This is a genomic window from Methylobacterium sp. J-090 (assembly GCF_022829345.1).
GTDB lineage: Bacteria > Pseudomonadota > Alphaproteobacteria > Rhizobiales > Beijerinckiaceae > Methylobacterium.
In genome coordinates, this window is the sequence record NZ_JAKSXV010000098.1 from 171082 (window position 1) to 227871 (window position 56790).

Consider the following 56790-nt stretch of genomic DNA (forward strand, 5'->3'; position numbering starts at 1 on the left):
CTTTCGTGTGCCGAAGGAACGCTAAGAATTTCTTATTATCCCGTTCGCGAACAGGATGAACGAAAAACGATACTGAATTATAATCGGAGCTTTTTCGCAAAGATCGATTGTATCTCAGTTCTTCAAAGAAAAAACTTATAGTAGATTTTTTGGAAAATTGAATCCCGCATGGGTTGTGCCCTGTGCATGCGGTCAGGCAGGCCAGGGAGGCACGGCGCTCAGGCGCCCTGCGCCTCCGCCCCATCGTCGAGGAACATCCGATAGGCCGGGTTGTCGGTCTCGTCGATGCAGGGATAGCCGAGGGCGTCGATGGCCGCGTCGAACCGGGCGCGCTCGGCCGGCGGTACGGCGATCCCGGCCAGGACCCGGCCGTAATCGGCGCCGTGGTTGCGGTAATGGAACAGGGTGATGTCGAACCCCTCGCCGAGGCCGTCGAGGAACTTCATCAGGGCGCCCGGCCGCTCGGGGAACTGGAAGCGGCAGAGTCGCTCGTCGACGAGCCCCGTCGCCCGTCCGCCGACCATGTAGCGGATATGGACCTTGGCCATCTCGTTGTCGCTCATGTCGAGGGCGCGGTAGCCGGCCGCCGACAGTTCGGCGATCAGGGCGCGCTTCTCCGGCGCACCGCCGGGCAGGTTGATGCCGACGAAGATCTGCGCCTCCGCGCCCCGCGCGTAGCGGTAGTTGAACTCGGTGATGGCGCGCGGGCCGAGGGTCTGGATGAAGGCGCGGTAGGCGCCGGGGCGCTCGGGGATCGTCACCCCGAGCAGCACCTCGCGCTGCTCGCCGATCTCGGCGCGCTCGGCGATGTGGCGCAGGCGGTCGAAATTGAGGTTGGCGCCGCTGGAGATGGCGACCAGGGTGCCGGTCCCGTGGCCCTCGCGGTCGGCGTAGGCCTTGGCGCCGGCGAGGGCCAGGGCCCCCGAGGGTTCGGAGATCGCGCGGGTGTCGTCGAAGATGTCCTTGACCGCCGCGCACATGGCGTCGGTGTCGACGGTGATGACCCCGTCGAGGAACTCCCGGCACAGGCGGAACGTCTCCTCGCCGGCCTGGCGCACGGCGACGCCGTCGGCGAACAGGCCCACCGTGGGCAGGATCACGCGCGAATCCGCCGCGAGGGCCGCCGCCATGCAGGCGGCGTCGTCCGGCTCGACGCCGATCACCTTGGTCTCGGGCCGCAGGTACTTCACGAAGGTCGCGATGCCGGCGGCCAAGCCGCCGCCGCCGATGGGCACGAAGATCGCCTCGATGGGCCCGGAATGCTGGGTCAGGATCTCCATGCCGATGGTGCCCTGGCCGGCGATCACCTCGGGATCGTCGAACGGGTGCAGGAAGGTCAGCCCCTCGGCCGCCTCCAGCTCGCGGGCGTGGCCGAGGGCCTCGTCGAAGGCGTCGCCGAACAGGATCACCTCGGCGCCGCGCGCCCGGCAGGCATCGACCTTGATGGCTGGCGTGGTGCGCGGCATCACGATGACGGCGCGGACGTTCAGGCGGGCCGCCGCCAGGGCGACACCCTGCGCATGGTTGCCCGCCGAGGCGCAGACGACGCCGCGCGACAGGACTTCCGCGGAGAGGCCCGACATCTTGTTGTAGGCCCCGCGCAGCTTGAACGAGAACACCGGCTGCAGGTCCTCGCGCTTCAAGAGGATCGGCCGCCCGAGGCGCGCGGACATGCGCGGCATCGGGTCCAGCGGGCTCTCGATGGCGACGTCGTAGACGCGCGCGGTGAGGATCTTTCGGATGTAGTCGGTCAAGGAGACACGGGCTCCGGCGATGCCGCGATGCGGGAAACTGTGCCCGCACATAGGCCGTTGCCGGACAAGAAGCGAGGGAGGCCGATTCGCGAAGGGCGTGATCAGGGGTCGCGAAACCCCGTCGGCAGCCCGTCGATGCTGGCCGCGTTCTTCTCGGCCCGGTAGGCGCGCAGTCCCTCCTCGCCCTGGGCTTGCGCCCAGCGGTCGAGGATGGGGCGCTCGCCGACATGGTCGAAGAGCGGCACCGCATAGCCGCAGCTCGTCTGCACGAGGTCGACGGCGAGGAAGACGATCTGGCGCGCCCCGGCAGGCTCCGCGCTGCCGTAGAAGCGATCGAGGACGGCGACGTAGTCCGGCGTTCCCCGGAACGCGATGCGGCCCTTTCCGTACAGGCGCAGAATCGAGGGCGGACCGTCGAAGGCGCACAGCATCACGGTCAGGGCGCCTTCGGCCTTCACGTGGGCCGCCGTTTCGCTGCCGCTGCCGGTGAGATCGAGATACGCGACTGCGTTCGGGCCGAGGACGTGAAGATGCGTGGTGGAGCGCGGCGAGATGTTGACCCGCGCCCCCGCGGCACAGGAGCCGGTGAAGAAGATCTTTTGCGCTGCGATGAAGTCCCGATGCCGGTCACTGATCGCCGAGAACTGCTTTGCCATCGTGGCCCACCTCCCGGACGGGCGGTAGGGGCAAATCGGCGGCAACGCAAACGCCCCGCTCCCGCGTCAGCCGAGACGCTCGATCAGGGCGGCGACCCAGATCAGGGCTGCGATGCCCTGAGCCGAGAAGGTCCCGGCCGAAGCCAGATCCTTGACGATTCCGATCCTCGGGTGATGGTCGGGATGGAGATGGTCGCACAGCTTCTCGATGGCGGTGTTGAGGAACTCGGCCGCCAGCATGAGGAGCAGGCTCGCCAGCAGGGCGACACGCACCCACAGGGTCGTGCCCAGCAGCAGCCCCAGGGGCAGGCCGAGGACGAGGAGAACGAGTTCGAGGCGCACGGCGCGCTCGGTGCGCGCTCCGTGGACGAGGCCGCGCCAGGAATTGAGGAAGGCGAGGTACAGGGCGTGCATGGTCAGGTCTGCGCCGGAGCGTCCTTGGCTGGCGCGCCCTTGGCGATCCACTTGGCCAGGAGCGGTCCGGTGATCAGCACCACGAACAGCCGCAGGGTCTGCACGGCGAGCACGAACGACACGTCCGCCTTCGAGCCCACCGCGATGATCGCCACGGAATCGAGGCCGCCCGGGCTGGTGGCGAGGTAGGCCGTGAGGAAATCGATGGGCAGGAGGCGGGTGAGGCCGTAGGCCCAGCCGGCGCAGAGGGCGATGACCGCCACCGTCGCCACGAGGATACCCGGCAGGGCGGTCACCGTCTCGCGCAGGGTTTCCCGGCGGAAACGCAGGCCGACGTACCAGCCGATGGTCGCGTAAGCGAGGTCGAGGATCGACACCGGCAGGGCCATGCTGACGAGGCCCAGGGCGTGCAGCAGGGCGCCGAGGAGCATCGGTCCGACCAGGGCGGCGGCCGGCATTCGCAGGAGGTACGCGAGCCCAAAACCCGCCGCCGCGACCGCGAGGGTCGCCAGGACGGCCAGCGGCGGCGTCGCGTCGGGCACGGCGGCGGCGGGTGCGGCCACATCGGTGAGGAGGCGCGCCACCGCGGAGGCCGACAGCACCACGGCGACGACGCGGACGTACTGCATGAAGGCGACGAGGCGCGGGTCGGCGCCGTACTCCTCCGACATCGCCACCATGGCGGCGGCCCCGCCGGGCGAGGAGCCCCAGGCGGCGGTGGTGCCGGGCAGGATGCGCAGGCGGGTCAGGGCCCAGCCGACGACGGCGCCGGCCACCACGGTGACGAGGACCACGGCGAGGATGATCCAGCCGTCCTCCGTGATGGTGGCGACGATTTCGGTGGTGACGGCCTTGGCGACGAGGCAGCCGATCATCGCCTGCGCCGCGAGGAAGCCGGGCTTCGGGACGCCGAGCCCGGCGCCGCCGACGCCGAACGTAATGGCGGCGAGCATCGGCCCGAGCAGGAGGGCGGCGGGGAAATGTGCGACTGCGAGGCCGTACGCGAGGGCGCCCGAGGCCGCGACGAGCGCCGTCCAGAGGCCGAGGAACCGGAAAGAGAGCACAGCGGAGAGCCGGGAGCGGGGGAAGAACGGGCCTGCGCGCTACACCGGATCGGCCACGCTGTCACGACGCGCCCGTGGGGGACGGGGGGCGCCGTCGTCTCGGCAGGCGGCGGTGCCGGTCGGCGCGTGGGCGCGGAAGAAGGCGGCGAGATGCGACAGGCCGGCGCCGCGCGGGTCGCTGGCGCGCCAGGCGAGGGCGATGGTGCGGCCGGGGCCATCGACATCGAAGCCGCGCGTCACGGTCAGACCGCTCGGATCGGGGCTGGTCGGCACGGCGAGCGCCGGCAGCAGGGTGTAGCCGGCCCCCGCCGCCACCATGGAGCGCAGGGTCTCGAGGCTCGTGGCGTGGCGGCCCGCGGCACTTCCCGCGCCGCAGGCCGCCACGGTCTGGTCGCGCAGGCAATTGCCCTCGTCGAGGAGCAGGAGGTCCGGCCCGGCGATATCGCGGGCCCGCAGCGCCCCGCCCCGAGCGAGGGCGTGATCGGCCGGGCAGGCGAGCAGGAACGGCTCGACGAACAGCGGCGAGAGCGTCAGCCCCGACGACGGCACCGGCAGGGAGAGCAGGGCGGCATCGATGCGCCCGTCGCGGAGCCCCTCCAGGATCTCGGCCGTGCGGGCCTCGCTGAGCGCCAGGGCCAGCAGCGGAAACTCCTGGCGCAGGCTGCGCAGGACGAGGGGGAAGAGGTACGGCCCCAGGGTCTGGATCGCCGCGAGCACAAGGCGGCCGGTGAGGGGCGCGCCGCGTCCCTCGCTCGCCAGGACCAGCAGGCGCTGCGCCTCGGCCAGGACCGTGCGGGCCTGGCGGACGATGACCTGGCCGGCGGGGGTGAGCATCACCCGGCGGTTGCCGCGCTCGAACAGGACGAGGCCCAGGGCCTCCTCGAGCTTGCGCACCTGCACGCTGAGGGTCGGCTGGCTGACGTTGCAGCGCTCGGCGGCACGGCCGAAATGCGATTCCTCGGCGACGGCGACCACATATTCGAGGTCGCGCAGGGACAGTCCGGACAGGTTCATAGGCCCTGCCTATCAGAACGTTTGCCACGATGCATTGGCCAAACGGTCGGGGAGGGTTCATAAGCCTGTCTCAGAACTATTCCAGGGTCGATGTGTTTTTCGAGCCGTCCGGTTCCCGAACTGTCCCCTGGCCCGATCCAACGTTTTGGAGACAACGCCTCATGAGCGATCAGCGCCCGATTCTCACCACCCGCCAGGGCCATCCGGTCCGCGACAACCAGAGCACCCGCACGGTGGGCGAGCGCGGCCCCGCGACCCTCGAAAACTATCAGTTCATCGAGAAGATCACCCATTTCGATCGTGAGCGGATCCCCGAGCGCGTGGTGCATGCCCGCGGCGCCGGTGCGCACGGCTACTTCGAGGCTTACGGCAAGATCGGCAACGAGCCGGCGTCCAAGTACACCCGTGCCCGCGTGCTCAACGAGACCGGCGTGAAGACGCCGATGTTCGTGCGCTTCTCCACGGTCGCCGGCGCCAAGGAGTCGCCCGAGACCGAGCGCGATCCGCGCGGCTTCGCGGTGAAGTTCAAGACCGTCGACGGCAACTGGGATCTTGTCGGAAACAACCTCAAGGTCTTCTTCATCCGCGACGCGATCAAGTTCCCCGACATGATCCACGCGTTCAAGCCCGACCCGGTGACGAACCGCCAGGAGGCGTGGCGCTTCTTCGACTTCGTGGCTCAGCACCCCGAAGCGATCCACATGGTGACCCACCTGAAGTCGCCCTGGGGCATTCCCGCGAACTATCGCGAGATGGAGGGCTCGGGCGTCAACACCTACAAGCTCGTCAACGACCAGGGCGAGGCCGTGCTCTGCAAGTTCCACTGGGAGCCGAAGCAGGGCATCCGCAACCTGACTTCGGCCCAGGCGTCCGAGATCCAGGCCAAGGATGTCGGCCACGCCACCCGCGACCTCTACGACAACATCTCCAAGGGCAACTTCCCCGAGTGGGAGTTCTGCGTGCAGATCATGCCCGACGGCCCGAACGACCACCTGTCGTTCGATCCCCTTGACGACACCAAGCTGTGGCCGGTGGAGGACTTCCCGCTCCTGCCGGTGGGCCGCATGGTGCTCGACCGGGTGCCGGACAACTTCTTCGCGGAAGTCGAGCAGTCGGCCTTCGGGACCGGCGTTCTGGTCGACGGCATCGACTTCTCGGACGACAAGATGCTCCAGGGCCGCACGCTGTCCTACTCGGACACGCAGCGTTACCGCGTCGGCGCCAACTACCTGCAGCTGCCGATCAATGCGCCGCAGCCCGGCGTGAAGGTCTACTCGAACCAGCGCGACGGCCAGATGACCTACGGCGTCGACGGCACCGGCCAGAACCGGCACATCAACTACGAGCCCTCGACCCTGGCCGAAGGCCTGCGTGAAGCCCCCAAGCCGGCACGTGACTATCACCAGCCGGTGCAGGGCCAGCTCGGCCGCTACCAGACCTCGCGCACCGAGGACGACTACGCCCAGGCCGGCGTACGCTACCGCTCGTTCCAGGATTGGGAGCGCGACGACCTGATCGCCAACCTCGTCGGCGACATGAAGCAGTGCCCCGAGGCGATCCAGCTCCGGATGGTCTGGCACTTCTCGCACGCGGATGCGGATTACGGCCGCCGCGTCGCCGAGGGTGCGGGCATCGACCTCGCGAAGGCTCTAGCCCTGCCGCCCCTGCCGGGTCGCGCGGCTCCGGGCAAGCGTCTCGAGGCCGAGACCTACACGGATGGCAGCCACGCCCACCGCGTCGCCGCCGAGTGACCTGAGACCGTCTTCAGGTTTGTGGACGGCCACAAGCCCCGCAGGGTCACCCGACCCTGCGGGGCTTTTTCATGCCGCGCGTCGCCCGGTCCGACCCGTCGTGGCCGCGACCGTCAGGCGGTACGCGACAAGTCGAAAATGACACCGCGCAAGCAACGTCACCCGCGCGATGGGATCGCGATAAAGCATCGGCATCGCTCCGATGCCGCGCCGATGCGGAACCGCGACACGCCGAAAACTGCCTCCCTGTTTGCGCAGAGCCGATCTCCCTTGCCCTCTGTTCAGCAATATATAGCCCTCACGGGTATTTCACGACGATATACAAATCGAAATCTTGCAAAATTGCCGAATAAACTCTGTACGATACCGTATATTCAAGGTTTGATTCACAAGAATAGTTCTGTTCACTCGCCTCGATCCTGCGTCTGCAAGATATTTTTCATGTTTCTCGCGGAGTAATCCATACAACCGGAGGTGGCTTGGGTTTTTGGCCCGGCGAGAGAGACGAACGCGCGATGAGCAGGCCGCCCAGGACAATCGATTCGCTCGTGACGCGCGATCAGCTCAACGCCGTGCACCAGGCGCTGCTCCCGACATTGATCTCGAACGTCTTCGTGTCCGGCTCCTTCGCCTTCATGATGTGGCCCAGCGTCGACCATGTTTTCCTGCTCGCCTGGGTGGGCTCCAATGCCGGCATCAACCTGATCCGTATTCTACTGGCATCGTACTGGCACAAGACCGGACAGTCGGACCGATATCCCGATCGAGTCCTTTTCTACTTCGTGCTCGGCGCATTCCTCTCCGGCCTGTGCTGGGCGGCCGGGCTCATCGGAGTCGCGGTTGCGGGGCAGGCCTACACCATCGCCACAGGTCTGGCCTTCTGCGGGATCACCGCCGGTGCGGTGATCCAGTCGACGGCCCATCGCGGGGTCGTCCTCGCCTTCGTGGTGCCGAACAATCTCGTGCTGATCCTGCTGTTTGCGAGTGCCGGTCCGATCGAGTCGCGCGTCCTCGCCCTGAACCTGTTGCTGCTCGCCATTCTCATGGTGAAGGCCTCCTACAGGACAGAGCGACACTTCAAGGATGCCACGCGCCTCAAATACGAAGCCACCCATCTCGCCGCGTCGCTGCAGTCCGCGAATGTCGTGGCGACGCAGGCCGTCCATCGCCTGGAATACGTCGCGAACCACGATCACCTCACCGCCCTCGCCAACAGGATCGCCTACCAGAAGGCGTTCGACCAGTTCCTGGCACGCTCCGCTTCCGGCGAGGGTGATCTGACGATCATGTTGATCGATCTGGACCGCTTCAAGGAAATCAACGACACCCTGGGCCATGCGGAAGGCGACGCAGCGCTGATGGAAGTGGCCCGGCGCCTGAAAAGCCTCCTGACGCCCGACGATCTGATCGCGCGCCTGGGCGGCGACGAGTTCGCCGCGCTCATCTTCCGGCCGACGATGGCGGCAGAGGACGAAGCGATCGCCGAGAGAATCGTGGACCGGCTCCGCGAACCGTTCCTGCTCGCCGATCAGGCGTGGCAGACCGGAGCCAGCGTCGGCTTCGCGCGTTTCCCGGAGGACGGCGGCACGGTGAAAGATCTGCAGGTCTGCGCCGATATCGCGCTCTACCGCGCCAAGTCGGACGGACGCTCGGCTTGGCGCGCCTTCAGCGAGGACATGCGGCGCGGCGCGGCGATCCGGCAAGTGATCGGACGGGACCTCGCCACCGCCGTGGACGAGGGTGGCATCGAGGTCTGGTTCCAGCCGCAGATCGACGGCAGGACCGGCGAGGTCAGCGGGTTGGAAGCGCTCCTGCGCTGGAAGCATCCGGAACTCGGATGGCTGTCGCCACCGGATGTGGTCCAGGCCGCCGCCGCCACGCGCCAATCCGAGCGTCTCACCCGGGCCGTGCTTCAGGGCGTGTGCCGCATGGCGCAGAGGCTCGCGCAGCTGGGACGCCCGGGCATCGTCGTGTCGCTCAACGTCTCGCCCGACGAGTTCGGCACCTACGCGGTCGCCGACATGATCGCGCAGGAGCTGACGGCCCACGGGGTCGCGCCGACATCGATCGCGATCGAGATCACCGAGGAGGCCGTCTACTCCACCGAGCGCGGCGGGGCCGATCTCGCCGCCTTGAGACGGATGGGCGTCCGGATCATCGTCGATGATTTCGGTGTCGCCTACTCGTCGATCGGCTCCCTGCGCACCATCCGATTCGACGGGATCAAGATCGACAAGAGCTTCATCCAGGATGTGGGGGACGAACAGAAGGACCACAGGCTGACGGGGGCGATCATCGCCTTCGCGCAATCCCTCGGCGTCGACGTGGTCGCCGAGGGCATCGAGACGAAGGCGCAGGCGGATACGCTCGCCGGCCTCGGCTGCCTCGTCCTGCAGGGATACTATTTCGCGCGGCCCATGCCTCAGGCGCAGACCCTCGCCTGGATCACGCAGAACATCTCCGCCGCGTCGAATCCGGCTGTCGGCGCAGCGGAGACGTATCCCCCGGGACTGGAGCCGCCCGATCAGACCGGCGACGGGATCGGTCAGCCGGCGCGGCACCCGAGCGAAGCCGAACCCCGCATCGCGAAGCGATCACACGGCGCTCGCATGATGCGGGCGATGGCCTGAGCGGAAACCGCCTTCCGCCGTCGCGCGGCGATCGGCCGGAAGGGCGCCCGTCGGTCAGGGTGCGCCGACCTTGCGGTCGCGGCCGGCACCGAGGCCGAACAGCAGCGCGCCGAACGCGATTGCGCAGAACAGGCCGAGGGAGGCGCCCCAACTCCCGCTGGCGTCGTGCGCGAGGCCGAAGCCCAGGGGACCGAAGGCGGCGAGGGTGTAGCCGACGCTCTGCGACATCGCCGCGAGGGATGCCGTCGAGGCGGCATCGCGCGCGCGCAGGACGATGATGGTCAGCCCGAGGCCGAACAGGCCGCCGATTGCGAAGCCGAGCAGCATCCCGAAGGGCCGTACGAGGCCGACCGGGCCGACGGCCAGGGCGAGCAGGGCGCCCACGGCCAGGGCGAGGAGACCAGCCACGAAGAGGCGCTGATCGCGGACACGGGCGGCGAGGGTGGGCACCAGAAGGGCGGCCGGCGCCTGCCCGAGTCCCATCAGCGACGACACCAAGCCGGCATCGACCGCGCTCAGACCGCGATCGTGCAGCACCACCGGCAGCCAGCCGAACATGATGTAGGCGAGCGAGGATTGCAGGCCCATGAAGCCGGTGACCTGCCAGGCGAGCCTGTCCCGCCAAAGGGGCCGGCGGCGCACGGAGCGCTCGGCCGGATCGGTGGCCCGGGCGAAGGGCAGCCAGGCCAGGGTCGCGACGAGGGCCGGAACGCCCCAGAGGCCGAGGGCCGGGGACCAGCCGTCTACGGATTGGGCGAGGGGGACGCTGAACCCGGCCCCGGCGGCGGCCCCGAGGCACAGCACCATGGTGTAGAGCCCGGTCATGAGGCCGACCCGGCTCGGAAAATCGCGCTTCACGAGGCCCGGCAGCAGGACGCCCGCGAGGCCGATCCCCATGGCGGCGACGCACGCGCCGACGAAGAGCGGCCCCAGGCCGCCCAGGCCGCGCAACCCAGAGCCGAGGGCGACCACGGCGACGGCGAGCAGCACGCCCCGGTCGGCGCCGAGGCGGCGGATCACCACGGGACCCAGCGCGCAGGCGAGGCCGATGCACAGCACCGGCAGGGTGTTGAGAAATGCGGCCCCGGCGGTGCTCAGCCCCGTCGTCGCCCGGATCGCCTCGAGGAGGGGACCGACCGTGGTCAGGGCCGGCCGCATGTTGAACGCGACGAGCATCATCCCGATGCCGACGAGGGCGGGACGGACAGAAGCGGAGCGCGACCCGCTCATGCCATGCGACGCCATCTCATCTCATGCGATCCCTGGCGACCGGCGACGCGCGGCGAACGCCCCGAGGAACGCGAGTCCGAGCATCATTGCAAACGGCGCGTCGCCGAACCGGGCGTAGGTCGTGCGCCGGCTCAGGCGTACGGGAAGGCTCGCGTCGAGCACGCCCTCGACGCCGACGGGCAGGCTCGCGGTGATCCGCCCGTGGGCATCGACCACCGCCGAGATGCCGGTGTTGGCGTCGCGCACGAGGGGCAGCCCCTCCTCGACGGCGCGCAGGCGTGCCTGGGCGAAGTGCTGGCGGGGGCCGGGCGTGTCGCCGAACCAGGCGTCGTTGGTGAGGTTGAGGATCAGCCCCGGCACCGGCGGCGGACCGCCCGGGGTCGCCTCGGGCACGATGGCACCGGGAAAAATCGCCTCGTAGCAGATGGTGGCGGCGACGGGCGGCAGGCCCGGCACCGACAGGATGCGCTGGCGCGTCCGGTCGCCGGCGGTGAAGCCGCCCGGGATCGCCACGAACTGGCGGACGCGCAGCGCTCGCAAGGCCGCGTCGAGGGGCCCCGGCAGGTACTCGCCGAAGGGGACGAGGTGGACCTTGTCGTAGACGTCGCCAAATTTCGGGCCGGCCGCGATGGTTAGGATCGAATTGAAGAAATGCGGGCGCTCGCCGGCGGCGGGCGTGTCGGCGCGCGCCGCGCCCGTGATGAGCTGCGTGCCCGACGGCAGGGCGGCGGCGATGCGCGCCAGCGCCGCCGGATCGCGCTGGATCAGGAACGGGAAGGCCGATTCCGGCCAGATCACGTGAGTGACGTCGGCGATCCCCGAACGATCGGGGGCGGCGGCCCGGTCGCTGAGTTCGATGTAGCGGTCGAGGATGTCCGCGCGGTTCTCGGGGCGGAACTTGGCGTCCTGGTTCAGGTTCGGCTGAACGAGGCGCAGGCGAATGCCGGCCACCGTGGCGTCCGGACCGGCCGGCAGGCGCGCGGCGCCGAGGAGGGCCATGGTCGCGAGGGCCAGTCCTGCCACGAGGGTCGGTACGAGGCGCACGGAGACGGTCGCGCCCGTGGCGAGGGTGGCGGGGGCGGCGGCGATGAGAACGGCGAGAAGGGTGAGGCCGTAGAGGCCGATGCCGGCGGCACTCTGCATCAGCCAGAGGTTCTGGCCGAGCGCCATGCCGAGGGTGTTCCAGGGAAACCCGGTGAAGAGGTGGCCGCGCAGCCATTCGCACGTGGCCAGACCGAAGGCGAGGGCCAGGATCCGCCCCGTACCCGGCGACCAGACGAGGCGGGCCAGCGCGAATCCGAGCCCGTAGAACAGGCCGAGCACGGCCGGCAGGCCGATCACCCCGAGGGGCAGGGCCCAGGCGAATTCCTCCGCCTCGACGAGGAAGGCCGAGCCGAGCCACCACAGGCCGGCCGTGAGGTAGCCGAAGCCCCAGGCCCAGCCGATGAGACCGGCGACCCGGAAGGTGCGCCAGGCGCTTCGGCCCGTCGCGGCCCCGTCGAGGAGCCAGACCCCGACGGACAGGGCGACGACGAGGGCCGGCAGTGCCCCGAAGGGCGGCATCGCCAGCGCCCCGAAGGCACCGGCGCAGTAGGCCAGGAGCAGCCGGCGCCACCCCGCGCTCAGCATCACCCACTGGGCGGGGAGGGCGAGGGGACCCGGCGCCGGCATGGCGTCGGCGCGGCTGCGGCTCATGACGCGACGGTCGCCGTCACGAAGCGGGGGCTTCGAGGCTCGGATTGGGCGAGGGCGGCGGCAGGGCCAGCGGCACGACCGACGTGATCCGCGCGTCGCCGCGCTGGAGGCGCAGTCGCTTCACCCGGCGCGGATCGGCGTCCAGGACCTCGAATTCGAGGTCGCCCGGTCCGGCGATGAGTTCGCCGCGCGAGGGCACGCGACCGGCGAGCGTGACGATGAGGCCGCCGATGGTGTCGATCTCCTCGGCCATCTCGCCCACCGCCGCGACGAGATCGACGCCGCTGGCCTCCGACACCTCGGCGAGGCCGGCGCGGGCGTCGGCGACGAACACCTCGCCTTCGCCCTCGACGCGGTGGACGAGGCGTCCCTCCGCCACGTCGTGCTCGTCCTCGATGTCGCCCACCACCATCTCGACGAGGTCCTCGATGGAGATGAGGCCGTCGGTGCCGCCGTACTCGTCGATGACCAGCGCCATGTGGGTGCGGGTCGCCTGCATGCGCACGAGCAGATCGATGGCCGGCATGGAGGGGGGCACGAACAGGACCGGGCGCTGGATGCGCGTGGACGCCAGGGTCGCCGAGAGATCGACATTGCCGAGGTTGAGATTGCGCAGCGCGCGGGCGCCACGGCGGGGGCGCGCGTGCGGCGCTTCGTCCAGGGGTTCAATGGGAGCCGCACCGAGACGGCGGCTGCCGGCTTCGGCGCGGGCGGCGATGTGATCGACGAAGTCGCGGATGTGGACCATGCCCTTCGGGTCGTCGAGGGTCTCCCCGTAGACGGGCAGACGCGAATGCCCGGCCGTGCGGAACAGCTTGAGCAATTCGCCCAGACTCGTGTCCATGGATACGGCGACGATGTCGATGCGCGGGATCATCACATCGTCGACCCGCACCTTGTGCAGGCCGAGCACGTTCTTGAGCATGGCCCGCTCGATGGGCGAGAAGGCGTTCTCACCCGAATCGGGCTCGGCCAGCCGGTCCTCGATGTCGTCGCGCAACGAGTCGCGCGGCCGGAGGTGGAACACGTGCAGCAGACGGTCGTACCAGGGCTCGCGGGCCTGAGCCTCACCGTCATGTGCGCTGGGCGCGGCCTGGGCCGCGCCGCGACTTCGATCGTTCGTCATGTCTCTCTGATCTGGGATGGCCGGCGTTGCAGCCGCTCAATCGGCGTAGGGATCGGGCATGCCGAGGGTGGCGAGGGCCGCGACTTCGAGCGCCTCCATGGCCTCGGCGTCCGCGTCGCCCGTCTCGTGGTCCTGACCGAGGAGGTGGAGGGTGCCATGGACAAGGAGGTGCGCGAGGTGATGGCTGAGCGGCTTCGATTGCTCGCCACTCTCGCGCAGCATCGTGTCATACGCAAGAACGACATCGCCGAGGGGCCGCGCCATTCCCGCATGGGGGGGCTGCGGGGCCGCCGGAAACGACAGGACGTTGGTGGGTCGGTCCTTGCCGCGCCAGGTCTTGTTCAGCGCCTGCACGGCCGCGTCGTTAGTCAGCAGGACGCTGACCTCGACCGCCCCCCCGGGGGATTCCGGCACGACGGCGAGGCCGGCCTCGACGGCGCGAATCACGAAAGCTTCGAGGTCGGGCGCTACGCCGTCCCAGCGCGCGTCCTCGACGGCGACGTCGATCTCGTTCTCGAGGGTCATGCGAGGGGACGGCGGCGCGGGTTCGGATTGCGGTCCGAATCGTGCTCGCCGTGGGCGGCCGACTCGTAGGCGGTGACGATGCGGCGCACGAGGTCGTGGCGGACCACGTCGACATCGCGAAACGTGACGCGGCCGATGCCCTCGACGCCGTCGAGGATGTTCACCGCCTCGACGAGGCCCGAGCGCTGGCCCGGCGGCAGATCGACCTGGCTCGGATCGCCCGTGATGATCATCCGGGAGTTCTCGCCGAGGCGGGTGAGGAACATCTTCATCTGCATGGAGGTGGTGTTCTGTGCCTCGTCGAGGAGCACCACGGCATTGGTGAGGGTGCGCCCGCGCATGAAGGCCAGCGGCGCGATCTCGATGATTCCGGTCTGGAGGCCGCGGTCGACGTGACGCGCCTCCATGAAATCGTAGAGGGCGTCGTAGATCGGGCGCAGGTACGGATCGACCTTGTCGCGCATGTCGCCGGGCAGGAAGCCGAGGCGCTCGCCGGCCTCGACGGCGGGGCGGGACAGGATGATGCGCTCGACATGGCCCTGCTCCAGCAGGGAGACGGCGTGGCCCACGGCGAGCCAGGTCTTGCCGGTGCCGGCGGGCCCCTCGGCGAAGACGAGCTCGCGGGTGCGCAGGAGCTTGATGTAGGCGTCCTGCGCCGTGTTGCGGGCGCGCACGGCGCCGCGCCGGCGGGTGGCGATCTGGTCGAAGACCGGCCGGTCGGGCTCGGCGCTGACTTCCGCCGCCGGGAACAGGGTGCCCTGCTGCGTTGTCTCCTGGATCGCGCCGTCGACGTCGCCGAGCGTCAGGGCGGTGCCGCTCGCCCGCACCCGGGCGTAGAGGCGCTCGAACACCTTTCGGGCTTTCTCCGCCGCCTCGGGCGAGCCCTTGATGACGAGGTGGTTGCCCAGAGCCGTGGCGACCACGTCGAGGCGCCGCTCGATATGGGCGACGTTCTGGTCGTACTGGCCGAAGACGAGGCTCGCGAGGCGGTTGTCGTCGAAGGTCAGGGACGCCTCGAGGGATTCGACGATCTCACCCGTGCGCGCCGCCGGGCCGCGCCCGCGCAAGGGGCCGCCCCGGCCGATCCCGTCAGATGCTGGCACGCACAGTTCCTTCGTTGGCGATGGGATGGGATCGACGCGCGCTCAAGCCGCGACCGCCGCGTCGGCGACGGCCTCGCCGAACAGGCTGTTGGAGCCGGCCCGGACGATCCGCACGGGCACCAGGGTGCCGATGGTGGATGTGGGCGCGTCGAACTGGACGGGAAGGAGGTGAGGCGTCTTGCCCGCGACCTGACCGGGATGGCGCCCGGCCTTCTCCACCAGCACCTCCACGACCGACCCGACATAGGAGGCGTTGAAGGCGTGGCGCTGCGCGTCCAGCAGGGTCTGGAGGGCGTGCAACCGGCGGGTCTTCACGTCCTCCGGTACCGCATCGGCCCAATCCGCCGCTGGGGTCCCGGGACGGGCGCTGTACTTGAAGGAGTAGGCGCTGGCGAACCCGATGTCTTCGACGAGCCGCATCGTCTCGTCGAACTCGGCTTCGGTCTCACCGGGGAAGCCGACGATGAAGTCCGACGACAGGGCGATGTCGGGCCGCACGGCGCGGACCTCGGCGATGCGTTCGCGGTAGGTATCCGCCGTGTGCTTGCGGTTCATCGCCTTCAGGACCCGGTCCGAGCCCGACTGCACCGGCAGGTGCAGGAACGGCATCAGGGACGGCAGGCTGCGATGCGCCGCGACGAGGTCGGGCGTCATGTCGTTGGGGTGGCTGGTGGTGTAGCGCAGGCGCAGGAGGCCGGGCAGGGCCGCGATCTCGCGCATGAGGTCCGTGAGGGTGGCGCCGCCGCCGTCGAGGCCGACGCCGTGATAGGCGTTGACGTTCTGGCCGATGAGGGTGATCTCGCGGGCGCCGCCCTGGAGCAGCCGTTCCGCCTCGGCCCGGATCGCCGCCACGGAGCGCGAGACCTCGGCGCCGCGGGTGTAGGGCACCACGCAAAAGGCGCAGAACTTGTCGCAGCCCTCCTGCACCGTGAGGAAAGCGGTGACCCCGAGGGTGCGCCGCGCCGGCAGGTGGTCGAACTTGTCCTCGATGGGGAATTCCGTGTCGACGACGCGCTTCGTGCGCGAGCGGGCGAGGAGGTCCGGCAGGCGATGATAGTTCTGCGGGCCGACGACCACGTCGACGCTCGGCGCCCGGGACAGGATCTCGGCGCCCTCGGCCTGGGCGACGCAGCCGGCGACCACGATGCGGGTGTCGTGACCGGCCGCCGCGCGCTCGTTCTTGAGGACCCGCAGGCGCCCGAGTTCGGAATAGACCTTGTCGGCGGCCTTCTCGCGGATGTGGCAGGTGTTGAGGATGACGACATCCGCCTCCTCCACCGTCTCCGTCGCGGTGTAGCCTTCGGCGCCGAGCACGTCCGCCATCCGGGTGGCGTCGTAGGCGTTCATCTGGCAGCCGTAGGATTTGACGAAGGCTTTCTTCAACAGTCCGGTCCCGACGCGAGTTTGGTCCAGCCCTTAGCACGGTTCGCGGAATGCGTCGCGATCCCCGGCCGGGGGCGATTGCCTCAGAGGGCGGGCACGCCGGAGGCCGTCTCGTCGGGCGCCGTGTCGGACAGGCGACGCGTGCCCCTCCAGACCGCGCCTGTCGGCGGACGGCCCGTGACCGCGCGCTGAAGGGCCTCGCGGACGGAGGCTTCGGCGAGGGCCGTCGCGCGCTTGCGGTCGGTGCCGGCCTCGAAGGCGATGGGGGCGCCCCAGACCACGTGCACATCGATGGGACCGTTCTCGAAGAACTCGGACAGGTGCGGCGCGAGCTCCATGTCGCCGTACCAGGCGATGCCCGGCCGCTCGGCCCGCACCAGGGGCAGGCCGTTGCGACGTGGATAGGTGATGGCCAGCGGCTGGAGCCGGATGCGGTCGGGGCCGCCGGTGGTTCCGTCGATGGCGGCGCGGGCCGCTCCGACGAGGGACGAGCGGAACGGCAGCAGGCGGGTGCCGTCCCCCGTGGTGCCCTCGGCGAACAGCACGATGAGGTCCCCTCCGGCGAGGCGATCGGCGACGGTGGCGTTGACGTCCGCGGTGGCTGCCCGGCGGGCCCGGTCGATGAACACCGTGCGCTGCAGCCGCGCCAGGGTGCCGACGACCGGCCAGCTCGCGATCTCGGATTTGGCCACGAAGGACAGGGGGCGCAGGGACCCCAGCACGAGAATGTCGAGCCAGGAGATGTGGTTGGCGAGGACCAAGGCCGGCTCGCCCGGTGCCGGCGGGGTGCCGCTCTGGGTCACGCGCACGCCGAACAGGCGCAGGAAGGTCCGGTGGAACCGCGTCGGCAGGTCGCCCGCCAGGCGCCCGCGCCCGTAGCGCCGGCTGAGCAGATGGGGCCCGACCATCAGCCCGAAGGCGAGGGCGCAGAGCGCGAGGCGCAGGATCGTACCGATGCGGGTCATCGGGCCGCCGGGCGCCTCACGCCAGCTCGGCCGTCATGGTGAGGGCGGTGGCGCGGCCGCCATCGGCGCGGGCGTAGTAACCCGTGCGTTCGCCGACCTGCCGGAACCCGTGGCGGGCATAGAGCTTGAGGGCCGGCGCGTTGCCCTCGTCAACCTCGAGATGGACCCGGCGCACGCCGCTTAACGCGAGGTGGGCGAGGTGGTCGGCGACGAGCCTGCGGCTCAGGCCGTGGCCGCGCGCGCTCGGCGCCAGCACCACGGTGAGGATCTCGGCCTCGTCCGCGGCCTTTCGCGAGAGGACGAAGCCCTGGATCGTGCCGCCCTTCCACAGGGCATGGGCCTCGGTGGAGCGCTCGCACAGCATGCGCTCGAATTCGTGGGCGTCCCACGGCCGGGCGAAGGCGGTGGCGTGGAGCCGGGCGAGGGCCCGGGCCTGACCGGAATCGCGCAAGGGCGCCACGTAGGGCGCCCCGCCCCAGGCCTCCCACCACGCGGACCACATCTCGAAGGGCCAGAACGGGGTCATCGGTCGCGTCATCGGCGGGCGAGCCTCGCGTGATCCTGGGGCTGCGCGTCGGGGCCGCGCAGGTAGAGCGGGCGGGCGAGGGCCTGGGCCGGGTCGGCCAGCATGCCGAGGGAGGCGATCCAGGCGATGTCGGCGGGCCCCGTCCCGGCGAGCTGCACGTCGAGGCCGCGCGCTTTCAGGAGGGCGGCCAGCGCCGGCGCGCCGGAGCCTACGAGGGTCACGGTGCCGTCGAGCATGGCGGCGGCTTCCTCCAGGGGAAGCAGGCTCGGGGGGACGACGATGCCGTCGGCCATGCTCATGGCCTGGAGGTAGACCGCACCGTGGCGGGCATCGATGGCGGCGACGATGAGGCCGTCGCCGTTGAGGGCCAGAAGGGGGGCGAGCAGGGCCGACAGGGTGGTGACGCCGACGACGGGGATGCCGACGGCGAGTCCGATGGCGCGGGCCGCCGAGAGGCCGACGCGCAGGCCGGTGTAGCTGCCGGGGCCGACGGTGACGGCGACGCGGTCGAGGGCCTCGAAGCCGCCTTCCACGCGCGACACCACGCGCTCGACCATGGGCAGCAGGGCCTCGGCATGGCCGCGCCCGAGGATCATCGACTCGTGGGCGAGGAGATCGTCGGACGCATCCGTCGCGATGCAGACGGAGCAGGCGTCGAGCGCCGTGTCGATGGCCAGGATACGCAACGTCACTCCCGATGTGCCCCGGCCCGCATGAGCCGATCACGCTCCCGCCGGGGCCTTGAATGCGAGCCCGCCGGGACCTGGATGGTAGGACAAAAACGGCCGCCCCGTGAGTGCGGAGCGGCCGGATCGGAGAGATTCGCGGTGCAGTGTTGCCGCTTTGCGCCGAAAGGCGGCGCGCCTCAGGCCCTCAAATGGCTTGGACTTCGCGGATCTCCGGCAGGAAGTGGCGGAACAGGTTCTGGACGCCGTTGCGCAGGGTCGCGGTGGAGGAGGGGCAGCCCGAGCAGGCGCCCTTCATCTCGAGGTAGACCACGCCTTCCTTGTAACCCCGGAAGGTGATGTCGCCGCCGTCGCCGGCCACCGCCGGGCGCACGCGGGTCTCGAGCAGGTCCTTGATGGTGACGACCGTGTCGGCGTCGGCCGGATCGAAGAATTCTTCCGCGTCGTCGTCCGCGGAACTGGTGCCCTCGGCCAGGACCGGAGCGCCGGACTGGAAATGCTCCATGATCGCGCCGAGGATGGCGGGCTTCACCTGCGGCCACAGGTTCTCGTCCTCGGCCTTGGTGACGGAGATGAAGTCGTGGCCGAAATAGACCCCGGCGACGCCCGGCACGTCGAACAGGCGCTGGGCCAGGGGCGAGCGAGTGGCGGCCTCGGCGTCGCGCGCCTCGAAGGTGCCGGTGTCCAGCACCACGCGGCCGGGCAGGAACTTCAGGGTGGCGGGATTCGGGGTGGCTTCGGTCTGGATGAACATGGGTGCGAGGATCCTCGTCCGCTGCGCCGGTTCAAGGCCGGCCGGGAATGATGCCGGATACATCCAGCATGGATATCCATGTGGACCCCGTGGATGATTTTCTCAACTCCCGGGGGGATCGCAGCGGCGTGTTGCCAAAGGAAGTTCGCGAATCTCCGAGAGCGAGATTCACGAAAAAAGCTACGCTGCGTAGACAAAAATACACGCCTCGTGTATGGCCCGCCTCAACTCAAAACAGGATGCCGAAATCCTGACGCCCACGATCCCATCCGGGGATTCCGGGCGCGCACCGGCAGGACGTGACCGATGAACATCATCCAGCAGCTCGAGCAGGAGCAGATCGCTTCGCTCAACAAGACCATTCCCGACTTTCAGCCCGGCGACACGGTCATCGTGAACGTCAAGGTGAAGGAAGGCGAGCGCACCCGCGTGCAGGCCTACGAGGGCGTGTGCATCGCCCGCTCCGGCGGCAGCCTCAACGAGAGCTTCACCGTCCGCAAGATCTCCTACGGTGAAGGCGTCGAGCGCGTGTTCCCGCTCTACTCGCCCCTCATCGAATCCATCACCGTCGTGCGTCGCGGCAAGGTGCGTCGCGCCAAGCTGTACTACCTGCGCGACCGTCGCGGGAAGTCCGCCCGCATCGTCGAGCGCGCCGACCGCCCCGCCGAGAAGGCCGCCAAGGCCGACGCCTCGAAGGCGAACAAGGACGCCCGCAAGGCCGAGAAGGCCGCCAAGTCCGCCGCGAAGACCGCCGCCGAGTAAGTCTTTCGGATTTGGACGAATGCAGAAGGCCGGGCGATTGCCCGGCCTTTTTCGTTTCCCATCGTCAGGCAGTGGGTGGGATGAGACGAGCAGATCTCCGCTCCCTGCTCATCCCCGCCGCAGGGCCTCCAGCACCTTCGCGCCCGGACGGCCGGTCTGCGGCATGCCGAGGCTGCGCTCGATCTCCTTGATGGCGTCGCGGGTCTTGGAGCCGACCTTGCCGTCGGGTTCGCCGACGTCGTAGCCACGGGCCGCCAGCCGGGTTTGGAGGTCGCGGCGCTCAGCCCGCGACAGGGGCGGATCGTCGGTGGGCCACTCGGCCTGGATGCCGGGGCGCCCCCGCAGGCGGTCGGACAGGACCGCGATGGCGAGGCCGTAGGATTCGGCGGCGTTGTAGGAGTAGAGCGCGTCGAAGTTCTTGGTGACGGCGAAGGCGGGGCCGTTCACCCCGGCGGGGATCAGGATGCCGATGGGCGCGTCGCCCGTGAGGGGACGGCCGTCGATGCGGGTCACGCCCAGGGACGCCCAGTGCGACACGGCGTGCCGGTTCTTGCGGCCGGCGGCACCGGCGTTGAAGCTGCGCGGCAGGCGGACCTCGTAGCCCCAGGGCTGACCGTTCTGCCACTTCGCCACGCGCAGAAAGTTCGCCGTGGAGGCGACGGCATCGGGAACCGAATCGACGAGGTCGCGGCGGCCGTCGCCGTCGCCGTCGACGGCGAGGCGCTGGTAGGTGGTGGGCATGAACTGGGTCTGGCCGAAGGCGCCGGCCCAGGAGCCGTTGAGGCGCGAGGGATCGATGTCGCCGCGCTCGATGATCTTGAACGTCGCCATCAGTTCGCCCTTGAAGAACTCCTTCCGGCGGTGGTTGGCGCAGATAAGCGTGGCGAAGGACTGGACGAGCGGCATCTTGCCGAGGTTCTTGCCGAAGTTCGATTCGACGCCCCATACCGCCGCGATGGTGTAGCGGTCGACGCTGTAGCGGCTCTCCGCGTTGGCGAGCGCCTGGCCGTGCTGCTTCATCGCCGCCTTGCCGTCGTCGACGCGCTCCTCGTCGACCAGGGCCGCCATATAGTCCCAGATCGGCGTCTTGAACTCGGGCTGGGCGCTGGCGAGTTCGAGGACCTTGGGATCGTGGGCGATGCCGTTCGTCGCGGCGCGAAACGCCTGGGCCGAGATGCCCTGCGCCGCGGCCTGCGCCTGGAGACCGGCGAGGCAATCCGGGAAGTCGGCGCGGGCCTCCGGCGCGGCGGCGGTGCCGGCGAGGCAGAGGAGGGCGGTGAGCGTCGCGCGCGGCGTCATGGGGCGGTCTCCGGAGCGGGTGCGGGTCTACCCACCCTTAAGGCGTGCCCATGGTAAACGAACCATGAGCATGCGCGATCTCACGCCCAGCCGCGCGCGGCGATCTTGTCCTCGTAGGCGTCGATGGCCGGGGCCCGCTTCAGGGTCAGGCCGATCTCGTCGAGGCCGTTGAGCAGGCTCTCCTTACGGCCCGGATCGATGTCGAAATGCAGGGTGCCGCCGTCCGGCCCCTTGATGGTCTGGGCCATGAGGTCCACCGACAGGGTGGCGTTGGCGCCGCGCTCGGCATCCTCGAACAGCTTCTCGAGATCCTCGGCCGAGACCGTGATCGCCAGGATGCCGTTCTTGGCGCAGTTGTTGAAGAAGATGTCGGCAAAGCTCGTGGAGATCACGCAGCGGATACCGAAATCGGTCAGCGCCCAGGGCGCGTGCTCACGCGACGAGCCGCAGCCGAAATTGTCGCCGACCACGAGGATCTTCGTGTTGCGATAGGCCGGCTTGTTGAGGACGAAGTCGGGGTTCTCCGAACCATCGTCGCGGTAGCGCATCTCCGAGAACAGGCCCTTGCCGAGCCCCGTGCGCTTGATGGTCTTGAGGTACTGCTTCGGGATGATCCGGTCGGTGTCGACGTTGATGATCCGCATGGGCGCCGCGACGCCCTCCAGGGTGGTGAACTTTTCCATGGTCTTTCGTCCGATCCGGGGGGCTTGCTGGACCGTTCTCTACCAGCGCAAGGGTCCGACCGGAACCATCCGTCCCTGACGTCTCGCGAACGTCGTCGGGCTGGCCTATGCTGAGGCGACGCGACCCATCCGGAACCAGCCGATGACCGAGACCGCCAACCAGTTCAAGAAGGCGCCCAAGCGCAAGAAGGAGAAGACCCGCTCCGTCTCCGTCTCGCCCGAGATGCGGCAGGCCTATGCGGACCTCATCAAGCAGAAAGAGGAACGCGAGGATTACGCCAAGCACCTGCCCTCCGAGAAGGGCAGGTGACTTTTGCGCCGATAAGGCCCGTTTCGATCAGGCCTTCGGGCTCGGCCCGGCCTCGATCACGTCCTCCACGGTCCGCAGGCCGGCGCGAGGCGCGTTGACGAGGCAGGCCATGTTGCCGGGCGGGTGCTGGTTCTTCCACATCTTGGTGTGAGCCTGGGGAATCTTCTCCCAGGGGAACACCTCGCTCATGCACGGGTCGATGCGCTGATCCATGACGAACTGGTTGGCGGCCGAGGCCTGCTTCAGGTGGGCGAAGTGCGAGCCCTGAATGCGCTTCTGGCGCATCCAGACGTAGCGGGCGTCGAAGGTGATGTTGAAGCCGGTGGTGCCGGCGCAGAACACGATCATGCCGCCGCGCTTGGCCACCAGCGTCGAGACCGGGAAGGTCGATTCACCCGGGTGCTCGAACACGATGTCGACATCGTTGCCCTTGCCGGTGATGTCCCAGATCGCCTTGCCGAACTTCCGGGCTTCCTTGAGCCAGGTGTTGTACTCAGGCGAGTTCACCTTCGGCAGCTGGCCCCAGCAGTCGAACTCCTTGCGGTTGATGACGCCCTTGGCGCCGAGACTCATGACGTAGTCGCGCTTCGACTCGTCGGAGATCACCGCGATGGCGTTGGCGCCGGACGCCGCGCAGAGCTGGACGCCGAACACGCCCAGACCGCCGCTTGCCCCCCAGATCAGGACGTTCTGGCCGGGACGAACGGTGTGCGGCGCGTGGCCGAACAGCATGCGGTAGGCGGTGGCGAGGGTCAGCGTGTAGCAGGCCGCTTCCTCCCAGGTGAGGTGCTTGGGGCGGGCCATGAGCTGGCGCGACTGCACCCTGCAATACTGGGCGAAGGAGCCGTCCCCGGTCTCGTAGCCCCAAATGCGCTGGGAGGACGAGAACATCGGGTCGCCGCCGTTGCACTCCTCGTCGTCGCCGTCGTCCTGGTTGCAGTGGACGATAACCTCGTCGCCGACCTTCCAACGCTTCACCTTGGCGCCGACCTTCCAGACGATGCCCGACGCGTCGGAGCCCGCGATGTGGTACTCGCCCTTATGCACGTCGAAGGGCGAGATCGGCTCGCCGAGGCCGGCCCAGACGCCGTTGTAGTTGACGCCGGCGGCCATGACGTAGACCAGCACCTCGTCGTCGCCGATCTCCCAGACCGGCAGCACCTCGAGCAGGTGCGACTGCTCCGGCGGACCGTGGCGCTCGCGCCGGATCGCCCAGGCGTACATCTTCGCCGGCACGTGACCGAGGGGCGGAACCTCGCCCATCTCGTACAAGTCCTTGATTTCAGTCGTGCTCGACGCAGCGCTCGCGGCCATCCTGGCTCTCCCTTATCTTGTTCTGAGCGACCCTATATCGGCGAACCTGAACCGCTCCAAGGCCCCACTAAAGGCCATGAAGGTGCCGCCCCGTGGGTGAACCGCCCTTCGTGCGACGGCCTGTATGCGTATTCAATATTCATTGGGCCGCGTTTGCTCGAACTTGAGTCGGATCTCACCGGTATCTCAAGTGCTTAGGTTCATCTTGGCGGCTCTTTTTCACGACGCGCCGTTCAATTCGCTTTCGCCATGGACCTAGAATTTTTCCAAGCCTTCGCACGCCAACGTCCCGATGCCGAACCTTCGGCCAGATGACGCGCGCGTATCGCTTGGTTAGGGTGCCGCGCATCACGCGCGGTCAAGCGCGGCACAGCATCCAACGGAGTCGAGTGGAATGAGCGCGAACGCGACCGTCGCCGAGGTCAAGCGCGACAAGCCCTGGATCATCCGGACCTATGCCGGGCATTCCAATGCCAAGGAATCCAACGAACTGTACCGGGGCAACCTCGCCAAGGGGCAGACCGGCCTGTCGGTGGCCTTCGATCTGCCGACGCAGACGGGCTACGATCCGGACCACGAGCTGGCGCGCGGCGAGGTCGGCAAGGTCGGCGTCTCCATCGCGCATCTCGGCGACATGCGGACGCTGTTCGACCAGATCCCGCTGCAGCAGATGAACACCTCGATGACGATCAACGCCACGGCGCCGTGGCTGTTGTCGCTCTACCTCGCCGTGGCCGAGGAGCAGGGCGCGCCGTTCTCGGGGCTGCAGGGCACGACGCAGAACGACATCATCAAGGAGTACCTGTCGCGCGGCACCTACGTGTTCCCGCCGGCCCCGTCCCTGCGGCTGACCAAGGACGTGATCCTGTTCACCACCAAGGCGGTGCCGAAGTGGAACCCGATGAACGTGTGTTCCTATCACCTGCAGGAGGCCGGGGCGACGCCGGTGCAGGAGCTGTCCTACGCCCTGGCCATCGCCATCGCGGTGCTCGACACGGTGCGGGACGACCCCGATTTCGACGAGGCGAGCTTCGCCGACGTGTTCAGCCGGATCTCGTTCTTCGTGAATGCCGGCATGCGGTTCGTCACCGAGATCTGCAAGATGCGGGCGTTCGCCGAGCTCTGGGACGAGATCGCCCAGGAGCGCTACGGCATCACCGACCCGAAGAAGCGGATCTTCCGCTACGGCGTCCAGGTCAACAGCCTCGGCCTGACGGAGCAGCAGCCCGAGAACAACGTCCATCGCATCCTCATCGAGATGCTGGCCGTGACGCTCTCGAAGCGCGCCCGGGCGCGGGCCGTGCAGCTGCCGGCCTGGAACGAGGCTTTGGGCCTGCCGCGTCCCTGGGACCAGCAATGGTCCATGCGGATGCAGCAGATCCTCGCCTTCGAGACGGATCTTCTCGAGTACGACGACATTTTCGACGGTTCGACGGTGATCGACGCCAAGGTCGAGTCCCTGAAGGCCGAGACCCGCAAGGCTTTGGAGGAAATCGGCGGGATCGGCGGCGCCGTGGCTGCGGTGGAGACCGGCGCCCTCAAGCGCGCCCTCGTCGAGTCCAACGCCAAGCGCATCTCGGCCATCGAGGCCGGCGATCAGGTCGTGGTCGGCGTCAACAAGTTCCAGGCCGGCGAGCCCTCGCCGCTGACTGCCGGGGAGGGCGCGATCTTCACCGTCTCGGAGACCGTGGAGATGGAGGCCGAGCAGCGCATCCGCGCCTGGCGCTCGCAGCGGGACAGCAAGGCCGTCGAGAAGGCGCTCGCCGACCTCGAGGCGGCGGCCCGCTCGGGCGCCAACATCATGCCAGTCTCCATCGCCGCCGCCAAGGCCGGCGTCACCACCGGCGAGTGGGGCACGCGCCTGCGCGAAGTGTTCGGCGAGTACCGTGCCCCCACGGGCGTGACGCTGGAGACGGTGTCGTCCGGCGCGGCCGAGGAAGCCAAGCTCCTCATCGCCGATCTCGGCGAGCGCCTCGGCGAGACCCCGAAGCTCGTGGTCGGCAAGCCCGGCCTCGACGGCCATTCCAACGGCGCCGAGCAGATCGCGCTCCGCGCCCGCGATGTCGGCTTCGACGTGACCTATGACGGCATCCGCCAGACCCCGGCCGAGATCGTCGCCAAGGCCAAGGAAACCGGCGCCCACGTGGTCGGCCTGTCGATCCTGTCCGGCAGCCACGTGCCGCTGGTCCGCGACGTGAAGGCGAAGATGCGCGAAGCCGGCCTCGACCACATCCCCGTGGTGGTGGGCGGCATCATCTCGCCCGACGACGAGCTGGTGCTCAAGAACATGGGTGTGACCGCCGTCTACACGCCGAAGGACTACATCCTCGACACCATCATGGTCGGGTTGGCCAAGGTGGTGAACCGGTCCCTCGACAAGCAGGCCGCCGACAAGGCGGACGGGGTTGGCCGCCGGGCCGACGTCGAGAAGGTGTTCTAAGAGGCCTCTGGACCTCTTCTCACCAAGGATCGCTCCGGAGTGCAGGCGACGCCACCCCGGGGCTTGAGATTCCGAAGGGATTATCCCTTCGGCGGGTATCGGGCAGAGCCCGACGTCGTCCCAGGGCTCCGCCCTGGACCCGCGAAGGGCTCGGCCCTTAGAAACCCGACACGTTTCGGGGGGAGATCTCCCGTATCACGGACCTGTCATGCTCCTCGCGCCGCTCGTCGCCGTCCCCCTCGCCGCCGGGGTGAGCGCGGGGCTGATCCTCGCCCTGCGCCAGCTCCTCCAGCGCTACGCCCTCGCCCGTCCCAATGCCCGCTCCAGCCACACGGTGCCGACCCCGCAGGGCGGCGGCATCGCCATCGTGCTGGCGGTCCTGGCCAGCGTCGGCGCCGGGCTGGCCCTGCGCGGGGCCGGGCTCGACGCGCTGGAGGCCCTAATCCTTGCCCATGCGGTGCTGGCGCTCGCCGTCCTTGGCGCCGTGGACGACATCCGTCCCCTGCCGGCCTCCCTCCGGCTCGGCGTGCAGATTCTCGTCATCGCCGGACTGGTGATGGCGGTGGGCGGGCGCCTGATGCCGGGGCTGCCAATGGCGGTGGAACGCGCCGCCGCGATCCTGGCGGGCGTCTGGTTCGTCAACCTCGTCAACTTCATGGACGGGCTCGACTGGATGAGCGTCGCCGAATTCGTGCCCCTCACCGCCGCCCTGCTGCTCCTCGGTATGGTCGGGGGACTGCCGTTCCTGCCCATGCTGGTTGCTGGGGCCCTCCTCGGGGCGATGCTCGGCTTCGCGCCGTTCAACCGGCCCGTGGCGCGGCTGTTCCTCGGCGATGTCGGCTCCCTGCCCATCGGCCTGCTCGGGGCATGGCTGCTCTATCGCCTCGCCGTCGAGGGTGGGTTCGCCGCCGCGATCCTGCTGCCCCTGTACTACCTCGCCGACGCGACCCTGACCCTGGGCCGCCGGCTCCTGCGGCGCGAGCCGGTCTGGCAGGCTCATCGCTCGCATTTCTACCAGCGCGCCACCGACAACGGATTTTCGGTCATCGCCGTGGTCGGCCGGGTCTTCGTTCTCAACATCGCCCTGGCGGCCCTCGCCGGCGCAACCTTGCTTTGGCCGTCCTGGCCCGTCACCGTCCTCACTTTCGGGGCGGGGGCCGCCCTGGTGGCCGGTGTCCTGCACGCCTTCGCGCGGCGCCGGACCACCGCTTGAGGGGGAGAAGACTTTGGGCGGACAGCTCATCGCGTTGACGGGGGCCACGGGGTTCATCGGCCGCCACCTGCTCCACGCCCTCTCGGCCCAGGGCTACCGGGTGCGCGTTCTGCTGCGCCGGCCGGTCACCGTGCCGGAGGGCGCGAGCGGCGCCGTGGTGGGGGATCTCAGCCGCCCGATGAACATGGCGGCGGCGCTCGCCGGGGTCGATGCCATCGTGCATTCGGCCGGACTCGCACACGCCATGTCGGGCACGCCCGAGGACGACTTTCGCACGTCCAACACCGAAGCCACGCGGCGTCTGGCCGAATGTGCCGCCCGGGCCCGGGTGCGCCGCTTCGTGTTCCTGTCCTCGATCCGCGCCCAGACCGGTCCGAGCGCCATCGGCACCGTCTCCGAGAGCGATGCGCCCGCGCCGACGGACGCCTATGGCCGCTCGAAACTGGCGGCGGAGGACGCGCTCGCCGAGATCGGCCTCGACTGGGTCGCCCTGCGGCCGGTCCTCGTCTACGGCGCGGGCGTGAAGGGCAACATGGCGGCGCTGCTGCGCCTCGCCCGCACGCCCTATCCCTTACCGCTTGCGGGCCTCACCGCCCGGCGCTCCCTCGTGTCCGTGGACAACCTGGCCGGGGCCGTCATCGCCGCCCTCAGCGCGCCCGCGCCCCTCGGCCGGCCCCTCGTGGTCGCCGAGCCCGATCCCCTGAGCCTGCCGGAGATGATCGAGGCGCTGCGCGAGGGACTCGGCAAGGCGCCGAAACTCGTCCGGGTGCCCACCGGCCTCATCGGTCTCGCCTGCCGTCTCGCGGGACGGGAGGAGGCCTATGCCCGGCTCTCGACAACGCTCGTCGCCCGGACCGACGGCCTGTCGGCCTTGGGCTGGACCCCGTCGCGCACGACGCGGGACGGGCTCGCCCGCTTCGCCCGCGCCGAGACGGCATAGAAAAGGGCCCGGCACATGACGCCGGACCCTCGGATCTCGAAACGCGAAGACGCCTCAGCGGCGCACGTCGATCACGTCGCCGGAGCGGCTGTCGAGGACGACGGTCATGTCGTCGCCCCGCCGGTCGGACCCGCGCACGATCATCCGGGGCCCGCGACGATCGACGCCGTCCACATCGACGAGACCTTCGCGGCGGGCGATGCGGGTGGCCTCGCCGCGGCTGAGCTCGCTGCGCGGGGGACCGCGATCGTCATAACCGCGCCGGTAGCCCGGATCGACCTGAACGCCGCCCGGTCCGATGGAGATACCCTGGGCGAAGGCGGGCGCGGCGGCGAGGCCGAGGGCCATCGCGAACACGCTGCCCGCCAGGAGCTTCGAAACACTCTGCAAGATCTTCTCCTCGGATCGTCCGACCGCGCCGGTCAATCCGGCCGGCCCGGTCTCTAACGTTCGGGTCAGCGCCTCAATGACGAAGCGCTGCCGTTGGTTCCCGCGATTTGCGTGAGGGACCAACAGGAATCGGCTGGTCCGGTTCCGTCTCCGGCACGGGCAGCGGCGGCGTCGGACGATTGCGGAAGTCGGGAATCGCTTCGCAGAATACCGCCTCCGCCGCCGCCCGGTCCTGGCACGCGACCGCCGCATGCAGACGCGCGATCCAGCCGTCGAGGACCGTCCGATCGGCGAAGACCGGGCGCGCGGCCATGACACCATCGATCCCGTCGAGGGCGACGCGCGGCTCCTCGCGGGCGAACAGGATCTCGTTGAGGCGCTCGCCGGGGCGCGAGCCCGTGTGGACGATGTCGATATCGACGCCGGGTTCGAAGCCGGCGAGCCGGATCATCCGCTCGGCGAGGTCGCCGATGCGGACGGGCTGGCCCATCTTGAGGACGTAGACCGCCGCGCGCTGATCGACGCCGCCCGCGCAGGTCACGGCGCGGGCCTCCCGGTCGGCGTGCGAGGCGGCGGTGAGAACGAGGTCGGCGGCCTCCCGCACGGTCATGAAGTAGCGCACCATCTCGGGGTCCGTGACGGTGACGGGGCCGCCCCGGGCGATCTGCGCCTTGAACACCGGCACGACGGAGCCGACGGAACCCAGCACGTTGCCGAAGCGCACGGCGATGAGCCGGGTCGGTACCGCGTCCGCCGCGCATCCCTGAGCGGCGTCATGCGCCTGGGCGACCATCTCGGCGAAGCGCTTGGTGGCGCCGAGCTGCGATACCGGCTCGATGGCCTTGTCCGTGGAGATCATCACCAGGGCCCGCGCGCCGACCGCCAGAGTGGCCTCCGCGACGTTGATGGAGCCGAACACGTTGGTCTTGATGCCCTCGGTCCAGTCGCGCTCGAGATAGGGCACCTGCTTGAGAGCGGCGGCGTGGAAGACGTAGTCCGGCCGGAAATCCGCGAAGACGGCGTGAAGCCGGGCGGGGTCGCGGATGTCGGCGAGGACGCCGGTGACGTCGGCCTCGGCCAGATCCGGCCGGCTCAGGATACCGTGGAGCGCCGGCTCCGAACTCTCGACCACGAGCACCGCGGTCGCGCCGAACGCCACGGCCCGGGCACAGATCTCCGAGCCGATGGAGCCGCCGCCGCCCGTCACGATCACGCGCTTGGCCGTGAGCAGGCGCTCCAGGCGCGGCCGGTCGATGGCGACGGTGGGACGCAGGAGCAGGTCCTCGATCTCCAGGGGCGCGAGGCCGGCGTCGCGCATGTTCTCGCCGAGACTCGTGACGCGCGACAGGGGCAGGCCGAGGCGGCGGGCGCGGGCGATGACGTCGTCGGGTTCCGCCTCGGGCGCGAGGGCGCTCGGGACGGCCACGAGGCGGCGCACGGGCGTGCCGTCGCGGGCGAGTTCGGCCACCACGCGTTCGAGATCGGCGAAGGATCCGAGGACGGGCACGCCGCGCATGGTCTGACCGGTCTCGTCGACGCGCGGCGACAGGATGCCCTTGGGTGCGAGACGCCGCACGGAGCCGGATTCGATGGCCCGCACCAGGATCTCGATCTCGCTGCCGCGCCCGAGCAGCAGGGTCGGCGTCGTCGCCGCGCGGGCCTGGCTCTGCCGCGAGCGGGTGTATTTGAGGTAGCGGAAGGCGAGGCGCGGGCCACCGAGCAGGAAGATCTGCAGCACCCAGTACAGGCCGATGGCGATCTTGCCGAAGAAGTAGAACCCGTACATCGTCGAGGAGACGAGGACGTAGTCCAGCACCAGGAGCGCCAGGGCGAGCACACTCGCCGCCCGCACGATGCCCGCAAGGTCGGGCAGAGAGGCGAAGCGCCACTTGGTCCGATAGAGCCGGAACCGCGTGTAGACGAGGGCCGCGAACAGCACGAAGGGCGGTAGCAGCAGGGGAAGCGCGTGCAGACGCTCGGCGAGGGGATCGCCGTTGAAGCGGAAGACGAAGGTGAGGATCACGGCCAGGGCAGTCGCCACGCAATCGTGGACCACCATCACCGCGTTCTTGTAAATGCGCTTCTGCATGGGTTCCGGGCCGAAGCGCGGTATCGGCGCCGGCCCCGGATCTGTCAACGCACGCGCCGGCGTCCGAGGTCGCTCAACTCGCGCCGCGCAGGGCGTCGCGTACGGCGTCGTCGGTCTCGTCGAGGTCGGGCGCGTCGATGTGGCGGAACCGGGCCTGAATCAGGCCGAAGACCCCGAACGCGACATGGCCGGCGGCCACGATGGCGAGGAGCACCCAGCCGTAGGGCTGCGCCCGCAGGGCGGCGAAGGCCCCGGCGAGGCCCTTCACCTCGGACGACGCCTGATACCACGCCGCCGCGATGAAGAACCCGCCGATGATGACGAAGGCGACGCCCCGCGCCGCGTAGCCGAACTGCCCCACGGGTTTCGCCCACCCGCTTTGGCTGCTCGCGAGCTTCAGCCGGTCGGTGACGTTGCCGGTGGCCGCTTTGGCGAGGAAGGCGACGCCGCCCGCGATCACCCCGAGGCCGATGAACCCGACGAACCACAGGCCGAAGGGTTTGGCGAGGAGCCAGGCGGTCCAATCCTGCATTCCATGACCACCCTGCGAGCGGCGGCCGAGGCCCAGCGCGAGGCTGCCGGCGGTGATGGCGAGACCCGAATAGATCACCGCGCTGCCGACATGGGCGGCCCGGACCACGAGCCCCTTCGGCGAGGTGCCGCGCCGGTCGGCATCGGTCAGCCCCTCGACGAAGCGCCAGAGGGCGAAACCCGCGAGGCCAAGCGCGATGATGCCGACCAGAATGGTGCCGAACGGCCCGGCGAAGACCCAGCGGATCGCGCTCTCGCTGTCGTCGGCCCGGCCGCCGCGCCCGAGGGCGGCCAGGAGCGCGAGGGCGCCGACGACGCAGTAGACGATCCCGCGCGCGCCGTAGCCGAAGCGGGCGAGGCGTTCGATGACGTTTCGGCCGAGGAGATTCACGGATTTGCCTGACGTCCGGTGGAGATCACTCCACCGAACGCGCGGCCTTGCCGGTGAGTGCCACGTAGAATCCGAGCCCGTCGCCGGCCGGCAGGGTCTGGAGGCGTTCGACCAGCCCCTTGCGCTTGGCATCGAGGAGCAGGCGGCCGGTGGGCTGAAACAGGGTCTCGCCCCCGCCCTCGGGCGGCGGATCGAGGCGGATGGCCACGGTCTTGCCCTTCCCGAAGCGGCTGCGCTCGAGCATGTCGGCGAGGGAGGCCTCCGCCGTCGGACGGTTGGTCCCGCGCAGGTCGAGCACGGATTCGGCGTCGGTGACGCCGAGCGAGCCGCGGAGCTTGTCGGCGTAGAAATCTTCGAAGTGAGGCAAGGGCGAAACCTTGGATGGGCGCGCCGGACGGCGGGCGATTCTAGAAGACGATGTCGGTGTAGAGATCCCGGACCGCAACCGACCCGCCGAGTTCCGGCAGATCGAGGACGCCGTCACCGTACAGGATGTCGATGTCCCACCCCTCCGCCGCACGGCGCCACACCTCGATCCGCACCTCGTCCTGCGAGACGAGGAGGAAGCGGTGGAGGCTCGGGACGCTGCGGTAGAAATCGGTCTTGCGGCCGCGGTCGAGGCTCATGGTGCTGGGCGAGAGCACCTCGGCGACGAGGATCGGATCGGAGGAATACCCGTCCGGCAGCAGGGGACCGCAGCGCACGACCGCGTCGGGGATCGGCGCGAAATCATCCATGGCGGCGCTGAGGACGGCGAGGCCGGGCAGGGCGCGGCAGCCCTTCCGATCCGCTAGATCACCAAGTTGCCGAATGATCCTTGCCACGATCGCCTGATGCCGCTCGCGGGGCGGCGACATGAGCAGGGGCTCGCCGTCGATCAGCTCCCAGCGCTCGCAGTCCGGCCGGTCCTCCACCCAGAGGCGATATTCGGCGACACTCATGCGGGTCTCGCGTCGCGCCGCGACGGCCATGGCGGTCTCTCCCGATCGACCCCCGGATGGTAGCATCCTGGCGGCGGCCCGCAACGGCGGCGCGCGTGTCCGAGTCAGATGATCCCGACGCGCGCGTAGATCTCGGAGACGGCGAGGGTTCCGTCGAGTTCGGGCAAGTCGACGGCTTCGTCGGGCCCGACCCCGCGCATGCTCCACCCCGCGTCCCCGCGGCGCCACACTTCGACCCGTGCCGTCTCTTGATCGACCATCAGGAAGGTGCACAGGCTCGGCACCGTGCGATAAAACATCGTCTTTGCACCGAGGTCGGCCTTCTGGGTCGAGGGCGAGAGGACTTCGGCGAGAAGTACCGGGTCGCGGGTATAGCCGTCCGGGCCGAGGGGGCCGCAGGTCACGACGATATCGGGGATCGGCGCGTAGTCGTCCATGGCCGCGCTGAGCACGCCGAAGCCCGGGAGCGCGTTGCACCCACGGCGTTCGGCGAGGTCGTCGAGCCGCCTGATCAGGTTGGCCACGATGCGCTGATGCCGGGCCGATGGCGGCGACATCATCACCGGCACACCGTCGATCAGCTCCCAGCGCTCGTCGCCGGGCCGGGCCTCGACCCACACTTTGTAGGCGGCGACATTCAGACCCGTCTCGACCCGCGCGGCGACCGCCATCACTCATCCCCTCGAACGAGCACCCATGGTAGCACCGCGAACGCCGCCCGCAATCGCGGGCGGCGTCGCTCAATCTTCGATCAGCCCTGGACCAGCACGTTGCGGAACTGCCAGGGATCGGTCTCGTCGATGTTCTCCGGGAACAGGCCCGGGCGGCCGGTGAGCGGCGTCCAGTCGGTGTAGACGCCCACCACCGGGCCGAGATACGGCATCTGCACCTCGAGGCAGCAACGGAAATCCATCTCGTCGGCCTCGACGATGCCGGCCTTCGGGTTCTCGAGGGCCCAGACCATGCCGGCGAGGACGGCCGAGGTCACCTGAAGACCGGTGGCGTTCTGGTAGGGGGCGATGCGGCGGGTCTCCTCGATGGAGAGCTGCGACCCGAACCAGTAGGCGTTCTTCTCGTGGCCGTAGAGGAGCACGCCGAGCTCGTCGATGCCGTCGACGATCTCGGTCTCGTCGAGGATGTGGTGCGTCTCCTGCACGGCGGCGGCCTTGCCGAACATCTCGTGGAGCGACAGCACGGCGTCGTCGGCCGGGTGATAGGCGTAGTGGCAGGTCGGCCGGTAGGCGGCGCGCTCGCCCTCCAGCACGGTGTAGTAATCCGAGATCGATACCGCCTCGTTGTGGGTCACGAGGAAGCCGAACTGCGCCTGGGCGGTCGGCGTCCACGAGCGCACGCGGGTGTCGGCGCCGGGCTGGAGGAGATAGATGGCGCAGCGCGACCCCTTCTCCTGGTCGCGAGCATTGTCGGGGCGCCAGGTCTCGTGGGTGCCCCAGCCGAGCTCGGCCGGCTGGTTGCCCTCGGAGACAAAGCCCTCCACCGACCAGGTGTTGACGAAGACACCCCGGGGCTTCGGGTTCTTGGCGCGCTGGGTGTCGCGCTCGGCGATGTGGATTCCCTTGACGCCGACTTCCCGCATCAGCTTCGCCCAACCGGTGCGGTCCGTCGGCTCGGCCGCGGTCAGCCCGATGTCGGACGCGACGTTGAGGAGCGCCTGCTTGACGAACCACGACACCATGCCGGGGTTGGCGCCGCAGCACGACACGGCGGTGGTACCGCCGGGGCTCGCGGTGCGGGCATCGAGGATGTCCTGGCGCAGGGCGTAGTTGGTGCGATCCCCCTGGCTCTTCGACTTGTCGAAGTAGAAGCCCGGCCACGGCTCGGCGACGGTGTCGATGTAGAAGGCACCGAGCTCGCGGCACAGTTCCATGATGGCGCGCGACGAAGTGTCGACGGAGACGTTCACGCAGAAGCCCTGGCCGCCGCCTTCCGTGAGGAGGGGGGTCAGGATCTCGCGATAGTTCTCCCGGGTCAGCGCCGCCTGCTCGAAGCGCAGGCCGTGCTGGTCGGCCAGCGCCTTGTGCGCGTCGGAGGGCTCGACGACGGTGAAGCGGCTCTTGTCGTACGCGAAGTGGCGCTCGATCAGCGGCAGGGTGCCGCGTCCGATGGAGCCGAAGCCGATCATCACGATGGGGCCGGTGATGCGGCCGTGGACGGGCCAGGCGGTGGCGGCTTCGGTCATGGGGCAGGCTATCCTTCAACTGGTCGAGCGTCGCGTCGCGTGCACGCGTGGCCGACGCACCTAGCCGGCTGAGATGACGCGCACGCGACGGGCTCAGTGGCGGCTGGCGTCCGGCGGGTCAACCGCGGGCCGCCGGTTACTAACGAACGATGAACCCGTCCATGCTCCCACCGCAGGTTTGCATCCCATCCGGCGGGATTGCGAGCCCCGAGGGCGAGGTCGATATTGCACTGCAACAAAGCCGGAGGACACGCCACCCCATCGACGCCAAGGATTCAAGCCATGCTCGCCTTCCTCACCGCGAACCTGCCCGCTCAGGCCGAAGAGCCCATCGACCGCGATCCCGGCATCATCACCCTGGCCGCCACAATGCTGCGGGCGCTCACCCGTCAGACGGACGCCGCCTTCCGTCGCCGCTGCGATCTCGCCGGGCAGACCAATCCGAATCGCTGAGCCGGACCGACCGCCCGTCAGGCTACCCGTCGTCGCGACGCCGCCCCGGCGTCGCCGAAGACCGGGATCGGAGCGTCGGCCTCACCCCATGCCCCCGTCGCCCGCACGATTCCGCGCGCGCCATCCAGGGCACCGGGCCGCAGATTGAGACCTAGAAAACGCTCGCGTTCGAACGGCCCCGGCATGGCCAGACCGGCGGTCAGCGACGGGGTGAAACCGAAGCGCGCATAGTACGGCGCGTCCCCGACCAGCAGTACTGCGCCGTGGGCGAGCGCACCCGCCCGTGCCAGTGCGTGGCGCATGAGGCCGGCACCGAGGCCGAGGCCCTGGATCTCCGGATCGACGGCGAGGGGCCCGAGCAGGAGGGCCGGCCGGCGCAGGCCCGCCTCGACGTGCCAGAGACGGATCGTACCGGCAACGCACCCCCTATGCTCCGCCGTGAAGGCGAGCCCCTCGGCCGGAAGCCGTCCCTCGCGCAGGCGCTCGGAGGTCTTCAGGCGTCGGGCGTCGCCGAAGCACAGGTCGAGCAGGTGCTCGCGGGCGGCGCTGTCGCCCGGACGTTCATGGCGAATCTGAACCAAGGCCACACCCTTTCCCGAAACTTGGGCGGGGGACGAACGATCCTCGCGTCGGGCGCAAGCCCTCGGTCCGGGATGGGTTTGCCCGCAAGACCGGTGACCGGTCTCGCGGGACTGGCTCGTAGGCCGAACTAGATGACGAATTGCTGAAGGGGCGGGAAGCCGTTGAATGCCACCGCCGCGTAGGTGGTGGTGTAGGCACCCGCGCCCTCGATCAGGACCTTGTCGCCGATGGAGAGCGACACGGGCAGCGGATACGGCACCTTCTCGTAGAGCACGTCGGCCGAATCGCAGGTCGGGCCGGCCAGCACGCACGGGCTCGTACGATCCCCGTCGTGATCCGTGCGGATGGCGTAGCGGATCGACTCGTCCATGGTTTCGGCGAGGCCCCCGAACTTGCCGATGTCGAGGTAGACCCAGCGGATCTCATCCTCAGCCTCAGACTTCTTCGAGACGAGTACGACCTCCGCCTCGATCATCCCGGCATTGCCGACCATGCCACGGCCCGGCTCGATGATGGTCTCCGGCAGGTGGTTGCCGAAATGCTTGGTGAGCGCTCGGAAGATCGCGTCGCCGTAGGATTCCACGCCCGGCACCGCCTTGAGGTACCGGGTCGGGAAGCCGCCGCCGAGATTGACCATCGACAGGGCGATGCCCCGGTCGGCGCATTCGCGGAAGATCGTCGCGGCGGAGGCCAGCGCCCCGTCCCAGGCTTCGGTGTTGCCCTGCTGCGAGCCGACGTGGAACGACACACCGTAGGCGTGCAGGCCCTGGCGGCAGGCATGTTCCAGCACGTCGACGGCCATCTCGGGCACGCAGCCGAACTTGCGGGACAGAGGCCACTCGGCGCCGGCGCCGTCGCAGAGGATGCGGCAGAACACCTGCACGTCGGCCGCCGCGATGCCGGCCGCCTCGGCGGCGCGCGAAATCTTCTCGACCTCGGCTTCGCAATCGACGGCGAACAGGCGCACGCCGAGCTTGAGGGCGCGGCCGATGCAGCGCTCCTTCTTGATGGTGTTGCCGAAGGAGATGCGGTCAGCTGTGGCGCCGGCGGCGAGCGCCATCTCGACCTCGACCACGGAGGCCGTGTCGAAGCACGAGCCCATCTCGGCGAGCAGACGCAGGACCTCGGGGGCAGGATTGGCCTTCACGGCGTAGAACACCCGGGTGTCGGGCAGGGCGCGGGCGAAGGCGGTGTAGTTGTCGCGCACCACATCGAGGTCGAGGACCATCACGGGGCCTTCGTCCTGGCCCATGTCACGGCGCGCGCGCAGGAAGTCGCGGATGCGATCGGTCATGCTGTTTCCAACCCACAGGTTCGCGAGCGCCCGTCTCGGGGCGCGCTGTCGAATGTCAGGACGACACGAGTCGTCCGGCGTCTGGGGGCGATGCGACGCGTCGCGCGGCGTGCTTTGGAGACACGACGTCGAACACGGGCACGGAGCACCCGGAAGCTGCCTTGGATTGGAAGGGAGATCCCCACCGCACGCCGGGCAAAGAGAAACAAGCCTCTTCGGTGCCGGCCTTTGGAGGGCCGACGAGACCAAAAAAGCCCGTTCGTCGTTGCTTTAAGCTGCGTCCCCCGTGGAGAGCGGGGTTCGCCGGTTTCGCCTCCGGCTGCCGGTTGTTGTCGGGGTCCGGTGTCGCCACCTGGATGCCGGCCGGAGGGAATCCACCCTATCGACCATCGATCCTTTAAGACCCCTGGCGGCTGTCCGGCAGTTGGCCGGATGCCCACCAACCGACACGCGGCCACAGGCACGTGCGAAATTGGGCAAGGGCGCTATACGCCCAGGGCCTTCCCGTCACAAGGAAAAACGCGGATTTTCCCCGCTCCGCGATGCCGCACCGGGGAGATTGTTGCACAAACACCGCGCCGGCCCGCGCCGCCCCTTCCCAAGCCCGGACGGACGCGCCATCAAGCGGGCGATTCGCCGATCGACGGTCCAAGAGTGCTCACAAAACTCCCGGTCACCGTCGGTTCGCGCTGTGAGCACGGCGCTGCAGCGGGAGTTTTGCGAGAGACACTGAAGCAGGGCGCAGGATCATGACAGAACCGAACCGCCGCGCCGTCGTCACGGGCTTGGCCGTCACCGGCCTGCTCGCCGGCTCCGCCGCGGGGCAGGAGGGTCGTCCAAAACCCTTCGGCTTCGCCGATGTCGAGCGGCGTGCCGAGACCTTGTCGAAGGTGGCGTACGTGGCGAAGGCGCCGAGCCTGCCGGCCCCCATCGCCAAGCTCGATTACGATGCGTGGCGCGACATCCGGTTCAAACCGGACAAGGCGTTCCTCGGCGCCGAGGGCAGCCCGTTCCGGCTGCAGCTGTTCCACCTCGGCTTCCTCTACGACCGCCCGGTGACGGTGAACCTCGTGCGCGGCGGGGTCGCAACGCCGATCGCCTATCAGGCGAGCCTGTTCGACATGGGGCGGACCAAGGTCGACAAGCCTCTGCCGGTGGATCTCGGGTTCGCCGGTATCCGCATCCATTCCTTCCTCAACAGCCCCAAACTCCTCGACGAACTCATCGTCTTCCTCGGGGCGAGCTACTACCGTTTCCTCGGTCGCGACGAACTCTACGGCCTATCGGCGCGCGGGCTAGCGGTGAACGCCGAGGGGCAGGACGGGCCGGAGGAATTTCCGGTGTTCCGCGAATTCTGGGTGACCATGCCAGAGGCGAACGCCGATGCGCTGGTCGTCGACGCGCTCCTCGACAGCCCCGGCCTCGCCGGTGCCTTCCGCTTCACGGTGTACCCCGGCGACGAGACCACGGTTGCGGTGCGGGCCACCCTCCATCCGCGCACGGAGCTCGCGACCCTCGGCCTCGCGCCGCTAACCTCGATGTTCTTCATCGGCGAGAACGACCGGCGCCATTCCGACGATTACCGTCCCGAACTCCACGATTCGGATGGGCTCCAGATCGCGGCCGGCAGCGGCGAATGGCTGTGGCGTCCCCTCGACAATCCGAAGGACCGGCGCTTCTCCCACTTCGCCGACACGGACCCGAAAGGGTTCGGCCTGCTCCAGCGCGATCGCAACTTCGAGACCTATCAAGATCTCGAAGCCTCCTATCAGCGCCGGCCCGGCTACTTCGTCGAGCCCGACGGCCCCTGGGGAGAGGGGGCGGTGATGCTGATGGAACTGCCCACCGATACGGAGACCAACGACAACATCGTCGCCTGCTGGCGCCCGCGCCAGCCCTACGCGGCCGGCGAGGCCGTGAGCCTGTCCTACCGGGTGCGCAGCGTCGGCGGCGACCCGCTCCATCCCGGCGCCCGCGTGGTGAATACCTTCGGGGCCGCGGCACTCGCGAGCGGCACCGCCAAGGCCGACGAGGCGAAGGGCGCCCTCAGCCGGCGCTTCCTCGTGGATTTCGCGGGTGGGGACCTCGCCTATTATCGCGCCGATCCGACCAAGGTCGAAATCGTCGCCAACGCCTCGGACGCCCGGGTCACCGCGACGTCCCTCGTCACCAACCCTCAGACGGGCGGCCTGCGCGCGGCCATCGACGTCGCGGTGAACGCCCCGGGACAGACGACGGACCTGCGCGCTTTCCTCCGGGCCGGTGGGCGGACGCTCTCGGAAACCTGGGTCTATCCCTGGACCGCCGCGTGAGCGCAGCCTTGCAACAGCGTGCTGCAACGCCCGTCATCACCATACGACCGGCGCGAATCGAGGATCTCGACGCCCTCGTCGCCCTGGAACATGCCGCGTTCTCCATCGACCGGGCGGAGCGGCGGGCGATTCGCCACGCCATCCGTTCGGCGAGCATGACGCTGCTGGTGGCGCTCGCCGACGACGATGCCCGCGAAATGCTCGTGGGCGCCGCGACGCTCGAGCGGCGCAAGGGCAGCCGCAACGCACGCCTTTCCTCCATCGCCGTCTCGCCCGCTCGCGCCGGGATCGGTCTCGGCGGCCTCATCCTCGACGCGGCCGAGTCCGACGCCGCCGCCCATGGCTGCACGCACCTGCGCCTGGAAGTCCGCGCCGACAACGGCGCCGGCATCCGCCTCTACGAGCGCCGGGGCTACGCCCGCTTTGCCGTGATCGCGGACTATTACGAGGATGGCATGGAGGCGTGGCGCTACGTGAAGGCGCTGTCGTAGGGCCAAACAAAAACCCGCCCCGGCGGAGGCCAGGACGGGTGTTGTGGGCTTGCCGTGCCCCGGCATCGCGCCGGGGTGGGTGAATCAATCGCAGACTTCCTTCGTGACCGTCTTGCGGTCGCCGACGTCGTTTTCCTTCGTCACGGTCTTGGTGGCGCAACCGTCCGCGCTCTCGCGGGTCTCGACGGTCTTGCGCTCGCTCGCGGGCCGCTCGACCACCACGTCCGGCGCATCGCGGCGGATGATCGTGGTCTCGGCCTGGGCCAGCGCCGGGGCGCCGACGAGGAGCGCCAGGGTGGCGGCGGCGAAGAGCGGATTGCGCATGGGGAGACCTCCGTGTTGAAACGTCGGCCCCCAACGGGCGACCAAGCGAGACGGTTCCGGATTTCCTCGACAGTCTTGCGCAAATCTCCCGAAGTATCAGCGCCCGTCAGCCCTCGATCTTCGAAAAATCCGCGACTTCCCGCGTCGCCGCCCGCAGGGCGTTGAGGAGGGCGAGGCGGTTTTCTCGGAGCGCCGGGTCCTCTGCGTTCACCGTGACCTTCTCGAAGAACGCGTCGACGGGTGCGCGCAGGATCGACAGGGCCTGCATGGCACCGGCGAAGTCTTCCCGTTCCACCGCCGCCGAGGCAGCTGAGCGCGCCGCTATGAGGGCGTCGGACAGGGCGCGCTCCTCCGGCTCGCCCCGCGCGGCCAGCGCCGCATCGGGCACGGCCTCGTAGGACCGCCCGTCCTTCTTCTCCTCGATCCGAAGGATGTTGGCCGCGCGCTTGTAGCCGGCGAGGAGGTTCTTTCCGTCGTCGGTCTCGAGGAACTTGCCCAGGGCCTCAACGCGGCGGACCACCATCAGGAGGTCGTCCTGGCCCGGCAGGGCGAAGACGGCGTCGATGAGGTCGTGGCGGGCGCCCTGGTCGCGGAGGTAGACTTTTAGGCGGTCGGCGAAGAAAGAAACCAGATCGGCATTGAAAAAATATGACTCGGCTGATTTTACGACCCGATACTCTGTTGCGCCCGCTTGAATTGGTGGAAGCAGAGAACGATCGAAAGGCGAAAATTTCTCTTGAGCTGCAGTCAGATTTACAAATTCAACTGGATATTCTTTGTATGAAGAGGGCATTCCCATCTTCGCATTCTGAATTAGGAGTTCTTGGAATGCGTGACCGATCTGGCTGTGCAAAGGAAGGCGCACTTTGCTTTCCAAAATCAGTCTAATCACACCCAGGGCGGCCCGTCGCAAAGCGTAGGGATCCTTGCTGCCCGTCGGCTTCTCGTCGATGGCCCAAAACCCCGCCAGTGTGTCGAGCTTGTCCACCAACGCGACAGCAACGGCGACAGGATCGGTCGGCACGCGGTCGGAGGGACCAACCGGCTTGTAATGGTCTTCGACGGCTGCAGCGACGCTGGCGTGTTCGCCTTGCAGGACAGCGTATTTCCTGCCCATGAGGCCCTGAAGCTCAGGAAACTCGCCGACCATCTCGGTGACGAGATCGGCCTTGGCGAGGCGGGCGGCGCGCTCGGCGAGGTCGGGATCGGCGCCGACCAGGGGTGCCAGTTCCCGCGCCAGGGCGGCGATCCGCTGCACCCGCTCGCCCTGCGTCCCGAGCTTCTCGTGGAACACGATCGAATCGAGCTTCGGCAGCCGGTCTTCCAACCGAATCGCCTTGTCGGTCTCCCAAAAGAACTTCGCGTCCGAGAGGCGAGCCCGCACCACGCGCTCGTTGCCGGCCGTGATGGCGAGGCCGCCGTCGCTGGCGACGAGGTTCGAGGTCAGGATGAAGGCCGGGGCTAGGCGCTCGGCGCCGGGCTCGCGCAGGACGAAGCACTTCTGGTTGGCCTTGATGGTGGCGCGGATGGCCTCGGCCGGGATGTCGAGGAAGGCGGGGTCGAAGGTGCCGAGGAGCACCACGGGCCATTCGACGAGGCCGGCGACCTCCTCGAGCAGGCCCTCGTCCTCGACGAGTTCCAGGCCGCGCGCGAAGGCCAGATCGCGGGCATCGTGCAGGATGATGTCCTTGCGGCGGTCGGCGTCGAGGACGACCTTGGCGCGCTCCAGGGCGGCGACGTAGTCGTCGAAGCGGCGGACCTCGATGGCCTCGGGGGCGAGGAAGCGGTGGCCGTAGGTGGTGGTGCCGGCCGCGATCCCGTCGACGCTGAACGGCACGACGTCGGGCGTCTCGGTCTCGGGGCCGAAGGTGGCGACGATGGATTGCAGGGGCCGCACCCACCGCAGGGCGCCGGCTTGCGCCGAGGCCGCGCCCCAGCGCATGGATTTCGGCCACGGGAAGCTGCGGATGATCTGGGGCAGGATTTCGGCCAGGACATCGAGGGTATCGCGACCGGGCCGCTCGATGATCGCGACGTAGAACTCGCCCTTCTTCGGATCGGAGACGATGGTCGCCTGGTCGAGGCTCGCGAGGCCCGCGCCCTTCAGGAAGCCCTGCACGGCACCCTCGGGCGCGCCGACGCGGGGGCCCTTTCGCTCCTCGCGCACGTCCTTGCCGCGGGCCGGCAGGCCGGCGATGTGGAGGGCGAGGCGGCGCGGCGTCGCGAACGCCTTGGCCCCGTCGTAGAGGAAACCGCGATCGACGAGGGCGTCGGTGACGAGCTTCCTCAGGTCGTCGGCCGCGCGCCGCTGCATGCGGGCGGGGATCTCTTCGGAACGCAGTTCGAGGAGGAGGTCGGGCATGGGATCAGGCGGCGTCCGAGATGATTTGTCCAAGGTGTCGCTGGCGCGGCGGGGGTCGCCATCGACGTCGAGAGGCCAAGTCGCAGTGTGGCCCTCGGATCAGGCCGCGCCACCGCCGGCCGTCTTCAGATACGCGGCTCCGCAGGCCTTGGCGAGTTCGCGCACCCGCAGGATGTAGCTCTGGCGTTCGGTCACCGAGATCACGCCGCGCGCGTCGAGGAGGTTGAAGACGTGGCTCGCCTTGATGCACTGGTCGTAGGCCGGCTGCGCCATCCGGTGCCGTCCGGACTCGCCCTCCGGCGCACCGGCGTCGAGGTAGGTCCGGCAGGCCTTCTCCGCGTCGGTGAACTGCCGGAACAGCATCGCGGTGTCGGCGGCCTCGAAGTTGTGACGCGAGTATTCCTGCTCCGATTGCAGGAAGACGTCGCCGTAGGTGACCTTGTCGTCGCCGGTGCCGCCGTTGAAGTTCAGGTCGTAGACGTTCTCGACGCCCTGAACGTACATGGCGAGGCGCTCCAACCCGTAGGTGAGCTCGCCCGCCACCGGCGAACACTCGACGCCGGCGACCTGCTGGAAATAGGTGAACTGGCTCACCTCCATCCCGTCGCACCAGCATTCCCAGCCGAGGCCCCAGGCGCCGAGCGTCGGGCTCTCCCAATCGTCCTCGACGAAGCGGATGTCGTGGAGCTTGAGATCGACGCCGATGGCGTCGAGCGACGCGAGGTAGAGCTCCTGCAGGTTCGGCGGGTTCGGCTTCAGGATCACCTGGAACTGGTAATAGTGCTGCAGCCGGTTGGGGTTCTCGCCGTAGCGGCCGTCCTTGGGGCGCCGCGAGGGCTGGACGTAGGCCGCCTTCCAGGGCTTCGGCCCCAGCGCCCGCAGGGTCGTGGCCGGGTGGAAGGTGCCTGCGCCGACCTCCATGTCGTAGGGCTGCAGGATCACGCAGCCCTGCGCGGCCCAGAACCGCTGCAGCGTCAGGATCAGGCCCTGGAACGAGGTATGGGGCGCGAGATCGACGGCGCTCGACGTGTGGAGGGCGCTCGACATGGGCAATCCGGTCCGTGGAGGGGCGGCCAGCGTTTAAGAGCCGGGTCGGGGGTGTCAAGCGAACCCGGTGCGCGGGCGCACGCAATTTCGCCCCAATTCCGCCGGGGGGCCGGAACTGTCACGCTCCCTGCCAAGTTTATCCGACAATCAGGCAGTCTTCGCCGTCGCAGAGCGACGGGCAATCATTTGGATCAACGCGCCATGCGCTCGTCTTTCGCAGTCTTCGCCGCCCTCGCTGCCGCTTCCCTCGCCGCCACGCCCCTGGTGATGGGCGCCTCGAACGCCTTCGCGACGCAGGAGCCCACCAACGTCATCACCATGCCGGCGGTGGTGACCCCCATCGATGTCGTCACCGTGCCAGCCCCGGCCGCGGCCGAGACCTGCACCCGCAAGGTCCGGGTGGTCTACGCCGGCTACGGCGGCGAGTCCTGTGCCCGCTGATTCCTGCGCCCGCTGATCTAAAGACCGAAGCGCGCCCAGGCGGCGCGCTCCTCGATGACCGCCAGGGCCTCGCCGGCAAGGCCGGCACCAGTAAGCCCGGCGGTGCTTCCGGGATTCGCCCGCCGCAGCAGGCGCGCGACGAGGGAACCCCGCTTCTCCGCGACCATGACGAGCTGGACTTCTTCGCCAAAGCGCGCCCGCAGGGTCGAGCGCGCATCGCCCAAGCCATCGATTAGGCCAAGGCGCAGGGCCTGACGCCCGGTCCAGACGGCACCGGTGAACAGGTTTTCGCCTTTCGGATCGAGGGTCGGCCGGCGCCCCCGCACCAGGGTGGTGAACAGGTCCTGCACGTCGGCCTGAATCTGCTTGAGGCGGACGATGTCGTCGGGATTCTCCGGCCGGAACGGGTCCAGCATCGCTTTCGCTTCGCCCTGGGTGTGGACGCGGCGCTCGACGCCGAGGCGCTCGATGAGCCGGTCGAACCCGAACCCCGCCGAGACCACGCCGATGGAGCCGATGAGCGACGTCGGATCGGCGATGATATCGTCGGCCGCGCAGGCGATCATGTAGCCGCCCGACGCCGCCACATCCTCGACGAAGGCGTAGACCGGCAGGGATTTCTCCGCCGCGAGCGCCCGGATGCGCTGGTGGATGAGGTGAGACTGGGCCGGCGAGCCACCCGGCGAGTTGATGATGAGCGCCACGGCCGCGATGTGCGGGGTGGCGAAAGCCTGCTCCAGGGGACCGGCGAGCCCGGCGATGGACAGGCCCGGCCGAAATGGCGAGGCCGCCCCGATGGCGCCGCTGAGGCGCACGACCGCGACACGCGGCTTGCGCCTGCGCCAACGTGCGGGGAGGAGCGCGCGCAGGGAAGTCGGGATCGTGAACGCCATCGTGTCTCGCTCGGGGGAGGATAAGGTCCGCGCGCCGAAGCTTCGGCGCGATCCATCGACTCAGATGGGATGCGGGTTCCGCTTCGCCAGCGCGCTCATGGTGCGTCGTCGGGCCCGATCCAGGCCGCTCCGGCGTTCAGGGTCGCGGCGAACGGCGTGAACGCGCCATCCGCTTCATGGAGCACCACGGGTGCCAGCAGAGCGAACGGCGCGCGGCTTCCCTTCACGGCGGTGACGAGCACCCGGATCGCCGCCATGTCGGCCCGTGCCTGGACCGGCCGGACCGCGATGGCGCCGAAGCGTCCGTGCAGGGCGTCGAGGCAGGCGGGCAGGGCATCGGCCCGGTGGATCAGCCCGAGGCGTCCGCGCGGGCGCAGGAGCTCGACACAGGTACGCAGCCAGCGATCCAGGCCGCCGGCCGGCAAGGTGTGGGCGGACGCCTTGCCGGCAACGGGCGAGGCACGGTGGCGGCCGGCCTCGAAGAACGGCGGATTGGTCAGGACGAGATCGGCGAGGCCCGGGACGAGGCCGGCCATCCGCCGCTCGGCGCCCCCGGCGAGGATGTCGCCTTCCAGCACGGCGACGCGCGCGCTCATCCCGTTGAGGGCCGCGTTGTCCCGGGCCAGGGCGGCCAGCGCCGGATCGCGCTCCACGAGGACGAGACCGCATGTCGGCGCGCGCAGCGCCATGGCGAGGCCGACGGCCCCTGTCGCGGCACCGACATCGCAGATCGTCGTGCCCGGATACGGCCGGACGAGACTCGCGAGCAGCACCGCATCCGTGCCGGCCCGATGCGCGCCGCGTTCCGGCTGGCGCAGATGCAGGCGTCCCCCGAACCAAGCCCTCTCGAACGCGGCCTCGACGCCGGATTCTCCGGGCGGCTCAGGCGTCGCGCAGTTCATGGGCGAGGCCTGCCTCCGTCAGCAGGCGGCGGGCCTGCGCGGCGTGGTCCGCCGGAACCAGAAGCCGGCGCGTGAAGGCGCCAATGGAACCCTCGAGTCCGCTCATGTGATTGTCGGCGATGAGAACCGGGATCTCGGCACCCGCCAGGAGGGACTCGGCGAAGCCGATCAGGACGATGTCGTTGCTGCGGATGAGTTCGTTCATCGTACCTCCGACGCGGCGGAGGTTTCGCCCCCGGTCACGGCTCTTGCGGCATGGTGCGTGTTGCAGCGCCTCCGAGCCCATGCGATGGGGTGCCGCACGGAAGTCGATCGCGCAAGACGAGGTTGTGGCATTCGGGTCGGCCGGTTCCGGCGGACCCGCACCAGACCCGTCGGGTTGGGAGGCAGCGGGGTTTTGGGCGTCGTAGTACCCTTGGAAGAGAGCCGCCCCGATCCGGAGGCGAGCCTGACGGACCTCGTGGCCCTGGTGGCCGCCGGCATGGAGCGCGTCAACGCGACCATCCTGTCGCGCACCGGCTCGTCCGTGCAGATGATCCCGGAAGTGGCCAACCACCTCATCGCGTCCGGCGGCAAGCGCCTGCGCCCGATCCTGACCCTCGCCACGGCCGACCTGTGCGCCTACGCGGGCGACGGGGCGGTGAAGCTCGCCGCCAGCGTCGAGTTCATGCACACGGCCACCCTCCTGCACGACGATGTCGTGGACGAGAGCGACATGCGGCGCGGCACGGTGGCGGCGCGGATCAAGTGGGGCAACGAGGCCAGCGTGCTGGTCGGCGACTTCCTCCTTGGCCAGGCATTCCGGATGATGGTCGAGGTCGGCTCGCTCAAAGCCCTCGACATCCTGTCGGCCGCCGCGACGGTCATCGCCGAGGGCGAGGTGATGCAGCTCGCCGCCGCCAAGAACACCGAGACGACGGAGGACGAGTACCTCGCCGTCATCCGTTCCAAGACCGCCGAACTGTTCGCCGCCGCCTGCGAGGTCGGGCCGGTGATCGCCGAGCGCCCCCGGGCCGAGCAGGCCGCGTGCCGCGCCTACGGCATGAACCTCGGCATCGCCTTTCAGCTCGTCGACGACGTTCTCGATTACGGCGGGACCAGCGCGAGCCTCGGCAAGAATGTCGGCGACGATTTTCGCGAGGGCAAGATCACGCTTCCCATCGTCCTCGCATTCCGACGCGGGACCGACGCGGAACGGGTGTTCTGGAAGCGGGCCCTGGAGGATGGCGACGTGTCGGAGGACGACCTCGCCACGGCGCTCGCCATCCTGCGCCGCCACCGGGCCCTCGAGGACACCATCGAGCGGGCACGCCATTACGGTGCCATGGCCCGCGACGCCCTGGGACTGTTTCCCAATGGTCCGATGAAACAGGCGCTGCTTCAGGTGGTCGATTTCTGCATCGCCCGCGCGCACTGAGAGGGGCGGGGCACCCCGCCGCCTCGGATTAGGCGGCAGAGGCGTTCGGCGGGACGAGAGGGAACTCCGCCGATGACGCTTCGAGATCGGCGATGACGATGTTGCCGGCCCTGTCGGACCATTGGGTCAGGAGCCCGTCGGTGGTCTCCTTGTTCATCGGCTTGCCGAACAGGTAGCCCTGTCCGTAGGTGCAGCCCTGGTCGGCGAGCCAGTCGACGCTCGATGCTGTCTCGATGCCCTCGGCCGTCGTCGAGAGTCCGAGGCTCGATCCCAGTGCGATGATCGCATCCACGAGCTTGGCCCGGTCCTCGCCGAGCGGGATCGAGGCGACGTAGCTGCGGTCGATCTTCAGCTTGTCGAATTGCAGTTCGCGCAGGTGGTAGAGGCTCGAATAGCCCGTGCCGAAATCGTCGAGCGCGATGCGGACGCCGAAATTCTGCAGGGACTTCAAGGCGACGCGCGCGGATTCCAGGTCGTTCACCAGGGCGGTCTCGGTGATCTCGATCTCGAGGCGGCCGGGTGCGAATCCGGTCTCCGTCAGGATGGCGAGGATACGCTCGGGAAGGTGCTTGTCCTGGAGCTGCAACGGCGAGATGTTGACGGCGAGCTGCAGGTGGCCGGGCCACGATTTGGCATCGTTGCAGGCCTTGCGCATCAACACCCAGCTGAGGTCGGCGATCATGCCGGTCTCTTCGGCGAGCGAGATGAACTCGACCGGATTCAGGAGACCGTGTTCGGGGTGGCGCCAGCGGGCCAGGACCTCGAATCCGATGAGTTCACGGCCGGGGAGTTGCACCACCGGCTGATAGAACGGCTCGATCTCGCCACGCTCGATGCCGAGGCGCAGATCGGTCTCCAGGCGGGCACGGACCTTGAGGGCGTGCCCCATCTCCAGGTGGAAGAAGCGGAAGGTGCCGCGGCCGTCGCGCTTGCCCTGGTACATGGCGACATCGGCGGCATGCAGGAGCGAAACGGCGTCGGGATTGCTTTCCGAGGCCAGGGCGATGCCGATGGTGGCACCGACCTCGACTCGGCTCTGCTCCCACGCCACGGGTTTCGACAGCGCGGCGATGATCTGCTGGGCGAAGCGGGGCACGGCCTCGCTGTCGAGGCCGTACTCGATCATGACCGCGAATTCATCGCCGCCCAGGCGCGCGATCATGCCGCCCTCGGGAACCAGGGCACGCATCCGGTCGGCCACGGTACAGAGAACCGCATCGCCGGCCGCATGGCCATGGACGTCGTTCACCGGCTTGAAGCGGTCGAGGTCGATCACGAGGACGGCGATCGCCGCCGGCCCGGGCCCCGACAGACGATCGTCGAGGGTCTCCTTGAAGAGGCGGCGGTTGGCCAGACCCGTGAGGGCGTCGTGGCGGGCGGCGGATTCCGCACGATCGCGGGCGAAATCGCGGGCCATCATAGCCTGTCGCAGCTTGAACGACTTGCGGATCGAAGCGACCACGAGGCCGAAGCTCATGCAGATGGCGAGCATGAGCAGATCGTGAAGATGGTGGAAGGTCGTGAAGTTCAGGAGATAGTCGAACAGGCCGAGTTGAGTGCCGGCAATCCAGATGCAGACGCCGATCATCATGAGGCACAGGGCCTCACGCAACTCACCTTCGCCCCACGAGGCTTGCTTCGTCTCTTCCATCTGATGCTCCCTAAGAAGCGACAGTGCCGACGAGACTCTTTCCTGACGGTAAAGGAAGTCTGTCCCAGGAGCGATTGTCAACTTTTCGCGAGACAGCAAAAACCTGCGGGGTCACCGCAGCAGGGATGGTTTCACCCACCATGCGGGGTGATGCGCCCGGATGCGCCGCGCCGCCCGCACCGCCGCCGCGCGATCGGCGAACAGGCCGAACACCGTCGCCCCCGAACCGGACATCCGGGCCAGTCGGCAACCGGCCTCGGCGGACAAGGCCCGAAGCGTCTCGCCGATCACCGGCGCGAGGCCGAGGGCCGGAGCTTCGAGATCGTTGCGGGCCGGGCGGATCGACGCCAGCACCGCCTCGGCATCGGCCCCTTCGGCAACCGCCGGATGCGGTTCCGGCCGGTGGCGCTCACCGATCCCGAGGCCCAGCGCCCGGAACACCGGCGCGGTCTCGACGGGCACACCGGGATTGATCAGTACGGCGGGGAGGGGAGCCATTCCGAGGGCAGGGCCCAGGGTCTCGCCGGCCCCCCGCATCATCCGGGCCCGGGGATCGAGGCAGACGGATACATCGGCCCCCGTGGCACGCGCGGCCTCGAGGAGGTCGGGATCGGCCGGATCGAGGCCGTTGCTGCGGCCGAGCAGCCGCAGGGCGGCGGCCGCGTCCGACGAACCGCCACCGATGCCCGCCGCAACGGGCAGGCGCTTGACGAGATGGAACGCCCCGAGCCGCAGGCGCGGCCGGCGTGCGGCGAGGTGGTGCGCCGCACGGATGACGAGATTGTCGCCGAGGGGGCCGGCCGGCCCCGCCGTCGGTCCGACAACCGTCAGACCGAGGTCCGCACCGGGCGTGAGCGAGAGGGTATCTCCCGCGCCCGTGAATGCGACGAGACTTTCGAGCTCGTGGTAGCCGTCCCCGGCGCGGCGGCCGAGGACGTGGAGGGTCAGGTTGATCTTCGCCGGAGCGCGGGTGACGAGGATTGGCACGGGCTCTCGGCGGTTCTCGAGGGGATCGGGGCGCCGGTCTGGCCTCGCGCCCCCGTCCGCGTCAAGTCCGCGATCGGCGGATCAGCCGCCGCTCTTCTTGTCGGCCGCGCCCGGCGGCTCGCTCGGGGCCGGAGCGCCCTTCGGCAGTTCGGGGTTGGCCTTGCCCTCGGGGGGATTCTCGGCCGTGGCCGCCGGCTTGTCGAGTTCGGGCAGGCCGTCCTTGAGCTTGGCGTTGATCTTCTCGAGCTCCTCCGGCTCGGGGTTCAGATCCTTGGCGTGCTGCCACTGGAACTTGCCCTCGAGGCGGCGTCCGGCGCGCCAGTAGGCGTCGCCGAGGTGATCGTTGATGGTCGGATCACCGGGTTTGAGCTCGATGGCCTTCTCCAGCTCGCGCATGGCCTCGTCCCAGCGTCCGAGGCGAAAGTAGGCCCAGCCGAGGCTGTCGATGATCATGCCGTCGCGCGGGCTCGCATCCACAGCCTGCTTGAGCATGGTGAAGGCTTCGTCGATGTTGATGTTCTGATCGACCCACGAATAGGCGAGGTAGTTGAGCACTTGGGCGCGGGCGCCGGGCTGCGAGGGCGGCACGAGCTCGAGGGCCTTCTTCAGGTCGGCTTCGGCCTTGGCCCATTGCTTGGCGCGCTCGTAGGCCGTGCCGCGGAAGTAGAACGTCGTCCAGTAATTCGCCGCCGGCTGGTCGCCGATGAGGGCGATGGCGCGGCTGTAGGTCTCGGCCGCTTCCTCGTATTTCTTGCGCGAGCGCTGGACGTTGCCGAGCGCCGTGATCACGTCGATGTCGTTGGGGTGGGCCTTCATGGCCGCGTCGAGGTGCTGGATCGCCTCGTCGCCCTTGCCCATCTGCTCGAGGTTGAGCCCGACCTGCACGTCCGCGTTGAGGCGCAACGGGGAGCTCGCCGGGATCTGGGCGTAGGCCTCGTTGGCGCGCTCGGGTTGCTTCATCCGGTCGAGGATATCGGCGAGCGTCAGGCGGGCGAGGGCATGCTCGGGCGCGAGGTAGAGGGCGAGGCGCAGGTAGACCACCGCCGGCAATTCGTCTCCCTGCGTCGAACCGGCCGAGCCGAGGCCGTAGAGCACCTCGCCGGCGCCTTCCTGCGCGGTGTTGATGAGGCGGGCGAGGGGCTTGCCCTCCTTCAGACGGTTCAGGGCATCGCGCACGATGGGGTGGCGCGGCAGCAGCTTGTCGAAATCGGTGTAGGCCTGGATCGCCAGATCCGTGCGGCCGGCCTGCGCCTCGAAGCGGGCATAGGCGTCGACGACCCGCAGGGTGTTGCGGTCGCCGTCATAGGCCGCCTTGAGGCGGCGCTCGGCCTCGGCCTGGTCGCCGACGAGGGCGGCGATCAGACCGGCATGGAAATCGCGAAACGTGTTGTAGGTGCGCTCGCCCTTGAGCTTGTTGATGGTCTCCTGGGCGCGCTTGCCGTCTCCCGCCCCGGCGAAGGTCCAGGCGGTCAGAAGCGTGGCGGTGAGATCGGCGGCGGCCCCCCGACCGCTGCGGGCGAAGTTCTGGCGCGCCTGGGCGAACTGGCCGGCCTTGATCTGGCGGACGCCGAGGGCGAGCTGGGCGAGCCCGTTGGCGCCGTCTCGGGTGGTGAGGCGCTCGGCGGCGCGGAACGCATCCGGCAGGGCGCCGTCGGCCAGCAGCGACACGAAGGCGCGCTCCAGCAGTTCGGCGTTGCGCGGGTCGGCCTTCACGGCCTCGCGGTAGAAGCTCGCCGCCGCCGCCGTGTCCTTCGAAGCACCGGCGATGTAGGCCGCGAGGAAGTTACCCTCCAGGGACTCGGCAGGCTCGAACTCCGGCAGCGGGGTCGATTCGCGCGGCTGCGCCGCCTGCGCCGGCAGGGTCGCGGCCAGGCAGAATGCGAGGGCCGGCAGGGCTCGGCGGCCAATCCGAAAGGTCTTGGCGTATCCGTTCATGGGCACCGTTCAGGGCTTCTGCGCACCGGCCCGATCGGGGGCCGGCGCTCGATCGGGCGGGACACTGAACTCTTCCCCGCATCCCTGCAAGGCATAAGGATGACGGCCGAAGACGCAGGGCGAGCGACCCGGAGTGTCGTCCGTCCCATGCGGGGGTCGCATCACATGTTCGGGTAATTCGGACCGCCCGGCCCCTCCGGCGTGACCCAGTTGATGTTCTGGTTCGGGTCCTTGATATCGCACGTCTTGCAGTGGACGCAGTTCTGCGCGTTGATCTGATATCGCACGCCGTCGCTCTGGGCCGCATCCGCCACCCATTCGTAGACGCCGGCCGGGCAGTAGCGCGCCGAGGGGCCGCCATAGACGTCGTGCTCGGACGCCTTATGCAGGTCGAGGTTCTTCACGTTGAGGTGAGGCGGCTGGTCCTCCTCGTGGTTGGTGTTCGACAGGTACACCGACGAGAGCCGGTCGAAGGTCAGCTTGCCGTCGGGCTTCGGGTAGACGATGGGCGTCACCTCGGCGAGCGGCTTGGTGCAGGCGTAGTCCGGCTTGCCGTGCTTGAGCGTGCCGAACAGCGAGGTCCCGAGCAGGGTGTTGGCCCACATGTCGGCCCCACCGAGGCCGACGCCGACGAGGGTGCCGTACTTCGACCACAGTGGCTTGACGTTGCGGACGCGCTTGAGGTCCTGGCCGATGGCGCTGTCGCGCCAGCCGTTCTCGTAGGCCGTCAGCTCGTCGCCCTGGCGGCCGGACTCGAGGGCCTGCGCGATGGCGTGCGCCGCCTGCATGCCGGACAGCACCGCGTTGTGCGACCCCTTGATGCGCGGCACGTTCACGAAGCCGGCGGAATCGCCGACGAGGCAGCCGCCGGGGAAGACGAGCTTGGGCACCGATTGCCAGCCGCCCTCCATGATCGCCCGCGCCCCGTAGCCGATGCGCTTGGCGCCCTCGAAGGTCTCGCGGATCATCGGGTGGGTCTTGAAGCGCTGAAACTCCTCGAACGGCGACAAGGTTGGGTTCTCGTAGTTCAGGTGCGTGACGAACCCCACCGAGAGCAGGTGGTCGTCGAAATGGTACAGCCACGAGCCGCCGCCGGCCTTGTTCGGCAGGGGCCAACCCATGGTGTGCTGCACGAGGCCCGCCTGGAACCTGTCCGGGCTCAGCTGCCAGATCTCCTTGACGCCGAGGCCGTATTTCTGGTGATCGCTGTCGGCGTTGAGCTTGAACCGGTCGATGAGCGTCTTCGTGAGCGAGCCGCGGGCGCCCTCGCCGAAGATCGTGTACTTGCCGCGCAATTCCATGCCGCGGGTGTAGTCGTCGCGGGGCTCGCCCGAGCGGCCGATGCCGAGGTCGCCCGTGGCGATGCCGACCACCACGCCGCGATCGTCGTAGAGCACCTCCGAGGCCGGGAAGCCCGGGTAGATCTCGACACCGAGCGCTTCCGCCTTGGCGCCGAGGTACTTCGTCACGTTCGAGAGCGAGCCGACGAAGTTGCCGTGGTTCGACATGAACTTGGGAAAGAACAGGTTCGGCATGGTCAAGCCGCTGTTCTTCGTCAGAAACATGAACTCGTCGCGCTCCACGGCCGTCTTCAGGGGCCGTTCGGGGTCGGTCCGCCATTCGGGCAGGAGGTCGTCGAGGCCGGCCGGGTCGATGACGGCGCCCGACAGGATGTGGGCGCCGACCTCGGAGCCCTTCTCGACCACGACGATGCTGACATCGGAGGACAGCTGCTTGAGGCGGATGGCGGCGGCGAGGCCGGCCGGTCCGGCGCCGACGATCACCACGTCGAAATCCATCCCCTCGCGTTCGGGCAGCGCCATTCCGTCATCCTCCTGTCACGCCCGCCGCGCGGCAGGACACGTGGGTTGTCGTTTCAGAGTACTCTCAACCGATTCCAAGATGGGAAGGCAAGCGGCCTCGTTCCCCTGGCAGCCGTCGTGGTGAAGAGTCGCGCCGCGCGAAAGGGGACGCCGCCGTCGATCAGCCCGCCCGCCCCCCGTTGTCCACAGGCGCCGAACGCGCCACATCTCCGATCATGACTGCGAGTGACGACAGCCAGCGCGACCTCATCGCCGCCCTCGACTTCCACGTCGCGGCGGGCGTCGACCTCATGCTCGACGAGCATCCCCACGACCGTTTCTCCGAGGTGGAGGCGCCAGCTCATCCGGCAGCACCGACGCCCGAGCCGGAGATTGCCGCGCCGCCACCCCGCCGTGAGTTGCCGCAGCGCGGGGAAACCCCGGCCCCGGCGCGGACCTACGGCCAGTCGGCCGCAGCCCGGCCGGGCGAGGCGGCCGGCGACGCGCGGGCGCGGGCGAAGGACGTGAACTCCCTCGAAGAGCTGGAAGCCCTGCTCGCCGGCTTCGACGGCTGCCCCCTCAAGTTCACGGCGAAGAACCTCGTCTTCGCCGACGGCAATCCGGCCGCCAAGCTCATGTTCATCGGCGAGGCCCCGGGCGCCGATGAGGACCGGATCGGCAAACCGTTCATGGGCCGCTCGGGCAAGCTGCTCGACCGGATGATGGCGGCCATCGGCCTCGACCGCACGACCGCCTACGTCACCAACATCGTCCCCTGGCGCCCGCCGGGAAACCGCAACCCGACACCGCAGGAGGTCGCGATCTGCAAGCCGTTCATCGAGCGGCAGATCGAACTCGCCGACCCCGACCTCATCGTCTGCCTCGGGAGCCCGTCCACGCAGGCGATCACCGGCACGAGGGACGGCATCCTCAAGGCGCGCGGCCGGTTCTATCCCTACCGGGTGGGCGACCGCGAGATCCGGGCGCTGGCGACCCTGCATCCGGCCTATCTCCTGCGCCAACCCCTGCAGAAGCGGCTTGCTTGGCGGGACTTCCGCACGCTCCGGGCCGCCCTCGACGGGAAGGTCTGAGGCCGGTAGGGAACGGCCAAGCGGAACCGTACGACGCGCGGGGAGATTACTTCGGACCGGTCGCGTCGGTCCGCGTTCCGGGACGAGTGGTGGCGAGCACATGCGCTGGGAAGATTTCCGCAGTTCCGACAATGTCGAGGATCGTCGCGGTGAGGGCGGCGGGGGCGGCGGTTTTCCGGGCGGCGGTGCCGGCGGCCTCGGCATCGGCGCCATCGTCATCCTGTGCATCATCGGCTGGGTGACGGGCATCAACCCGGCGATCCTCATCGGTGGCGCCGAGCAGATGACCGGCGGTGGGCGGCCGCGCCAGGAGCAGGTCGATCCGCAGACCCAGGCGCAGCGCAAGACCAAGCCGACGGACGAGAGCGGGCGTTTCGCCGCCGCGATCCTGGGCAACACGGAAGATGTCTGGAAAGAGATCCTGCCGAACCAGACCGGTAAGCAGTACCGCCCGACCGGCATGGTGCTCTACACCGGCGGGACCCGCAGCGGCTGCGGCTCGGCCCAGGCCGCCATGGGACCTTTCTACTGCCCGCTCGACAAGAAGGTCTATCTCGACACGTCGTTCTTCAAGGAGATGGAGCAGAAGTTCGGTGTGAAGGGCGACTTTGCCTACGCCTACGTCATCGCCCACGAGGTCGGCCACCACGTCCAGGACGAGCTCGGCATCCTCGGCAAGGTCCAGGGCCGCCAGCAGGCCGCATCGAGCAAGGTCGAGTCGAACCAGCTCTCCGTGCGCGTCGAACTGATGGCCGACTGCCTCGCCGGCGTCTGGGCGAAGAACTCCAACGACAAGTACAATTCCCTCGAGCCCGGTGACATCGAGGAAGCCATGAACGCCGCCAGCGCCATCGGCGACGACAGGCTTCAGAAGCAGTCGCAGGGCTACGCCGTGCCGGATTCCTTCACCCACGGCTCGTCGGCCCAGCGCCAGCGCTGGTTCATGACCGGCTACAAGAGCGGCCAGACCAAGTCCTGCGACACGTTTCGCGCGGCCGGAAACTGAACCGCTTCAACCTGGGGCACGAACGCCATGGTCGCATCCGACAAGACCCGCAGCTTCGTCCCCCTCGCCATCGCGGTGCTGACGGTGTCGGACACGCGCTCGCTGGAGGAGGATCGCTCGGGCGACACCCTGAGGGATCGGCTGATTGCGGCCGGCCATACGCTGGCCGCCCGCGCCGTGGTGCCGGACGAGGTCGACCAGATTCGCGGGCAGGTGGAGGCGTGGTCGCGCGATCCGGCGGTGGACGTGGTCCTCACCACGGGCGGCACGGGCTTTACCGGCCGCGACGTCACGCCCGAGGCCATCGAGCCCCTGTTCGAGAAGCGGATGGACGGATTCTCGGCGGTGTTCCACCGGATTTCCTACGACAAGATCGGCACCTCGACCCTGCAGTCACGCGCCACGGCTGGGGTGGTGAATGCCACCTACGTCTTCGTCCTGCCGGGCTCGCCGGGCGCCTGCCGCGACGCCTGGGACGGCATCCTCGCCGCCCAGCTCGACTATCGGCACCGCCCTTGCAACTTCGTCGAGATCATGCCGCGGCTCGACGAGCATCTGCGGCGCGGTGCCTCCATTGAGGTGTGACGCCGGCCCGTCGAGGGGGCATGCGCCGTCGCGCACGTCCCCTTGCGAACCTCACGCCGCCTTGCGGGCCGCCGCATCGCCGTAGAACGTGCCCTCCCGCTCCGCCATGGCGAGGAGATTGCGCGGCACGGCGAAGCGCGGTCCGTGCTTGGCCTCCAGGCCCTGGGCAAGGGCGACGAAGGCCTTGGCGCCCATGAAGTCGATGTAGGACAGGGCGCCGCCCGTGAACGGCGCGAAGCCGAAGCCGAGGATCGAGCCGACATCGGCCTCGCGCGGATCGGTGACGACGCCCTCGCCGACGGTGCGGGCCGCCTCCAGGGCCTGGACTACGAGGAGGCGCTGCTTCAGCTCCGTGAAGTCCACGTCGTCCGGATCGACGCGGGTCGCCTGCAGGTCCTTGAGGCCGGGCCACAGGCGCTTCGGCGCACCCTCGGGATAG

The 56790-nt window shown here is 69.1% G+C and carries 52 protein-coding genes and 2 pseudogenes (1 of these 54 only partly in view); 15 read left to right on the forward strand and 39 right to left on the reverse strand.

Going from position 1 to position 56790, the window contains the following annotated elements:
* Positions 1-218: 218 nt before the first annotated feature.
* The 5 genes from ilvA to MKK49_RS20360 form a co-directional block, all read right to left on the reverse strand.
* Positions 219-1754, reverse strand: coding sequence for a threonine ammonia-lyase, biosynthetic (gene ilvA / locus MKK49_RS20340; protein WP_244031632.1), 1536 nt, complete (start codon positions 1752-1754; stop codon positions 219-221).
* Between the two features lie 101 nt (positions 1755-1855).
* Entirely contained in the window at positions 1856-2410 is a 555-nt protein-coding gene (locus tag MKK49_RS20345) for a pyridoxamine 5'-phosphate oxidase family protein (RefSeq protein WP_244031634.1), read from the reverse strand.
* A 66-nt stretch (positions 2411-2476) separates the two neighbouring features.
* Positions 2477-2824: a diacylglycerol kinase gene (locus MKK49_RS20350; RefSeq protein ID WP_244031636.1), complete on the reverse strand. Its 348-nt coding sequence runs from the start codon at positions 2822-2824 to the stop codon at positions 2477-2479.
* Positions 2825-2826: 2 nt separating this feature from the next.
* On the reverse strand, positions 2827-3888 hold the full coding sequence (locus MKK49_RS20355; protein ID WP_244031638.1) for an AbrB family transcriptional regulator: 1062 nt from the start codon (positions 3886-3888) through the stop codon (positions 2827-2829).
* A gap of 39 nt (positions 3889-3927) precedes the next feature.
* Positions 3928-4902, reverse strand: coding sequence for a LysR substrate-binding domain-containing protein (locus MKK49_RS20360; RefSeq protein WP_244031641.1), 975 nt, complete (start codon positions 4900-4902; stop codon positions 3928-3930).
* Between the two features lie 161 nt (positions 4903-5063).
* Between MKK49_RS20360 and MKK49_RS20365 the strand changes: the two genes are divergently transcribed.
* Positions 5064-6653, forward strand: a complete 1590-nt coding sequence (locus tag MKK49_RS20365; RefSeq protein WP_244031643.1) for a catalase — start codon at positions 5064-5066, stop codon at positions 6651-6653.
* Positions 6654-7201: 548 nt separating this feature from the next.
* On the forward strand, positions 7202-9283 hold the full coding sequence (locus MKK49_RS20370) for a putative bifunctional diguanylate cyclase/phosphodiesterase (RefSeq protein ID WP_244031645.1): 2082 nt from the start codon (positions 7202-7204) through the stop codon (positions 9281-9283).
* 54 nt (positions 9284-9337) lie between these two features.
* On the opposite strand, the gene MKK49_RS20375 is transcribed toward MKK49_RS20370, so the two are convergent.
* The 10 genes from MKK49_RS20375 to MKK49_RS20420 form a co-directional block, all read right to left on the reverse strand.
* Complete coding sequence (locus MKK49_RS20375) at positions 9338-10513, reverse strand: CynX/NimT family MFS transporter (protein ID WP_244031647.1); 1176 nt, start codon at positions 10511-10513, stop codon at positions 9338-9340.
* 21 nt (positions 10514-10534) lie between these two features.
* Positions 10535-12208, reverse strand: a complete 1674-nt coding sequence (gene lnt / locus MKK49_RS20380) for an apolipoprotein N-acyltransferase (RefSeq protein ID WP_409565112.1) — start codon at positions 12206-12208, stop codon at positions 10535-10537.
* A gap of 16 nt (positions 12209-12224) precedes the next feature.
* Positions 12225-13334 (reverse strand): hemolysin family protein, encoded by a 1110-nt coding sequence (locus MKK49_RS20385; RefSeq protein WP_244031649.1) that lies wholly within the window; start codon positions 13332-13334, stop codon positions 12225-12227.
* A 36-nt stretch (positions 13335-13370) separates the two neighbouring features.
* Complete coding sequence (ybeY, locus tag MKK49_RS20390; protein ID WP_244031651.1) at positions 13371-13859, reverse strand: rRNA maturation RNase YbeY; 489 nt, start codon at positions 13857-13859, stop codon at positions 13371-13373.
* Positions 13856-14926 carry a PhoH family protein gene (locus MKK49_RS20395; RefSeq protein WP_244031837.1) on the reverse strand — a complete coding sequence of 357 codons (1071 nt, stop codon included), beginning with the start codon at positions 14924-14926 and terminating at the stop codon, positions 13856-13858. The genes ybeY and MKK49_RS20395 overlap by 4 nt, the downstream gene beginning before the upstream one ends.
* 78 nt (positions 14927-15004) lie before the next feature.
* Entirely contained in the window at positions 15005-16345 is a 1341-nt protein-coding gene (gene miaB / locus MKK49_RS20400) for a tRNA (N6-isopentenyl adenosine(37)-C2)-methylthiotransferase MiaB (RefSeq protein ID WP_244031653.1), read from the reverse strand.
* 83 nt (positions 16346-16428) lie between these two features.
* Positions 16429-17310 carry a lysophospholipid acyltransferase family protein gene (locus tag MKK49_RS20405; protein ID WP_244031656.1) on the reverse strand — a complete coding sequence of 294 codons (882 nt, stop codon included), beginning with the start codon at positions 17308-17310 and terminating at the stop codon, positions 16429-16431.
* 16 nt (positions 17311-17326) lie between these two features.
* A complete protein-coding gene (locus tag MKK49_RS20410) occupies positions 17327-17848 on the reverse strand; it encodes a GNAT family N-acetyltransferase (protein ID WP_244031657.1) in 522 nt (173 codons plus the stop codon).
* Entirely contained in the window at positions 17845-18522 is a 678-nt protein-coding gene (gene tsaB, locus MKK49_RS20415) for a tRNA (adenosine(37)-N6)-threonylcarbamoyltransferase complex dimerization subunit type 1 TsaB (RefSeq protein ID WP_244031658.1), read from the reverse strand. Before tsaB ends, MKK49_RS20410 begins: the two co-directional genes overlap by 4 nt.
* A gap of 187 nt (positions 18523-18709) precedes the next feature.
* Positions 18710-19276, reverse strand: coding sequence for a NifU family protein (locus tag MKK49_RS20420; protein ID WP_244031659.1), 567 nt, complete (start codon positions 19274-19276; stop codon positions 18710-18712).
* Positions 19277-19582: 306 nt separating this feature from the next.
* Between MKK49_RS20420 and rplS the strand changes: the two genes are divergently transcribed.
* Complete coding sequence (rplS, locus tag MKK49_RS20425; RefSeq protein ID WP_244031660.1) at positions 19583-20038, forward strand: 50S ribosomal protein L19; 456 nt, start codon at positions 19583-19585, stop codon at positions 20036-20038.
* Positions 20039-20146: 108 nt separating this feature from the next.
* Here rplS and MKK49_RS20430 read toward each other — a convergent pair whose 3' ends face one another.
* Together MKK49_RS20430 and leuD are read right to left on the reverse strand one after the other, a co-directional pair.
* Positions 20147-21337 carry a lytic murein transglycosylase gene (locus MKK49_RS20430; RefSeq protein WP_244031662.1) on the reverse strand — a complete coding sequence of 397 codons (1191 nt, stop codon included), beginning with the start codon at positions 21335-21337 and terminating at the stop codon, positions 20147-20149.
* An 80-nt stretch (positions 21338-21417) separates the two neighbouring features.
* A complete protein-coding gene (leuD, locus tag MKK49_RS20435; protein ID WP_244031664.1) occupies positions 21418-22020 on the reverse strand; it encodes a 3-isopropylmalate dehydratase small subunit in 603 nt (200 codons plus the stop codon).
* A 142-nt stretch (positions 22021-22162) separates the two neighbouring features.
* Between leuD and MKK49_RS20440 the strand changes: the two genes are divergently transcribed.
* Positions 22163-22330 carry a hypothetical protein gene (locus MKK49_RS20440; RefSeq protein ID WP_187272997.1) on the forward strand — a complete coding sequence of 56 codons (168 nt, stop codon included), beginning with the start codon at positions 22163-22165 and terminating at the stop codon, positions 22328-22330.
* A 27-nt stretch (positions 22331-22357) separates the two neighbouring features.
* Here MKK49_RS20440 and ccrA read toward each other — a convergent pair whose 3' ends face one another.
* On the reverse strand, positions 22358-23644 hold the full coding sequence (gene ccrA, locus MKK49_RS20445; RefSeq protein WP_244031666.1) for a crotonyl-CoA carboxylase/reductase: 1287 nt from the start codon (positions 23642-23644) through the stop codon (positions 22358-22360).
* A gap of 394 nt (positions 23645-24038) precedes the next feature.
* Here ccrA and MKK49_RS20450 point away from each other — a divergent pair, with 394 nt between their 5' ends.
* The 3 genes from MKK49_RS20450 (at position 24039) to MKK49_RS20460 (ending at position 28237) form a co-directional block, all read left to right on the forward strand.
* Complete coding sequence (locus tag MKK49_RS20450) at positions 24039-26084, forward strand: protein meaA (RefSeq protein ID WP_244031668.1); 2046 nt, start codon at positions 24039-24041, stop codon at positions 26082-26084.
* 208 nt (positions 26085-26292) lie between these two features.
* The gene (locus tag MKK49_RS20455; RefSeq protein WP_244031669.1) at positions 26293-27297 is read left to right on the forward strand and encodes a glycosyl transferase; all 1005 of its coding nucleotides are present in this window, start codon (positions 26293-26295) and stop codon (positions 27295-27297) included.
* A 13-nt stretch (positions 27298-27310) separates the two neighbouring features.
* On the forward strand, positions 27311-28237 hold the full coding sequence (locus MKK49_RS20460; RefSeq protein WP_244031670.1) for an NAD-dependent epimerase/dehydratase family protein: 927 nt from the start codon (positions 27311-27313) through the stop codon (positions 28235-28237).
* A 54-nt stretch (positions 28238-28291) separates the two neighbouring features.
* Here the strand turns inward: MKK49_RS20460 and MKK49_RS20465 are convergent, their stop codons facing one another.
* The 7 genes from MKK49_RS20465 to MKK49_RS20495 form a co-directional block, all read right to left on the reverse strand.
* A complete protein-coding gene (locus MKK49_RS20465; RefSeq protein ID WP_244031671.1) occupies positions 28292-28627 on the reverse strand; it encodes a PepSY domain-containing protein in 336 nt (111 codons plus the stop codon).
* 73 nt (positions 28628-28700) lie between these two features.
* On the reverse strand, positions 28701-30716 hold the full coding sequence (locus MKK49_RS20470) for an SDR family NAD(P)-dependent oxidoreductase (protein WP_244031672.1): 2016 nt from the start codon (positions 30714-30716) through the stop codon (positions 28701-28703).
* Positions 30717-30789: 73 nt separating this feature from the next.
* On the reverse strand, positions 30790-31638 hold the full coding sequence (locus MKK49_RS20475) for a DUF1206 domain-containing protein (protein WP_244031673.1): 849 nt from the start codon (positions 31636-31638) through the stop codon (positions 30790-30792).
* 25 nt (positions 31639-31663) lie between these two features.
* A complete protein-coding gene (locus tag MKK49_RS20480) occupies positions 31664-32005 on the reverse strand; it encodes a hypothetical protein (protein WP_056093714.1) in 342 nt (113 codons plus the stop codon).
* 40 nt (positions 32006-32045) lie between these two features.
* Positions 32046-32609 carry a Uma2 family endonuclease gene (locus MKK49_RS20485; RefSeq protein ID WP_244031674.1) on the reverse strand — a complete coding sequence of 188 codons (564 nt, stop codon included), beginning with the start codon at positions 32607-32609 and terminating at the stop codon, positions 32046-32048.
* Between the two features lie 74 nt (positions 32610-32683).
* Entirely contained in the window at positions 32684-33250 is a 567-nt protein-coding gene (locus MKK49_RS20490) for a Uma2 family endonuclease (protein WP_244031676.1), read from the reverse strand.
* Positions 33251-33330: 80 nt separating this feature from the next.
* On the reverse strand, positions 33331-34776 hold the full coding sequence (locus MKK49_RS20495) for a homospermidine synthase (RefSeq protein WP_244031678.1): 1446 nt from the start codon (positions 34774-34776) through the stop codon (positions 33331-33333).
* Positions 34777-35058: 282 nt separating this feature from the next.
* On the opposite strand from MKK49_RS20495, the gene MKK49_RS20500 reads away from it, so the two are divergent.
* Positions 35059-35229, forward strand: a complete 171-nt coding sequence (locus MKK49_RS20500; RefSeq protein WP_244031680.1) for a hypothetical protein — start codon at positions 35059-35061, stop codon at positions 35227-35229.
* Positions 35230-35246: 17 nt separating this feature from the next.
* Here MKK49_RS20500 and MKK49_RS20505 read toward each other — a convergent pair whose 3' ends face one another.
* Together MKK49_RS20505 and MKK49_RS20510 are read right to left on the reverse strand one after the other, a co-directional pair.
* Complete coding sequence (locus MKK49_RS20505) at positions 35247-35810, reverse strand: GNAT family N-acetyltransferase (RefSeq protein ID WP_244031681.1); 564 nt, start codon at positions 35808-35810, stop codon at positions 35247-35249.
* 128 nt (positions 35811-35938) lie between these two features.
* Positions 35939-37105, reverse strand: a complete 1167-nt coding sequence (locus MKK49_RS20510; RefSeq protein WP_244031682.1) for a type III PLP-dependent enzyme — start codon at positions 37103-37105, stop codon at positions 35939-35941.
* Positions 37106-37854: 749 nt separating this feature from the next.
* Here MKK49_RS20510 and MKK49_RS20515 point away from each other — a divergent pair.
* Together MKK49_RS20515 and MKK49_RS20520 are read left to right on the forward strand one after the other, a co-directional pair.
* The gene (locus tag MKK49_RS20515; protein ID WP_244031683.1) at positions 37855-39417 is read left to right on the forward strand and encodes a glucan biosynthesis protein G; all 1563 of its coding nucleotides are present in this window, start codon (positions 37855-37857) and stop codon (positions 39415-39417) included.
* Positions 39414-39908: a GNAT family N-acetyltransferase gene (locus tag MKK49_RS20520; protein WP_244031684.1), complete on the forward strand. Its 495-nt coding sequence runs from the start codon at positions 39414-39416 to the stop codon at positions 39906-39908. Before MKK49_RS20515 ends, MKK49_RS20520 begins: the two co-directional genes overlap by 4 nt.
* An 84-nt stretch (positions 39909-39992) precedes the next feature.
* On the opposite strand, the gene MKK49_RS20525 is transcribed toward MKK49_RS20520, so the two are convergent.
* The 4 genes and pseudogenes from MKK49_RS20525 to MKK49_RS20535 all read right to left on the reverse strand — a co-directional run bounded on the left by MKK49_RS20525 (position 39993) and on the right by MKK49_RS20535 (position 43641).
* On the reverse strand, positions 39993-40232 hold the full coding sequence (locus MKK49_RS20525; protein WP_244031685.1) for a hypothetical protein: 240 nt from the start codon (positions 40230-40232) through the stop codon (positions 39993-39995).
* Between the two features lie 106 nt (positions 40233-40338).
* A pseudogene (locus MKK49_RS24855) lies at positions 40339-40866 on the reverse strand (DALR anticodon-binding domain-containing protein); the annotation flags it as partial.
* A pseudogene (glyS, locus tag MKK49_RS20530) lies at positions 40843-42594 on the reverse strand (glycine--tRNA ligase subunit beta); the annotation flags it as partial. The pseudogenes MKK49_RS24855 and glyS, both read right to left, overlap by 24 nt.
* Positions 42595-42693: 99 nt before the next feature.
* The gene (locus tag MKK49_RS20535; RefSeq protein WP_244031689.1) at positions 42694-43641 is read right to left on the reverse strand and encodes a glycine--tRNA ligase subunit alpha; all 948 of its coding nucleotides are present in this window, start codon (positions 43639-43641) and stop codon (positions 42694-42696) included.
* Positions 43642-43842: 201 nt separating this feature from the next.
* Between MKK49_RS20535 and MKK49_RS20540 the strand changes: the two genes are divergently transcribed.
* Complete coding sequence (locus MKK49_RS20540) at positions 43843-44082, forward strand: hypothetical protein (protein WP_244031691.1); 240 nt, start codon at positions 43843-43845, stop codon at positions 44080-44082.
* A gap of 17 nt (positions 44083-44099) precedes the next feature.
* On the opposite strand, the gene MKK49_RS20545 is transcribed toward MKK49_RS20540, so the two are convergent.
* The 3 genes from MKK49_RS20545 to MKK49_RS20555 all read right to left on the reverse strand — a co-directional run bounded on the left by MKK49_RS20545 (position 44100) and on the right by MKK49_RS20555 (position 46082).
* On the reverse strand, positions 44100-44975 hold the full coding sequence (locus tag MKK49_RS20545; protein ID WP_244031692.1) for a S49 family peptidase: 876 nt from the start codon (positions 44973-44975) through the stop codon (positions 44100-44102).
* A gap of 95 nt (positions 44976-45070) precedes the next feature.
* Positions 45071-45877, reverse strand: coding sequence for a tRNA1(Val) (adenine(37)-N6)-methyltransferase (locus MKK49_RS20550; RefSeq protein ID WP_244031694.1), 807 nt, complete (start codon positions 45875-45877; stop codon positions 45071-45073).
* Positions 45858-46082 (reverse strand): DUF2007 domain-containing protein, encoded by a 225-nt coding sequence (locus MKK49_RS20555; RefSeq protein WP_244031696.1) that lies wholly within the window; start codon positions 46080-46082, stop codon positions 45858-45860. The genes MKK49_RS20550 and MKK49_RS20555 overlap by 20 nt, the downstream gene beginning before the upstream one ends.
* Before the next feature lie 192 nt (positions 46083-46274).
* Between MKK49_RS20555 and MKK49_RS20560 the strand changes: the two genes are divergently transcribed.
* Positions 46275-47294, forward strand: a complete 1020-nt coding sequence (locus tag MKK49_RS20560) for a polyprenyl synthetase family protein (protein ID WP_244031697.1) — start codon at positions 46275-46277, stop codon at positions 47292-47294.
* Positions 47295-47322: 28 nt separating this feature from the next.
* On the opposite strand, the gene MKK49_RS20565 is transcribed toward MKK49_RS20560, so the two are convergent.
* From MKK49_RS20565 to MKK49_RS20580, 4 genes are all read right to left on the reverse strand, one after another.
* Positions 47323-48945, reverse strand: a complete 1623-nt coding sequence (locus MKK49_RS20565) for a putative bifunctional diguanylate cyclase/phosphodiesterase (protein WP_244031698.1) — start codon at positions 48943-48945, stop codon at positions 47323-47325.
* Positions 48946-49056: 111 nt separating this feature from the next.
* Positions 49057-49932: a 4-(cytidine 5'-diphospho)-2-C-methyl-D-erythritol kinase gene (locus MKK49_RS20570; protein WP_244031699.1), complete on the reverse strand. Its 876-nt coding sequence runs from the start codon at positions 49930-49932 to the stop codon at positions 49057-49059.
* Positions 49933-50013: 81 nt separating this feature from the next.
* Complete coding sequence (locus MKK49_RS20575) at positions 50014-51867, reverse strand: tetratricopeptide repeat protein (protein ID WP_244031700.1); 1854 nt, start codon at positions 51865-51867, stop codon at positions 50014-50016.
* Positions 51868-52028: 161 nt separating this feature from the next.
* Complete coding sequence (locus MKK49_RS20580; protein ID WP_244031701.1) at positions 52029-53690, reverse strand: electron transfer flavoprotein-ubiquinone oxidoreductase; 1662 nt, start codon at positions 53688-53690, stop codon at positions 52029-52031.
* Between the two features lie 215 nt (positions 53691-53905).
* Between MKK49_RS20580 and MKK49_RS20585 the strand changes: the two genes are divergently transcribed.
* The 3 genes from MKK49_RS20585 to moaB all read left to right on the forward strand — a co-directional run bounded on the left by MKK49_RS20585 (position 53906) and on the right by moaB (position 56351).
* Positions 53906-54760: a uracil-DNA glycosylase family protein gene (locus MKK49_RS20585; RefSeq protein ID WP_244031703.1), complete on the forward strand. Its 855-nt coding sequence runs from the start codon at positions 53906-53908 to the stop codon at positions 54758-54760.
* Positions 54761-54860: 100 nt separating this feature from the next.
* Entirely contained in the window at positions 54861-55766 is a 906-nt protein-coding gene (locus tag MKK49_RS20590; protein WP_244031705.1) for a neutral zinc metallopeptidase, read from the forward strand.
* A 27-nt stretch (positions 55767-55793) separates the two neighbouring features.
* Entirely contained in the window at positions 55794-56351 is a 558-nt protein-coding gene (moaB, locus tag MKK49_RS20595) for a molybdenum cofactor biosynthesis protein B (RefSeq protein ID WP_244031706.1), read from the forward strand.
* A 51-nt stretch (positions 56352-56402) separates the two neighbouring features.
* Here the strand turns inward: moaB and MKK49_RS20600 are convergent, their stop codons facing one another.
* Positions 56403-56790, reverse strand: partial view of a 3-hydroxyacyl-CoA dehydrogenase NAD-binding domain-containing protein gene (locus tag MKK49_RS20600; RefSeq protein WP_244031708.1) — the 3' portion only. It continues 1817 nt past the right edge of the window; only the last 388 of its 2205 coding nucleotides appear in the window; its start codon lies off the right edge, out of view — the gene reads right to left on this strand; its stop codon occupies positions 56403-56405.

Excerpts from the sequence above, each read along its gene's own strand:
- MKK49_RS20345 (WP_244031634.1), bottom strand. The coding sequence starts at position 2,410 with ATGGCAAAGCAGTTCTCGGCGATCAGTGACCGGCATCGGGACTTCATC.
- MKK49_RS20350 (WP_244031636.1), bottom strand. The coding sequence starts at position 2,824 with ATGCACGCCCTGTACCTCGCCTTCCTCAATTCCTGGCGCGGCCTCGTC.
- MKK49_RS20360 (WP_244031641.1), bottom strand. The coding sequence starts at position 4,902 with ATGAACCTGTCCGGACTGTCCCTGCGCGACCTCGAATATGTGGTCGCC.
- MKK49_RS20365 (WP_244031643.1), top strand. The coding sequence starts at position 5,064 with ATGAGCGATCAGCGCCCGATTCTCACCACCCGCCAGGGCCATCCGGTC.
- MKK49_RS20375 (WP_244031647.1), bottom strand. The coding sequence starts at position 10,513 with ATGAGCGGGTCGCGCTCCGCTTCTGTCCGTCCCGCCCTCGTCGGCATC.
- lnt (WP_409565112.1), bottom strand. The coding sequence starts at position 12,208 with ATGAGCCGCAGCCGCGCCGACGCCATGCCGGCGCCGGGTCCCCTCGCC.
- MKK49_RS20385 (WP_244031649.1), bottom strand. The coding sequence starts at position 13,334 with ATGACGAACGATCGAAGTCGCGGCGCGGCCCAGGCCGCGCCCAGCGCA.
- ybeY (WP_244031651.1), bottom strand. The coding sequence starts at position 13,859 with ATGACCCTCGAGAACGAGATCGACGTCGCCGTCGAGGACGCGCGCTGG.
- MKK49_RS20405 (WP_244031656.1), bottom strand. The coding sequence starts at position 17,310 with ATGACCCGCATCGGTACGATCCTGCGCCTCGCGCTCTGCGCCCTCGCC.
- MKK49_RS20410 (WP_244031657.1), bottom strand. The coding sequence starts at position 17,848 with ATGACGCGACCGATGACCCCGTTCTGGCCCTTCGAGATGTGGTCCGCG.
- MKK49_RS20420 (WP_244031659.1), bottom strand. The coding sequence starts at position 19,276 with ATGTTCATCCAGACCGAAGCCACCCCGAATCCCGCCACCCTGAAGTTC.
- rplS (WP_244031660.1), top strand. The coding sequence starts at position 19,583 with ATGAACATCATCCAGCAGCTCGAGCAGGAGCAGATCGCTTCGCTCAAC.
- MKK49_RS20430 (WP_244031662.1), bottom strand. The coding sequence starts at position 21,337 with ATGACGCCGCGCGCGACGCTCACCGCCCTCCTCTGCCTCGCCGGCACC.
- leuD (WP_244031664.1), bottom strand. The coding sequence starts at position 22,020 with ATGGAAAAGTTCACCACCCTGGAGGGCGTCGCGGCGCCCATGCGGATC.
- MKK49_RS20440 (WP_187272997.1), top strand. The coding sequence starts at position 22,163 with ATGACCGAGACCGCCAACCAGTTCAAGAAGGCGCCCAAGCGCAAGAAG.
- ccrA (WP_244031666.1), bottom strand. The coding sequence starts at position 23,644 with ATGGCCGCGAGCGCTGCGTCGAGCACGACTGAAATCAAGGACTTGTAC.
- MKK49_RS20450 (WP_244031668.1), top strand. The coding sequence starts at position 24,039 with ATGAGCGCGAACGCGACCGTCGCCGAGGTCAAGCGCGACAAGCCCTGG.
- MKK49_RS20455 (WP_244031669.1), top strand. The coding sequence starts at position 26,293 with ATGCTCCTCGCGCCGCTCGTCGCCGTCCCCCTCGCCGCCGGGGTGAGC.
- MKK49_RS20470 (WP_244031672.1), bottom strand. The coding sequence starts at position 30,716 with ATGCAGAAGCGCATTTACAAGAACGCGGTGATGGTGGTCCACGATTGC.
- MKK49_RS20485 (WP_244031674.1), bottom strand. The coding sequence starts at position 32,609 with ATGGCCGTCGCGGCGCGACGCGAGACCCGCATGAGTGTCGCCGAATAT.
- MKK49_RS20490 (WP_244031676.1), bottom strand. The coding sequence starts at position 33,250 with ATGGCGGTCGCCGCGCGGGTCGAGACGGGTCTGAATGTCGCCGCCTAC.
- MKK49_RS20495 (WP_244031678.1), bottom strand. The coding sequence starts at position 34,776 with ATGACCGAAGCCGCCACCGCCTGGCCCGTCCACGGCCGCATCACCGGC.
- MKK49_RS20500 (WP_244031680.1), top strand. The coding sequence starts at position 35,059 with ATGCTCGCCTTCCTCACCGCGAACCTGCCCGCTCAGGCCGAAGAGCCC.
- MKK49_RS20510 (WP_244031682.1), bottom strand. The coding sequence starts at position 37,105 with ATGACCGATCGCATCCGCGACTTCCTGCGCGCGCGCCGTGACATGGGC.
- MKK49_RS20515 (WP_244031683.1), top strand. The coding sequence starts at position 37,855 with ATGACAGAACCGAACCGCCGCGCCGTCGTCACGGGCTTGGCCGTCACC.
- MKK49_RS20525 (WP_244031685.1), bottom strand. The coding sequence starts at position 40,232 with ATGCGCAATCCGCTCTTCGCCGCCGCCACCCTGGCGCTCCTCGTCGGC.
- MKK49_RS20535 (WP_244031689.1), bottom strand. The coding sequence starts at position 43,641 with ATGTCGAGCGCCCTCCACACGTCGAGCGCCGTCGATCTCGCGCCCCAT.
- MKK49_RS20540 (WP_244031691.1), top strand. The coding sequence starts at position 43,843 with ATGCGCTCGTCTTTCGCAGTCTTCGCCGCCCTCGCTGCCGCTTCCCTC.
- MKK49_RS20545 (WP_244031692.1), bottom strand. The coding sequence starts at position 44,975 with ATGGCGTTCACGATCCCGACTTCCCTGCGCGCGCTCCTCCCCGCACGT.
- MKK49_RS20550 (WP_244031694.1), bottom strand. The coding sequence starts at position 45,877 with ATGAACTGCGCGACGCCTGAGCCGCCCGGAGAATCCGGCGTCGAGGCC.
- MKK49_RS20555 (WP_244031696.1), bottom strand. The coding sequence starts at position 46,082 with ATGAACGAACTCATCCGCAGCAACGACATCGTCCTGATCGGCTTCGCC.
- MKK49_RS20565 (WP_244031698.1), bottom strand. The coding sequence starts at position 48,945 with ATGGAAGAGACGAAGCAAGCCTCGTGGGGCGAAGGTGAGTTGCGTGAG.
- MKK49_RS20575 (WP_244031700.1), bottom strand. The coding sequence starts at position 51,867 with ATGAACGGATACGCCAAGACCTTTCGGATTGGCCGCCGAGCCCTGCCG.
- MKK49_RS20580 (WP_244031701.1), bottom strand. The coding sequence starts at position 53,690 with ATGGCGCTGCCCGAACGCGAGGGGATGGATTTCGACGTGGTGATCGTC.
- MKK49_RS20585 (WP_244031703.1), top strand. The coding sequence starts at position 53,906 with ATGACTGCGAGTGACGACAGCCAGCGCGACCTCATCGCCGCCCTCGAC.
- MKK49_RS20590 (WP_244031705.1), top strand. The coding sequence starts at position 54,861 with ATGCGCTGGGAAGATTTCCGCAGTTCCGACAATGTCGAGGATCGTCGC.
- moaB (WP_244031706.1), top strand. The coding sequence starts at position 55,794 with ATGGTCGCATCCGACAAGACCCGCAGCTTCGTCCCCCTCGCCATCGCG.